Source organism: Leptospira meyeri, assembly GCF_004368965.1.
Taxonomy (GTDB): domain Bacteria; phylum Spirochaetota; class Leptospiria; order Leptospirales; family Leptospiraceae; genus Leptospira_A; species Leptospira_A meyeri.
In genome coordinates this window covers 1-57392 of the sequence record NZ_SORO01000003.1, presented here as the reverse complement: position 1 = coordinate 57392, position 57392 = coordinate 1, and the positions used below count along the sequence as shown (strand labels likewise).

Annotated in this window: 57 protein-coding genes (1 of these 57 running past the window's edge); 21 read left to right on the top strand and 36 right to left on the bottom strand. The window is 37.1% G+C overall.

Annotated elements, in window-relative coordinates; all coding sequences use genetic code 11:
* Positions 1 to 910, top strand: the 3' portion of a protein-coding gene (locus CLV96_RS16335) for a hypothetical protein (protein WP_004784556.1). The gene continues 608 nt to the left of window position 1, outside the view; only the last 910 of its 1518 coding nucleotides appear in the window; the start codon falls outside the window, past its left edge; it ends in the stop codon at positions 908 to 910.
* Between the two features lie 282 nt (positions 911 to 1192).
* A complete protein-coding gene (thiC, locus tag CLV96_RS16330; RefSeq protein ID WP_004785437.1) occupies positions 1193 to 2704 on the top strand; it encodes a phosphomethylpyrimidine synthase ThiC in 1512 nt (503 codons plus the stop codon).
* Positions 2705 to 2949: 245 nt separating this feature from the next.
* On the opposite strand, the gene CLV96_RS16325 is transcribed toward thiC, so the two are convergent.
* The 4 genes from CLV96_RS16325 to CLV96_RS16310 all read right to left on the bottom strand — a co-directional run bounded on the left by CLV96_RS16325 (position 2950) and on the right by CLV96_RS16310 (position 7498).
* Positions 2950 to 4080 (bottom strand): acyl-CoA dehydrogenase family protein, encoded by a 1131-nt coding sequence (locus CLV96_RS16325; protein ID WP_004787102.1) that lies wholly within the window; start codon positions 4078 to 4080, stop codon positions 2950 to 2952.
* A gap of 51 nt (positions 4081 to 4131) precedes the next feature.
* The gene (locus tag CLV96_RS16320) at positions 4132 to 6285 is read right to left on the bottom strand and encodes a cAMP/cGMP-dependent 3',5'-cyclic-AMP/GMP phosphodiesterase (RefSeq protein ID WP_004787527.1); all 2154 of its coding nucleotides are present in this window, start codon (positions 6283 to 6285) and stop codon (positions 4132 to 4134) included.
* Between the two features lie 18 nt (positions 6286 to 6303).
* Positions 6304 to 6615 carry a thioredoxin gene (gene trxA / locus CLV96_RS16315; protein WP_004786415.1) on the bottom strand — a complete coding sequence of 104 codons (312 nt, stop codon included), beginning with the start codon at positions 6613 to 6615 and terminating at the stop codon, positions 6304 to 6306.
* Positions 6616 to 6688: 73 nt separating this feature from the next.
* On the bottom strand, positions 6689 to 7498 hold the full coding sequence (locus CLV96_RS16310) for a hypothetical protein (RefSeq protein ID WP_004784823.1): 810 nt from the start codon (positions 7496 to 7498) through the stop codon (positions 6689 to 6691).
* A gap of 86 nt (positions 7499 to 7584) precedes the next feature.
* On the opposite strand from CLV96_RS16310, the gene CLV96_RS16305 reads away from it, so the two are divergent.
* A complete protein-coding gene (locus tag CLV96_RS16305; RefSeq protein ID WP_004787634.1) occupies positions 7585 to 7797 on the top strand; it encodes a hypothetical protein in 213 nt (70 codons plus the stop codon).
* Between the two features lie 66 nt (positions 7798 to 7863).
* Here CLV96_RS16305 and CLV96_RS16300 read toward each other — a convergent pair whose 3' ends face one another.
* From CLV96_RS16300 to CLV96_RS16290, 3 genes are all read right to left on the bottom strand, one after another.
* On the bottom strand, positions 7864 to 8718 hold the full coding sequence (locus CLV96_RS16300; protein WP_004786580.1) for a hypothetical protein: 855 nt from the start codon (positions 8716 to 8718) through the stop codon (positions 7864 to 7866).
* A 65-nt stretch (positions 8719 to 8783) separates the two neighbouring features.
* A complete protein-coding gene (gene panD / locus CLV96_RS16295) occupies positions 8784 to 9140 on the bottom strand; it encodes an aspartate 1-decarboxylase (protein WP_004785828.1) in 357 nt (118 codons plus the stop codon).
* Entirely contained in the window at positions 9137 to 9670 is a 534-nt protein-coding gene (locus CLV96_RS16290; RefSeq protein WP_004787699.1) for a type II toxin-antitoxin system antitoxin SocA domain-containing protein, read from the bottom strand. The genes panD and CLV96_RS16290 overlap by 4 nt, the downstream gene beginning before the upstream one ends.
* Here CLV96_RS16290 and lipB point away from each other — a divergent pair.
* The 4 genes from lipB to murJ are packed head-to-tail and all read left to right on the top strand — an operon-like array spanning position 9653 to position 13857.
* Complete coding sequence (gene lipB / locus CLV96_RS16285) at positions 9653 to 10312, top strand: lipoyl(octanoyl) transferase LipB (RefSeq protein WP_004786762.1); 660 nt, start codon at positions 9653 to 9655, stop codon at positions 10310 to 10312. The two genes, CLV96_RS16290 and lipB, sit on opposite strands and share 18 nt — an antisense overlap.
* Before the next feature lie 60 nt (positions 10313 to 10372).
* Positions 10373 to 11353, top strand: a complete 981-nt coding sequence (locus CLV96_RS16280) for an LIC_12071 family protein (RefSeq protein WP_004786375.1) — start codon at positions 10373 to 10375, stop codon at positions 11351 to 11353.
* Between the two features lie 3 nt (positions 11354 to 11356).
* On the top strand, positions 11357 to 12220 hold the full coding sequence (locus tag CLV96_RS16275) for an STAS domain-containing protein (protein WP_004785292.1): 864 nt from the start codon (positions 11357 to 11359) through the stop codon (positions 12218 to 12220).
* Between the two features lie 11 nt (positions 12221 to 12231).
* The gene (gene murJ, locus CLV96_RS16270) at positions 12232 to 13857 is read left to right on the top strand and encodes a murein biosynthesis integral membrane protein MurJ (RefSeq protein ID WP_004786213.1); all 1626 of its coding nucleotides are present in this window, start codon (positions 12232 to 12234) and stop codon (positions 13855 to 13857) included.
* A gap of 163 nt (positions 13858 to 14020) precedes the next feature.
* Here murJ and ileS read toward each other — a convergent pair whose 3' ends face one another.
* From ileS to CLV96_RS16255, 3 genes are read right to left on the bottom strand one after another with little or no spacing between them, the layout of a single operon-like run.
* Positions 14021 to 16762: an isoleucine--tRNA ligase gene (gene ileS, locus CLV96_RS16265; RefSeq protein WP_004786231.1), complete on the bottom strand. Its 2742-nt coding sequence runs from the start codon at positions 16760 to 16762 to the stop codon at positions 14021 to 14023.
* A 58-nt stretch (positions 16763 to 16820) separates the two neighbouring features.
* Positions 16821 to 17450 carry a leucine-rich repeat domain-containing protein gene (locus CLV96_RS16260; RefSeq protein ID WP_035982794.1) on the bottom strand — a complete coding sequence of 210 codons (630 nt, stop codon included), beginning with the start codon at positions 17448 to 17450 and terminating at the stop codon, positions 16821 to 16823.
* 13 nt (positions 17451 to 17463) lie between these two features.
* Positions 17464 to 19635, bottom strand: coding sequence for a hypothetical protein (locus tag CLV96_RS16255; protein ID WP_040917304.1), 2172 nt, complete (start codon positions 19633 to 19635; stop codon positions 17464 to 17466).
* A 259-nt stretch (positions 19636 to 19894) separates the two neighbouring features.
* Between CLV96_RS16255 and CLV96_RS16250 the strand changes: the two genes are divergently transcribed.
* Positions 19895 to 21424 (top strand): methyl-accepting chemotaxis protein, encoded by a 1530-nt coding sequence (locus tag CLV96_RS16250; RefSeq protein ID WP_004786090.1) that lies wholly within the window; start codon positions 19895 to 19897, stop codon positions 21422 to 21424.
* Between the two features lie 64 nt (positions 21425 to 21488).
* Complete coding sequence (locus CLV96_RS16245; protein WP_004786653.1) at positions 21489 to 21974, top strand: hypothetical protein; 486 nt, start codon at positions 21489 to 21491, stop codon at positions 21972 to 21974.
* 6 nt (positions 21975 to 21980) lie between these two features.
* On the opposite strand, the gene speD is transcribed toward CLV96_RS16245, so the two are convergent.
* A complete protein-coding gene (speD, locus tag CLV96_RS16240; RefSeq protein ID WP_004784503.1) occupies positions 21981 to 22742 on the bottom strand; it encodes an adenosylmethionine decarboxylase in 762 nt (253 codons plus the stop codon).
* Positions 22743 to 22823: 81 nt separating this feature from the next.
* On the opposite strand from speD, the gene CLV96_RS16235 reads away from it, so the two are divergent.
* Entirely contained in the window at positions 22824 to 24455 is a 1632-nt protein-coding gene (locus CLV96_RS16235) for an alpha-glucosidase (protein WP_208325423.1), read from the top strand.
* Here the strand turns inward: CLV96_RS16235 and CLV96_RS16230 are convergent.
* The 4 genes from CLV96_RS16230 to CLV96_RS16215 all read right to left on the bottom strand — a co-directional run bounded on the left by CLV96_RS16230 (position 24444) and on the right by CLV96_RS16215 (position 27560).
* Complete coding sequence (locus CLV96_RS16230) at positions 24444 to 24737, bottom strand: STAS domain-containing protein (RefSeq protein WP_004785403.1); 294 nt, start codon at positions 24735 to 24737, stop codon at positions 24444 to 24446. The two genes, CLV96_RS16235 and CLV96_RS16230, sit on opposite strands and share 12 nt — an antisense overlap.
* Positions 24738 to 24856: 119 nt before the next feature.
* Positions 24857 to 25615 (bottom strand): polyprenol monophosphomannose synthase, encoded by a 759-nt coding sequence (locus tag CLV96_RS16225; protein WP_004784533.1) that lies wholly within the window; start codon positions 25613 to 25615, stop codon positions 24857 to 24859.
* Positions 25616 to 25641: 26 nt separating this feature from the next.
* On the bottom strand, positions 25642 to 25956 hold the full coding sequence (locus tag CLV96_RS16220) for a hypothetical protein (RefSeq protein WP_004786628.1): 315 nt from the start codon (positions 25954 to 25956) through the stop codon (positions 25642 to 25644).
* Entirely contained in the window at positions 25953 to 27560 is a 1608-nt protein-coding gene (locus CLV96_RS16215) for an ArnT family glycosyltransferase (protein WP_004784085.1), read from the bottom strand. The genes CLV96_RS16220 and CLV96_RS16215 overlap by 4 nt, the downstream gene beginning before the upstream one ends.
* 1425 nt (positions 27561 to 28985) lie before the next feature.
* On the opposite strand from CLV96_RS16215, the gene CLV96_RS16210 reads away from it, so the two are divergent.
* Genes CLV96_RS16210 through CLV96_RS16200 form a run of 3 tightly spaced genes read left to right on the top strand, consistent with a single transcriptional unit; the run spans position 28986 to position 32651 of the window.
* Complete coding sequence (locus CLV96_RS16210) at positions 28986 to 30647, top strand: sulfatase-like hydrolase/transferase (RefSeq protein ID WP_243836521.1); 1662 nt, start codon at positions 28986 to 28988, stop codon at positions 30645 to 30647.
* Entirely contained in the window at positions 30635 to 31618 is a 984-nt protein-coding gene (locus tag CLV96_RS16205; RefSeq protein WP_004784715.1) for a formylglycine-generating enzyme family protein, read from the top strand. Before CLV96_RS16210 ends, CLV96_RS16205 begins: the two co-directional genes overlap by 13 nt.
* Positions 31599 to 32651 (top strand): MBL fold metallo-hydrolase, encoded by a 1053-nt coding sequence (locus tag CLV96_RS16200; protein ID WP_040917302.1) that lies wholly within the window; start codon positions 31599 to 31601, stop codon positions 32649 to 32651. The genes CLV96_RS16205 and CLV96_RS16200 overlap by 20 nt, the downstream gene beginning before the upstream one ends.
* Before the next feature lie 41 nt (positions 32652 to 32692).
* Here the strand turns inward: CLV96_RS16200 and CLV96_RS16195 are convergent, their stop codons facing one another.
* Positions 32693 to 33802: a hypothetical protein gene (locus tag CLV96_RS16195; RefSeq protein ID WP_004786839.1), complete on the bottom strand. Its 1110-nt coding sequence runs from the start codon at positions 33800 to 33802 to the stop codon at positions 32693 to 32695.
* A gap of 349 nt (positions 33803 to 34151) precedes the next feature.
* On the opposite strand from CLV96_RS16195, the gene CLV96_RS16190 reads away from it, so the two are divergent.
* Positions 34152 to 35894, top strand: coding sequence for an alkyl sulfatase dimerization domain-containing protein (locus CLV96_RS16190; RefSeq protein ID WP_004787325.1), 1743 nt, complete (start codon positions 34152 to 34154; stop codon positions 35892 to 35894).
* Here CLV96_RS16190 and CLV96_RS16185 read toward each other — a convergent pair.
* The 3 genes from CLV96_RS16185 to CLV96_RS16175 form a co-directional block, all read right to left on the bottom strand.
* A complete protein-coding gene (locus tag CLV96_RS16185) occupies positions 35881 to 37401 on the bottom strand; it encodes an SDR family oxidoreductase (RefSeq protein WP_004786273.1) in 1521 nt (506 codons plus the stop codon). The genes CLV96_RS16190 and CLV96_RS16185 overlap by 14 nt on opposite strands.
* 70 nt (positions 37402 to 37471) lie before the next feature.
* Positions 37472 to 38596: a methyl-accepting chemotaxis protein gene (locus CLV96_RS16180; RefSeq protein WP_004786309.1), complete on the bottom strand. Its 1125-nt coding sequence runs from the start codon at positions 38594 to 38596 to the stop codon at positions 37472 to 37474.
* 58 nt (positions 38597 to 38654) lie between these two features.
* Positions 38655 to 40457 (bottom strand): ABC transporter ATP-binding protein, encoded by a 1803-nt coding sequence (locus CLV96_RS16175; protein WP_004786155.1) that lies wholly within the window; start codon positions 40455 to 40457, stop codon positions 38655 to 38657.
* A gap of 117 nt (positions 40458 to 40574) precedes the next feature.
* Here CLV96_RS16175 and CLV96_RS16170 point away from each other — a divergent pair, with 117 nt between their 5' ends.
* Positions 40575 to 41306 (top strand): pseudouridine synthase, encoded by a 732-nt coding sequence (locus CLV96_RS16170; RefSeq protein ID WP_035982799.1) that lies wholly within the window; start codon positions 40575 to 40577, stop codon positions 41304 to 41306.
* On the opposite strand, the gene CLV96_RS16165 is transcribed toward CLV96_RS16170, so the two are convergent.
* Positions 41296 to 42126, bottom strand: a complete 831-nt coding sequence (locus CLV96_RS16165; protein WP_004784229.1) for a thioesterase family protein — start codon at positions 42124 to 42126, stop codon at positions 41296 to 41298. The genes CLV96_RS16170 and CLV96_RS16165 overlap by 11 nt on opposite strands.
* A gap of 79 nt (positions 42127 to 42205) precedes the next feature.
* Positions 42206 to 42640 carry an LIC_13387 family protein gene (locus CLV96_RS16160; RefSeq protein WP_004786546.1) on the bottom strand — a complete coding sequence of 145 codons (435 nt, stop codon included), beginning with the start codon at positions 42638 to 42640 and terminating at the stop codon, positions 42206 to 42208.
* Positions 42641 to 42732: 92 nt separating this feature from the next.
* Between CLV96_RS16160 and CLV96_RS16155 the strand changes: the two genes are divergently transcribed.
* Complete coding sequence (locus tag CLV96_RS16155) at positions 42733 to 43557, top strand: helix-turn-helix domain-containing protein (protein WP_004787609.1); 825 nt, start codon at positions 42733 to 42735, stop codon at positions 43555 to 43557.
* On the opposite strand, the gene CLV96_RS16150 is transcribed toward CLV96_RS16155, so the two are convergent.
* Both CLV96_RS16150 and CLV96_RS16145 read right to left on the bottom strand, forming a co-directional pair.
* Complete coding sequence (locus CLV96_RS16150) at positions 43537 to 44076, bottom strand: MepB family protein (RefSeq protein WP_004785454.1); 540 nt, start codon at positions 44074 to 44076, stop codon at positions 43537 to 43539. The two genes, CLV96_RS16155 and CLV96_RS16150, sit on opposite strands and share 21 nt — an antisense overlap.
* Positions 44077 to 44403, bottom strand: a complete 327-nt coding sequence (locus tag CLV96_RS16145; protein ID WP_004786624.1) for a DMT family transporter — start codon at positions 44401 to 44403, stop codon at positions 44077 to 44079.
* A 221-nt stretch (positions 44404 to 44624) separates the two neighbouring features.
* Between CLV96_RS16145 and CLV96_RS16140 the strand changes: the two genes are divergently transcribed.
* Genes CLV96_RS16140 through CLV96_RS16130 form a run of 3 tightly spaced genes read left to right on the top strand, consistent with a single transcriptional unit; the run spans position 44625 to position 45967 of the window.
* Positions 44625 to 45005 (top strand): ArsR/SmtB family transcription factor, encoded by a 381-nt coding sequence (locus CLV96_RS16140; RefSeq protein ID WP_004786153.1) that lies wholly within the window; start codon positions 44625 to 44627, stop codon positions 45003 to 45005.
* A complete protein-coding gene (locus CLV96_RS16135; protein WP_004785042.1) occupies positions 44968 to 45447 on the top strand; it encodes an SRPBCC family protein in 480 nt (159 codons plus the stop codon). Before CLV96_RS16140 ends, CLV96_RS16135 begins: the two co-directional genes overlap by 38 nt.
* 49 nt (positions 45448 to 45496) lie before the next feature.
* Positions 45497 to 45967, top strand: coding sequence for an SRPBCC family protein (locus CLV96_RS16130; protein WP_004786712.1), 471 nt, complete (start codon positions 45497 to 45499; stop codon positions 45965 to 45967).
* 66 nt (positions 45968 to 46033) lie between these two features.
* On the opposite strand, the gene CLV96_RS16125 is transcribed toward CLV96_RS16130, so the two are convergent.
* A complete protein-coding gene (locus CLV96_RS16125) occupies positions 46034 to 46429 on the bottom strand; it encodes a DoxX family membrane protein (protein WP_004786055.1) in 396 nt (131 codons plus the stop codon).
* Positions 46430 to 46537: 108 nt separating this feature from the next.
* On the opposite strand from CLV96_RS16125, the gene CLV96_RS16120 reads away from it, so the two are divergent.
* Together CLV96_RS16120 and CLV96_RS16115 are read left to right on the top strand one after the other, a co-directional pair.
* Entirely contained in the window at positions 46538 to 46975 is a 438-nt protein-coding gene (locus CLV96_RS16120; protein ID WP_004785155.1) for a MarR family winged helix-turn-helix transcriptional regulator, read from the top strand.
* A 128-nt stretch (positions 46976 to 47103) separates the two neighbouring features.
* On the top strand, positions 47104 to 47721 hold the full coding sequence (locus CLV96_RS16115; RefSeq protein ID WP_004787531.1) for a glutathione S-transferase family protein: 618 nt from the start codon (positions 47104 to 47106) through the stop codon (positions 47719 to 47721).
* On the opposite strand, the gene CLV96_RS16110 is transcribed toward CLV96_RS16115, so the two are convergent.
* The 12 genes from CLV96_RS16110 to CLV96_RS19845 form a co-directional block, all read right to left on the bottom strand.
* Complete coding sequence (locus CLV96_RS16110) at positions 47722 to 48375, bottom strand: SOS response-associated peptidase family protein (RefSeq protein ID WP_004786691.1); 654 nt, start codon at positions 48373 to 48375, stop codon at positions 47722 to 47724.
* Positions 48376 to 48686: 311 nt separating this feature from the next.
* Complete coding sequence (locus CLV96_RS16105; protein ID WP_004784425.1) at positions 48687 to 49250, bottom strand: DUF4256 domain-containing protein; 564 nt, start codon at positions 49248 to 49250, stop codon at positions 48687 to 48689.
* A gap of 725 nt (positions 49251 to 49975) precedes the next feature.
* On the bottom strand, positions 49976 to 50461 hold the full coding sequence (locus CLV96_RS16100; protein ID WP_134152047.1) for an SH3 domain-containing protein: 486 nt from the start codon (positions 50459 to 50461) through the stop codon (positions 49976 to 49978).
* Between the two features lie 190 nt (positions 50462 to 50651).
* A complete protein-coding gene (locus CLV96_RS16095) occupies positions 50652 to 51110 on the bottom strand; it encodes a PIN domain-containing protein (protein ID WP_004786339.1) in 459 nt (152 codons plus the stop codon).
* Entirely contained in the window at positions 51103 to 51333 is a 231-nt protein-coding gene (locus CLV96_RS16090) for a UPF0175 family protein (RefSeq protein WP_243836520.1), read from the bottom strand. Before CLV96_RS16090 ends, CLV96_RS16095 begins: the two co-directional genes overlap by 8 nt.
* 312 nt (positions 51334 to 51645) lie before the next feature.
* The gene (locus tag CLV96_RS16085) at positions 51646 to 52050 is read right to left on the bottom strand and encodes a helix-turn-helix domain-containing protein (protein WP_004787073.1); all 405 of its coding nucleotides are present in this window, start codon (positions 52048 to 52050) and stop codon (positions 51646 to 51648) included.
* On the bottom strand, positions 52051 to 52350 hold the full coding sequence (locus CLV96_RS16080) for a type II toxin-antitoxin system HigB family toxin (RefSeq protein ID WP_040917031.1): 300 nt from the start codon (positions 52348 to 52350) through the stop codon (positions 52051 to 52053).
* Positions 52351 to 52615: 265 nt separating this feature from the next.
* The gene (locus CLV96_RS16075; RefSeq protein WP_004784342.1) at positions 52616 to 52969 is read right to left on the bottom strand and encodes a type II toxin-antitoxin system HicB family antitoxin; all 354 of its coding nucleotides are present in this window, start codon (positions 52967 to 52969) and stop codon (positions 52616 to 52618) included.
* Complete coding sequence (locus CLV96_RS16070) at positions 52966 to 53226, bottom strand: type II toxin-antitoxin system HicA family toxin (RefSeq protein WP_040917029.1); 261 nt, start codon at positions 53224 to 53226, stop codon at positions 52966 to 52968. Before CLV96_RS16070 ends, CLV96_RS16075 begins: the two co-directional genes overlap by 4 nt.
* Before the next feature lie 473 nt (positions 53227 to 53699).
* Complete coding sequence (locus CLV96_RS16065) at positions 53700 to 54191, bottom strand: DUF7738 domain-containing protein (RefSeq protein ID WP_004785318.1); 492 nt, start codon at positions 54189 to 54191, stop codon at positions 53700 to 53702.
* Positions 54192 to 54634: 443 nt separating this feature from the next.
* The gene (locus tag CLV96_RS16060; protein ID WP_243836519.1) at positions 54635 to 55813 is read right to left on the bottom strand and encodes an integrase core domain-containing protein; all 1179 of its coding nucleotides are present in this window, start codon (positions 55811 to 55813) and stop codon (positions 54635 to 54637) included.
* A gap of 330 nt (positions 55814 to 56143) precedes the next feature.
* Positions 56144 to 57163, bottom strand: a complete 1020-nt coding sequence (locus CLV96_RS19845) for an AbiTii domain-containing protein (protein WP_004787658.1) — start codon at positions 57161 to 57163, stop codon at positions 56144 to 56146.
* Positions 57164 to 57392 lie beyond the last annotated feature (229 nt).

The following is a 57392-nucleotide window of genomic DNA, read 5'->3' as shown; positions in this document are numbered from 1 at the left end:
CAAAGAAGAGTTGATTGATTATTTGGAACAAGGGTTTCTTAATTCTGAAATTTATTTTTTCCTACCTTTTGTTGGTTGGATTTATTTTGATACAACTGACCCAATTCAAAAGGAAGGTGAATATTCCCCTTTTTTTGAACAAAAGATCGTTCCTAAACTTTTAGAACTAGAACCAAGTTTAAAAGAACCTTATGATTTAATGAAAACCAAACTTTCTGAAACTAAGTTTGATGAACTTCGAAATAAAACTTATTTACCTCAAATTGAATTTGCCGAAACCGTAGGATCGATTCTTTTTAACGAGTTTACTCCGATTTTGGAGTTTGTTAAAATCTATCATTTGCTTTGTTTGAAAGCAGAGAAAATCGCAGAGGAAAAAGCCGAAAGGGAAGCCAAACAACATTTTGATATTTTATATACGATGATGAAAATGGGAGATAATTTTATCAGTCGCTTCTTGCTGATTGGTCAAACTTTGTATTCCGGTAGAGACCGTGTCATAGAGGCATTGAAAAGTGCTGATGATGTGATGCATTATGAATATTATTTTAATTCAACATTCTATTGGGTTTTTCTTTCGAAAGATATCGGGTCTGCTATTATTGTTTTAGATAAGATCATCGATCAATACTATGAAGGAGATCATACTCTTTATATATTTGAACTATTAATGGAAAAATATCCAGATGTCAAAAAGAGTTTTTTAACCAATCGAAAGTTTAAAACGTTATATAAAGCTGCAAAAAATAAAGTATACTGGAAACAGGTTTCACTGATCCATCGGTTGATACGCTTTTTTATTGGGGAAGAATTCCCGGCCGAATGGGAAAAGAACATTCTATCTAAAATCAAATACAGTCAGATGAAAGCAAAGTATCTTCCTCGGACCAATAAAACGAAAGCCAATTGAATTCTACTAAATTTAAAATATTGGCTTGCCAAAATAAACTTTCTCTTTCATTTAAGATATAACCGTTAGGGGTGCTATTTCCTTCGCTTTGAAAAGATTAGAGCAGGGGGTTGGCTGAGAAATACCCTTTTAAACCTGATCCTGGTAATGCTTGCGAAGGGAAACGAGAAAAAGCTAAAATCTATGTTAGGTGTCAATCCCTTCAGTTTTTAGATTTGAGACATCCTTTTCCTTTTTGTTAGTTCGTTCCATTGGGTCGGTTCCGGCTAAGGAAAACTCATCATGGAAACAAACTCCACACATCCCATCAGCATTCCAGAAACGACCATTACCCTTTCTAACAATACAAAGTTTCAAGCTTACCGAACGGAAGGTATGTTTTGTATCCATGAAAACGAGTACGATTATAAAAAAGGCATTCCGAAATTAAGAAAGGATTGGATCAAAACCAGAGAATCGAGAGGCGATCAGAATTTTTCCCAACTCTATTATGCCAAAAGAGATATCATCACAGAAGAAATGATGTATGTAGCAAAAAGGGAGGGAATGAGTCCTGAATTTGTTTTGAATGAGGTGAAAATTGGTCGAGCGATTATCCCATCAAACAAACGTCATACGGAACTTGCGCCGATGATCATTGGTAAAAAGTTCCTTGTGAAAATTAACGCCAATATTGGGAATTCGGCTATCTTATCATCTATCGAAGATGAAGTGGAAAAACTCAGGTGGTCCTTACATTGGGGAGCAGACACGGTGATGGATTTGTCTACCGGAAAAAATATCCATGAAACCAGAGAATGGATCATCCGAAACTCTCCCGTTCCGATTGGAACCGTTCCTCTCTACCAAACTTTGGAAAAGGTAAAAGGAAAAGTAGAGGATTTAAACATCAATGTATTTTTAGAAACTTTAGAAGAACAAGCCGAACAAGGTGTTGATTATTTTACCATCCATGCTGGTGTCCTTCGTGATTATATCCACTTAACAGACAAACGAATCACAGGGATTGTGTCTCGGGGTGGTTCCATCCTTGCAAAGTGGTGTAACCACCATAAAAAAGAAAACTTTCTCTATGAACATTTTGATGCAATCTCAAAGGTTATGCAAAAATACGGAGTTTCCTATTCTTTGGGAGATGGACTCAGGCCCGGTTGTATCAATGATGCCAATGATGAAGCTCAGTTTGCGGAACTAAAGACCTTGGGGGAACTGACAAAACGTGCATGGGCCGATGATGTCCAGGTAATGGTAGAAGGCCCGGGCCACGTTCCCATGCATCTCATCCAGGAAAATGTTCGTCTCCAAGAAGAGATTTGTATGGAAGCACCTTTTTATACACTCGGGCCTCTTGTCACAGACATTGCTCCTGGATATGATCATATCACCTCTGCCATTGGAGCTGCGATGATCGCTTGGTACGGGACAGCTATGCTCTGTTATGTGACGCCAAAAGAACATTTAGGACTTCCGAACAAACAAGATGTAAAGGATGGGGTGATCGCTTATAAAATTGCAGCACATGCTGCCGATCTTGCCAAAGGCCATCCTGGTGCCAAAGAAAGGGATGATTTACTGAGTAAGGCTCGTTTTGAATTTCGATGGGAAGATCAATTTGCACTTTCCCTTGATCCAGAACTCGCACGTTCCTATCATGATGAATCCCTTCCACAAGATGGAATGAAAAAAGCCCATTTTTGTTCGATGTGTGGACCTCATTTTTGCTCCATGCGTCTCACAACGGATTTACGAAAGGAAACACAAGAAGTAGGTGCGGTAGACGGCTCTGAAGTTTAGTTAGAATCGTTCATATTCATAGGTTATATCATTTTTGTGATTTGCACAATGAGTATTTCGATTCGTAAATAAGATACGGTTCTTGACTGGTTTTGGTTTCAGGTTTCAATAAAGACAAAGACTGATCTCGTTGTGAATCCAAAGGGTCGATCGTAAACGAAAAAACCCGGCCAAATGTGCCGGGTTTTTCATAAGAGTTTTTGAATCTAAGTTTTGAAAATGGAAACTCATGGGTCTGCTTGAAACTAAAGTCCCAAACTGCGTCCAATGATTTCTTTCATAATCTCAGTCGTTCCTGCATAGATGGTTTGGATCCTTGCATCGAGGTAAGCTCTTGCAATTGGGTATTCCATCATATAACCGTATCCACCAAAGAATTGTAAACATTCATCAGTATGGCGTTTTTGCATCTCTGTTGTGTACCATTTACACATAGACGCTTCGGCAGTTGTATTTTCGCCTTTCATATGTTCCATGACCACTTTGTCGCAGAACACTTGTGCCATTTCTAGTTCCGTTGCCATTTCCGCCATTTTGAATTTTGTATTTTGGAAAGAGCCGATTTTTTGTCCGAAGGCTTTTCTTTCCTTGATGTATTGTAGGGTTAAGGATTGGACAAGCCTTGTTGCTTCGACTGCAGCCACAGAAAGAACCAATCGTTCTTGTGCTAGTTTTTGCATTAGGTAACGAAAACCTTGTCCTTGTTTACCGATGAGGTTTGTTTTCGGAACAATCACATCATTGAAGTACAGTTCAGAAGTGTCTTGGGCTTTGAGTCCGATTTTATCTAAGTTACGTCCTCTTTCAAAACCTTTCATTCCTTCTTCAATCATCACAAGGGAAATGGTTCCGTTGTCGTGTTTGACGGCAGTGATGATGAGGTCAGCGAGTTGTCCATTGGAGATAAATGTCTTTTGTCCATTCACAACAAAGTGATCACCTTTGTCGATGGCACTGGTTCGTAAGGATTTAAGATCAGACCCGGCTCCAGGTTCTGTCATTGCAACAGCAAGGATGGATTCACCGGAAGCACATTTAGGCAGCCAACGTTTCTTTTGTTCATCACTGGCATACGTTGAGATATAAGGGGCAATCACGTCATTATGGAGGGAGATAAAAAATCCGCTATTTCCTACGCGAGAAGATTCTTCGATGATAATGATGTTATAAAGAAAGTCGGCACCAGAGCCACCGTATTCTGTGGGGACATCGGGACAAAGTAGGCCGTTTTCGCCTGCCTTTCTCCAGACTTCTTTGGGTACGATATGATTTTTTTCCCATTCTTCGTGGTGTGGTTTTACTTCTGTTTCAAAAAATTTCCGAGCCATCTCGCGGAATTGATGGTGTTCTTCAGTAAAGGGGAGGATACGCTCCATATGATTTGTGACTCCTTGATATGGAAATGTTACAAAAATGGCGAATTGAGGTCAATTATAAACAGTGTTCAGCTTCATGTAGACACCCGGATTTTTCTTAATGTACTGGATGGCATCTTCTTCTGAAAGGACATAGAGTTCCGTTCCCGGCCAGGCCACAAAGCTGAAATTGGAAGGAAGGTTTTTGGTGAGGGAGTAGATTTCCCCAACAAAGTCTCCCGCACCCAGTTCCCGAATGGTTTTGTGGTTTTGCATGACCACAACCGTTCCCGATCTTACGATAAAGGCATTGTGAAAGGTTTGGCCTTCTTCGATGAGGGCTGCTTCTTTTTTTACTGTTTCCAGTTTGAGAATGAGTTCGAGTTGGGTGACTTGGTAGCTTGTGAGCCCACGGAAGGTTTGAGATTCTGTGAGGGTTTTCCAAGTATTGGTTTCACGGATGCTATTCAATTTGGTGAGGTTTTCGTGGAGTTTGGATCCACGAATGAACTGGAAAAATCTGGTTTTTTCAATTGTGAGGGCGAGGACATCGGTTTCCGCATATACATCGGCTTGGCGAGCCGTATCCAAAATTAGGGAAGCTTCCCCAAAGTATTCATAGGTTCCATATCGTTTAACAGCCGTTGGATCACCTGATAGTCCTTCAAAACGGACATTCCCTGAAGCAATGATAAAGAACCGGTCTCCATGGGTTCCTTTTTTAATGATTTGTTCCCCACGTCGAAATTTTTCTTCTTTTACAATTTGTAAAAATTCTTTGGCCTTCTCGATTGGGAATCCCGAAAAAATATCTATTTGTGAAAGTATTTCTAAAAGTTGAAAAGCCTCTTGGTGTTTTGGGGGAGTGATTTCCGGATATAAAGTATTTTCAATTCCAAACTTAGCAAGTGTTAAGTTGGTTCCTTCAGGCATATCTTTGGCTGCAATATGATAGACTGTAATTCGTTTTTGCACTTCTTCCGGAAGGGAAGCAAGGTAACTAATCTTGGTATGAAGGGGAGGAACACCGGCTTCGTGATAAATGATTTTACGATCCCAAGGGAAGTCTTTTAGAAATTGGTATCTCGTTTCAGGAAATACCCCTTTTTTGTACATTTCTTCCAATGCCTCCGGATCATTTAAATGATCAGAAGTATAATAAAAAGACTGGTCTTGGAAAAAGAATTCGAATCCCACAGAAGGAATGGAATGGAGTGCGTAATGAAAATAAAATTCACCACCGTTGATGATGGTCGGCCTTCCAATGACAACGGGAATAAAATCAAATAGGTCTGTGATTTCTCTTCGCGGAATCTTTGTTAGACTGCAATATTTTTTGAGAAAGGATTCCATCACTGTGGCAGTTGCATAAATCGTAATTTTAGATTCTTCTAAAATCTTTTGGAATGTTCCTGCATCATGGTCGGCATGGCAGTGGGTGAGGATGATGGAGTTGATAAACTTAGGATTGACATTGGATTCCCGTAACCACTCGGTGGAATTGACAGGTGGGTCCACCATAATCCCTTGGCCATTCAGCCAAATGATAAATCCAGAAGTATTGTCTGTGGGATCAAAACCGTGCGAGGGACCTAGGCAAGTGATTCCTATGAGAGGTGGTTGGAAAGGTTCTTCTAACCTTTTTCCGATATCATACTTCACATGAAAGTCAACTTCACCTGGAGTTTTGATATGTTTTTCTCCATCAACAATTAGAAATTCATTGGAGGGAAGTTGTTCAATTGTGATTTTCCCAAACTTGGCTTTATGATTTTCATCAAAGAGAACAAACTCAACCACTTCCTCCATAGTTTTGTAACTACGGAAATGTGCCATCTCGGCTTTGATGTCAGGGAAACCAAAACTCATCGTTCCATCAATAAACTCAGAAGCTAGGTTGAGTTCCTGTGGTCCCATAAGGGATTCCCCGAGAACAATGGTTAGCTGTTCTTTTTGTTCGGGAGAACATACGATAAAGGTTTTTTTTCCGCCGCGAAAGAAGAAGTTAAAGTAAATGGGGAATTCTAACTCCGCTATGGAGATCCCTTTTTCGACATGAAAGAACTTATTGGGAAGGACAAACACCAACGGGGTTTTCTTTTCGAGCCCCATGGTGTCTTTAATTGTTTCCGGAGGGGATCCAATTTGGATGTACCCTTCGGATGTATCGACTAAATATCCCCCTCTAGGGAGAGCGGTAAAACCATTCGGTTCAGAACTGACCATTAGGGGATAATTTATTTCCTACTTGTGATTTTCTATAAATTTTTTAATTTGTGGTTTTGGTAAAGCACCAATTGCTTTATCTACTAAAACTCCGTCTTTATAGAGAAGAAGGGTAGGGATGGACTGGATTCCCAATTCCTGAGCCGTCTTCTGATTGAAATCAACATTTAACTTAGTAATTTTGATATCAGCCATTTCTTGTGATAATTCATCAAGAACAGGAGCCACCATGCGACAAGGTCCACACCATTCCGCCCAACAATCCACGAGTACAACGCCCTTAGCAGTCTCTGCTTTGAAATTGGCGTCTGTGACTTCCGTTAGTGCCATATTTCGAAATCTCCTTTTGAAAAGTATTGCCCTTTCTATAAACTAGACTGGGGATTCTGGGGAAAAACGTCGATTATTGTTTCTTTTTTTTCTTTTTATCGTCCGATTCGAGATCGGTAATCTTTTGTTGGAAGGACTCAATGAGTGTTTTTGTTTTTTCCAAATCCTCATTTTCGCCAGTAATTTGGAAAATTTTGCGGTTCATCTCTAACATTTCTACAGAATGTTTCAAATCTGTGGAATCTTGTGTAGACATTTCAAATTTTGTCCTATAATCCTGGGCTGCTTGGTTAGCAAGTTCAATGACAAGATTGAAGTGTTCTTTGCGGATGTAGTAATACGGATTTTCTAAATCTTGTTCCCTTTCATAGGCAATGAAGTCAAAAAGATTCTTTGTACAAGCAGCCACTCGAAAGTTGATGTCTGGCCAAGACCATTTCCATTTGGAATTGGTTCCAAATGCTGTGATCGTCTTTTTCATGGCTTGGAGAAGGCCTTTGATTAGGTTGAGTCTTTGTGTGGGAGTAAACCTTTCAATCTTTGCCAATTGTTCTTTGTTTTCGGAAAGGGAACCGTCCACGTTATTTCCCACAGTTTTTTCGATATAGGAAATACAGTTATAAATTTCCTTTCTAGCTGTTTCTAAATAGTTGTTATTATTGATTTCTAAGATGGCAGTGGAAAGTTCATTAATCACAATACAGGTGTTAATTGTTTTGATGGAGTTAATCGCTAAAGAAAGATTAAAATAAGGTTCCATGTCCTTACTTTTTTTGGCTTGGACTTTGTATATATTCGCCTCTTTTTTCAGCTCTTCTAGGTAGTTTTTGAAATCTACCAGTTTGTCGTTGAAATCAGCCTTTTTTTCCTTTGTGATCGCCATGGTCTGGTATCATTTTCGGCAGATCCGAGTGGATTTGTCCATAAAAAACGTCGACCCGGCGGGTATCCTAACGAAACTGGAGCAGAATGGAAAATTCTCCAAGGAAACAAAGGGATCTACTCGATCTCCTCGACACCTATAAATACATGAACCAGGCAATTTTCTGGGATTTTTTGGATTTGGACGGTCGTTGGGATTTTGCGAATGGTTGGTTGCATTTGAACCATCCGGAAGACGAGTGGAGGGTAAGGGCTTCGGAACAATTTCCCCCCATCCGCCCGGAAGGCACTGACCACTAAAAATCCAAATGGATTTCTAAAGGCCAGTTGTCGGAATCCAAGACCAAACCTGGTCTTGGAAAAAACTTAATAAGTAATCTTTAAGTCAGAGATATCAATGAACTTTCTAAAAAGAAGGCTGTTGGTTGGTTTTTTTGTATCAAAAACCAAAACTGCTACTTTGTTGAAAGAAAGGAAGTTCGGACGGTATTGTGTGTAGTGGTGGCTTGTGATCGTCGTACGATACTTGTTATTGTAGATTGTATATGTATGTTTGGGAAGAGTTTCATGCACTTGGCGTTTTTTCTCATCCTCTGTTTGTGCCACATAATTATACACTACTTGTTTGTCTTTGGAAGGACCTGTTTCTCCAAAGAGAGTGAATGGAAGTGCTTTTGCGTTGTTTTTGCATAGGTAATCCACGACTTCTGTAAACGTTGGCTCTGGCATTTCTGCTTCAAATCCTGCGTAATGGCGTTTTTCTACTTCTGCTTTTTTCTTTGCGTATGTTTCTTCACCCCAAATTTCTTTGGCAGTCACTGGCGTAGGCATTACATTGGAAAAGTATAAAGTTCTTTCATCCTTTTCTGGATCTGCTTTTCTCCAAGCTGGGTAGGGGATGAGTTTTCTTTCATCTGGATTGGAACGGTCTCCTTCAAATCCAGCAAGAACATAGATCGCATATTCTTGGTTATCTGGAACTCTAGATTCTAATTCCACTTGGACATCTAAAAATTCGCCTTTTCCTGTATCAGCATGTCGCCTAACAAAGTTTACACCTTTAAGGCGAATCCTTGTATCATACATAGAGAGAGGATACAAGTCACGGTTGTCTTTGGAAGAGGCAACGGCGTTTTGTGTCCCTTGGGTATTCCCCGATTCTTGGGCAAAGAGAGCACAAGTGAGCAGGGTGAATGAAATGGCAAATATTGTTTTGTTCATGTTCCGACTACCAATTTGGTTTATACAGATAGTATCGAAGAAAAGCCTTGGAAAAATTAGGGAAATTAGGCTTTTTTCGGGCGATTGTTCTCATCCACGAAGACCACTTTTGGTTTGTAATCTGCTGGAAGGTCTTTTTCATCCACCTGACCATAGGTGATGATGATGACTTTGTCCCCTTTCATTCCAAGCCTTGCCGCTGCCCCATTCAAACAAATGGTTCCAGAACCCCGTTCTCCTACAATCAGGTAGGTTTCGAACCGTGCTCCGTTATTGACGTTCACTACGCTTACTTGTTCATAGGGCTTCATTCCGGCCAAATCCATAAGGTCTTGGTCTACGGTGAGGCTACCTTCGTAGTGGAGTTCCGCCTCAGTGACGACGGCTCTATGGACTTTGCCTTTGCAAACAGTGATGATCATTCTGACCTCTCAAATAAAACTCTAAACATTTTGCCTGATAGATTCAAAAGGCTTTTTTGTACAAGAACATGGATTTTCGTATTGATCCTTTCCACAGAAAAGGGAATGGCATCGAAAAGCGGTGTGACTACATAGTTTTCATATAAATTGGGATAATGGCGGTTTTCATCCACCACTCGGCCACGGAAGGCTTCTACCACTTTCATCATCACTCGTTTGTCTTCCCGAGAAAGGACGAGGCCTTCCATTGGTTTTAAGAACCGCAAGGTGAACCCTTGGATTCCATTTCCTTCAATTTTGGGAATGGCATCGATATGGCCTTTTTCTTTCAAAAATAAAAGTGCTTCGTTCAGTTTGACGGGGTAAGGGGAGTCTTCTAAGTGGATATAGTCTCCTCTTGTGATCATCTCCGCATGTTTTTGGAAATGAACACCATCCGAATAGTAGAGCAATTTCGCCAAATCCAGGCGGGCTCTCCCATTGGGTGATTTTTCGAGGATCCAAAGGATCGCATGACAAAGTTTCTCCATCGAAAAGGACTTCCTTCCTACCTATTTCCTTCGATTGTTTCGTACACAAGATACGTGAAATTCCAGGAAAATTCCAGGAAAAATCGAAGGGAATCCATGCTCTTTTTAGAACACAGACCATGTTTGACAGGGGGCATAGGTGCGAAAGCGGAAAATCTTTTAGTTTCGCCCGCTATCCTTTCCTCCCTTGGGGTGGAGCTTGTCACTTTGTCTCGAGGAGGGGATTTTACCGCCCATGAACCGGGACAAATTGTTGGATACCTTCATATTGATTTGAAAAAACGAAATATAAGTTTGGGTGAATTTTTACGGATCTTAAACCAAAGTTTGGTGGCTTCGATTCAGAAAACCTGGGATCTGTCTGTGGAAGAAAACCCCAAATCACCAGGCCTTTATACAATAGAAGAACCCAAACGAAAATTGGTTTCGGAAGGGATCTATGCTAAGTCCTATTTCACAAGCTTCGGGTTCGCATTGAATGGTTTGAACAATCTTTCTACCTTTTCTCTCATCAATCCTTGTGGAGCAAAGTCAGAGGACATGACCTCCCTTCTCCGGTTGGGAAAAGATAAGGATTTCCCGAAGAAAAGAAAGGAGTTTGTCCTAAATTTTACGCAAACATTCATAGACCAACTCCCTTAAATTCCTTTGTATTTTCCTCTGTAAATCTTGAGATTTGGCCGAAAGGTATAAAGGGGATCTATGAAATATTCACGTTTTTTTCTGTCCTTTATTCTTTTCTTTTTCCTCTGTGAAACCTTGGCACTCAGTGCAGTGGTTTGGACTTTTTATGAATCTTTGCAAAATGCTCTCACCCAAGAACAGTTTGTTTCTGATCATAGAGCTCGCGACTTAACCTTGGCACTTGCAAAAAGTTCAGAACAAAGACTGCAGAACGAAGGTTATGTGGAACTTGAAAAAATGTTTCACCGTTATGTGGAACAATCCAAAAATGATCCGGAAGAGTTTCGAATTCAAAAGATTAGTTTGTATTCTAGTGATGCCACTCTTCTTGTCTCCACTGATACCATTTACACCCCTGAGGAATTAAAAAAAAGAAAACCGGATGAGGATCTACTCCATTCCACCTTTTTCAAAAAAGGAATTCGGATGAAAAAATGGGAATGGTCAGAACCAGAAAACGGAGAGAATCCCGTTTTAAATTCCAAACGAGATCCGAAAGTTCGGTCTGGATTTGAATGGGTTCTTTCTTATTTGCCACTTGCCAAATCCAATACAGTAAGACTTACTTCTCCTCTGTACAAACCTGGAACACTCGATGTAACGGGCCTTGTGATTTTAGTGTATGAAAGAGGGAACTTAGGTTTACTCTTCGAAAACCAATGGAAACTAGTGGAATGGATGGTTTTTAATTATGTTGTATTTGCTTTCGTTGTCAGTTTGGCTTTAACAGGTGCTTTTGTGGTCTATACAATGTTAGTTGCAAGAGATTCTTTTGTAACCCCAAAAGAATCTTCGAACCTTCCTTTATTTGAGAAAAAAACAGTCGAAAGAAAAGTATCGGAAATGGAACCGGTTGTGGATTTAACAGAGAACTCAGGTCAGGTGACTGCTGCTACCGAAGAGAGTGGTGTTGAAATTTTGTCCGAAGGACCTCTTGTTTCTAATGTTTCTCCAGATTCCCGCCAAACACCGATTCGCGATGCGATCTTTTTAGGATAGATTATGGAACCAAAAGACAAAGTATTTTCCATTCAGTTGAAAGGTGGTTTGGATGGAACCAGTGCCGAAGATTTTTATCGTTATTTCGAATCGCAACTGAATAAGGGGTATCGAAAGTTTTTATTTCAATTTGGTGCATTGGATTTTATCACATCCAATGGAATCAGTGTATTGGTTAAAATTCATAAACAAACCAGAAAACTGGGCGCAGTGTATTCTATTTACGGAGTGAAACAAGAAGTTGAAGATGTACTTGGCCTTGTGGGACTTTTTGATAAATTGCCGATCTTTCGTGACCATACCCAAGCGGAGTCTTTTTTGTTACGGGCCGAACTCAGACGTTCAGAACCTACTGAAACAAAATCTTCCGATTCGGAAACAAAGATTAGTCCCATATCTTTAAATGAAGAAAATAAAATTCGATTTTATTTTACCGGAAAATCCAAGGGCAGTGATCCTTCCACTGGTCCAAAAGAACCGATTTCTCAGTTGGAATCCATTCCAGAAGTGGAAGAAAATCAGAATATTTCACAAAAAAGTTCTTCTCCTATGGAATCGTTATTAGAAGAGAAACTCAATAGCCTTCGGTTGGAAATTAAAGACACTCTCAATCACGAGTTAGAAAGACGATTTGCTGTTTATAAAACAAATCCCGAAATCCAAGAAAAACCAATCACAATCCCAAGTTACATCCAATCGAAAACAAAACAATTGGAAGCAGTGGAACGTATCATCCAATGCGAAGTTTGTGGGACAAGATTACGAATCCAAAAATTTGGAAAACATGAATGTCCCGGATGTTCCACTCAGTTCCAAATGAGTCCAAGTGGTTCCATCCGTTTTCTTGAAAAATTGAATCCCATCTAAAACCTGGTCTTATGACAAAACAAGCCAAGGGAAATGAGTCAAGTACCCGACGGTCACTTGCTCTTTCTTTTTACACTTTTTTATCCCGAATATTGGGTCTTGTCCGTGACCATTTTATGGCTGTTAGTTTTGGAACAGGTATGGTTGCCTCAGCCTTTAGCGTGGCTTACCGTCTTCCCAATATGTTTCGGAACTTACTTGCGGAAGGAACACTTAGCCAATCCTTTATGCCGATATTTTCTGAATATGAAAAGATAGGAGTTTTAGAAGCTCGTGTGATGGCAGGAACTGTTCTTAGTTTCCTTTTCCTTTGTTTGTCTTTATTTGTAGCTATGTTTTGGTTTTTTGCTGCTGGTTTTTTGCCGGCACTTGTGGGTGGGTCTCCTGAATATGGAGCACTAGTCGTTGAACTTTCGTTAGTTTTGTTTTTTCTCATTATGACTGCCAGTTTATCTTCGATTTTTATGTCGATTTCCAACTCTCATCATAATTATTTTGTACCTTCTCTCTCTCCCATCATTCTTAACTTTAGTTATTTGGTTGTTTTTGTTTTTATATTTCCTTTTTATCATGAGATTCGGGAAAAAGTATTTGTTCTTGCTTATGGAATTGTAACGGGAGGGGTTTTACAGCTTCTAGTCCAAGCTTGGTATGTTTACAAAAATGGATATGGCCCCATCTTTCGTTTGAATTTGAAACATCCAGCCATTCGTAAAATCTTTAAACTCATGTTACCGGCTGCCCTTGGAGGAAGTTTTTATCAAATCGGGCTTCTTGTAGATATTTTTTTAGCTAACTACATTCAGAACCAAAACCCAGGTCTTGGAGCAGTGGTGAGTTTGGATTATTCTCAAAGACTAGTACAACTTCCTACAGGAATCATTGGAGTGGCACTTGCGACTACCATTTTGCCTTCCCTATTGAAAGACCTTCGCGAAGGAAGAGAAGATAATGTTCCAAAAGAAATTTCCGATGTATTGGCATTCGCATTTTTTTTAACACTACCAGCAAGCGTTGGTTTGGCGGTTCTTGGGGAAACGGTTTTGGATTCGATATATTTCGGAGGGCGTTGGGACCACTTGGCTACGATCACTGCTTTTTATCCACTAGTCTTTTATTCTTTTGCGATTCCGTTTTATAGCATCAATAAAGTTTTGGTTTCTTCCTATTATGCTTTTTCTGACACAAAAACTCCCTTAAGAATCCAATTGGTATCTTTTTTCTTAAGTGTCCTCGTAAGTATTGGGCTTATGTTCTTTTTGAAACATTCTGCCATTGCTTTGGCCTCAGCTCTCAGTGCTTCTGTGACCTCTTCGTTATTATTGTATTATCTGAAATCCCATCAGGTAAAAATTCCTTTCCTTACTGTTTGGTTTCGCATTTTGAAAATGATGCCGGCCCTCTTTGGACTTTTCCTTTGGTTGGTTTTTTCTGAATGGGCAGTAAAACCCATCTTAGTTACCTATCTTTCCGATGGCTTAGGACTCGGTTTTGCAAATGTGAGTCGGATTTGTCTTGTGGTTTCCATTCTCCCTGCAGTGATCATCTATTTTGTTATGGCAGGAATTACTAAATTGCCGGAAGCAGATATTATATTGGGAAGGTTTTTTAGGAAGATTCGAAAAAAATCCACTTAAAGATTTTATCACCAAACTTTAGATTGTTGAAGCGATTTCTTTTGCATAGAGTACAAATCGTATAAGATAAAAAAAACGATGGCTGTTTGATTTTTTAAAAAACACCCATCGTTTTTTTTGTCTAGAGTTTGTTCTTTGCAGTTATTTTGACTGCAGTTTACTTTTAGAGTTTTGAAACCACATCTTCACAACGTTTACAAAGTTTTCCTTCTGTTTCGGAAACATGTCGCCAACATCTTGGACACTCATGATGGTGTGGTTTAAGGATTTGAATCGAAGCATTTTCTCCTTTCCATTCCGAGAACACTTCACCAATTTCCTTTTTATCGAAGGAAACTTCCGATACCACAAAGAATAGGCTTAGGTCGTCTTTGGAAAACTTTGTGTCTTTCAGGGTATCTCCAGAGATCAAAACTTCCGCCTCCAGTGACTTCCCGAGTTTTCCTAATTTCCTTGCTTCTTCTAATGCTTTTTGAACCACCTCTTTGGTTTCAAAGACTGGTATAAATTGGGATTCTAAGTCGGAATCAATCCAAGAAGATAAGTCTGAAAAATCAGAATAAAAAACAGAATCTTTTAACCCAAATTCTGTCCAAACTTCTTCTGTAGTGAAAGAAAGGATGGGGGCAAGAATTTTGGTTAAAGTTTCTAAAATAACGGCCAAAACATATTCAGATGACTTTCTTGTTTTTGAATTTTTACCATCACAGTACATTCTGTCCCGAATGATTTCAAAGTATTCTTGGGATAAATCTACCGTACAGAAAACTAAAACCCGATGATACACCAGGTGGAATTGGTAGTTCTCATACAATTTTTTGACATCTTCATTTAGTTTGGCCAATTTATGTAGGTAGAATTTATCAATTGATTCTATATCTTCTTTTTTTAGTTTCCAGCCAAGAACTTCTGCTTTAGTATTTCCTAATAGATAACGGAAGGTATTTCGGATTTTACGATAAGCTTCTGCTACCGTTTTGATGGAATCCTTTCCAATTTTGACATCGTCACGGAAATCTTGGGTAGAAACCCAAAGCCTAAGGATATCGGCTCCGTATTGGTTGATGATATCAGTTGTTGGATTGATCACGTTTCCGAGGGATTTGGACATGGCGTGGCCTTTTTCATCTAACACATATCCATGAGTGAGAACAGATTTGTAAGGAGGTCTTTTTCTGATCGCCATTGAAGGCCAAAGAGAAGATTGGAACCATCCTCTATGTTGGTCGGAACCTTCCAAATACAAATCAGCTGGTTCATGGTCAAGAGAATCACCAAACACAGCAAAGCTGGAAACTCCAGAATCAAACCAAACATCCAAAATGTCTTTGTCTTGTTTTAAATCATCTGATCCGCATTTCGTACAATTGGTTCCTTCTGGCAAAAGGTCTTTTGCATCTCTTTCATACCAAACTTCGATCCCTTCTTTTTTAACAATTTGGATAAAGTGTTTTATTGTTTTGTCGTCTAGGTGAGTGAATCCACAAGATTTACATGTAAAGGAAGGAATCGGGACTCCCCAGTTCCTTTGTCTCGACAAACACCAGTCAGGTCTAGATTCCACCATAGAACGGATACGAGTGATCCCCCAATCAGGAATCCATTGTACTTTGTCGATGGCCTTTAGGGACTCTTCTCTGAGACCTGCATGGTCGATGGAAAAAAACCATTGTGGAGTTGCACGAAAGATCAGCGGTTTTTTACTCCTCCAACTATGGGGATAGGAGTGAGTGAATTCTGAATAATGGACGAGTGCATTTTTTTCCTTTAGCAGTTCTACAATTTTTGGGTTGGCATCCCAAATTTTAATTCCTTTCATCATTTCGAATTCGTCCGTATAACGACCGTAATCATCGACTGGAGAAAGAGGAGGAAGACCTGCCGCCGTTCCCACACGATAGTCATCGGTTCCATGGCCTGGAGCGGTATGGACACAACCCGTTCCCGCATCCAAGGTGACATGATTTCCAAAGAGAGGAATAGATTCACGTTCGATAAACGGGTGTAAGAAGGTCATTTGTTTTAGGTCGGCACTGGACAAAGACTTGATCTTTGTGAGGGTGATTCCTGTTTTTTGTTCAACTGATTCTTTTAATCCATCGGCTAAGATCAATCTTCCGTGGGTATCGGATTGGAACAGAGAGTAGTCCAATTCTTCATTAAAACAAATTGCAAGGTTTGCGGGAAGTGTCCAAGGAGTAGTGGTCCAGATCAGGCAATAAGTATCGTTTTCGCCTTTTACTGCAAACTTTACATAGATAGAAGGGGATACATGATTTTGGTATTCGATCTCTGCTTCTGCGTGAGCTGTTGCCAAATCAATACACCAATACACAGGTTTTTTCCCTTTGTAGATATATCCTTTTTCAAATAAGGATCCAAATACTTCTACGATCCTTGCTTCAAATTCTGGAGCCATCGTTAGGTATTTGTTTCCTTCTTCCCAGAAACATAAAAAACGACTTAGGTCTTCGCCTTGTTTTCCAACAAATTCGGCTGCATACTCACGGCATTTTTTTCTAAGTTCACTAGGACTTGTGTTCCTTGCTTCTTTCCCAAGATTTTTTAACACCTGTACTTCGATGGGAAGACCGTGACAGTCCCAACCGGGAATCATATCGGTTTGAAAACCAGAAAGAGTTTTGGATTTAACAATGATATCTTTTAGAATTTTATTGAGAGAGTGGCCTACATGGAAATTTCCATTGGCATAAGGAGGTCCATCGTGTAAAACAAAGGAAGGTTTGGATTTACGAATTTCCTTCATCTTTTGGAAGACTTTTTTCTCCTTCCAAATTTTAATTTGACCTGGTTCACGATTTGCCAGGTCGGCTTTCATGGGAAAGTTGGTCTGTGGTAGGAGAACCGTTTTAGAATAGGGATTTTCCGTTTCTGGTTTGGCCATAGTAAGACCAATGTTTGTGGTCTAGGCCAAAGAGAAAACGGAAAAAATATCTGTAACTCTAGAGTTTGACTCTGACCTTAGGGAGTTCGTCCCGAAGCCTAACCACATCCGATTTTTCCAGAAGGGTTTTTTGTAAAACAAGTTGTTTGAGATGGTTTAACTTTGCCAGGTTTTTGGGGAGAGTTTTGTATTCTCGCATAAGGCTTAGATCAAGGATTTCCAAATGGGGGAGTGAAGCGATCACTTCTACATCAGCTTCTGTTAGTTGTACTTTGGTTTCATCCAGTGCCAGAGTTTTCAAATTTTGCAAACGGCCTATGACCAGCGGAATCTCTCGCAGTTCCGTTCTTCCGAGAAGGAGAACTTCGAGGTTTTCCAAATTCCCGATTTCTTCTGGTAAAGTTTGTAGGGGGTTTCCAAAAAGATTCAGGATCTTTAATTGTTTGAGGTTCCCAATTTCTTTTGGAAGTTCTTTTAGTGAATCGTATTGGAGAGTGAGTTCTTCTACCTTTGTCAAATTTCCAATCGATGTTGGTAAAACTCCAAATTCTTTGTTGGAAAGATTGAGGACACGGTCTTCTTTATGTTCTAAAATCCATTCTTCCGCATTTACTACTTTTTTATTACATTGTAAAACTAGAGAGGTGAGAAAAAGGAGCATTAGTGTTTTGTAAATAAAAGACTTCATAAAACCAGATTTGTCATTTCAGATATTTATTATAGCCAAATTCTAATTCTCGAATGATAAACTGAATGTAATCCATTTGGTCACGGTCTGATTTGTAGATACTTGCTTCTTTTCGATAGTATTCTGCGAGTTGGGTTCGAAATAAAATGGTGCGAAAGTCTGCTTTTGAAAGAATAAGTTCCTTAGGTCTATTTTTTAATTGAATGGCTTCGGGGATTTTCATCACCACTGAAATTTGTAAAATTGCATGTTCAATCTCTGCAACAATTTTGTTGGTATCTTTTTTTTGATCTACTGCTGGAAGTTGAGTTTTGATATCTTCCACGCAGTCTTCAATATGATTTCGTAAGCGTTTGAAATCATAAACTTTTTCAGCAATGCTATTGAACTTTTTAGGATAAATAAAACCTTCTGCTACTTTTGCGATCCCGAGTGATCGATTCTCTTTAGGAGAAGTGGTTGTTTGTTTTTCAGGCACTTGTTTTCTTTTTGTATCGTTTCTATAGAGGTAACCTAACGAAAGTCCTACAAGGAAACTAATGATAAAGCCACTCACAATGTATTCCAAAGAACCAAGGAACAAGGAAACTACAGTTGTTAAAGATGCTAATGCTAAAAAACTAAAAACTCCGATGGGCACATGAATTTTTTCTTGGAGAGCGGAAAAAGAGATCCGAGGTTCATTGGAAGTAATTTGGTTTTTATCCCGCTCTTCCTCGAATTCTTTTTCTGGAATTTCTTCTTTATCGATATTTTCATCGGATCGATTCTTTAAGATCACACGGATTTGGTCGAGTATCGGAAGTTCATTTCTATAATTCGAATCAGTTTTTGCCAATGTTAAGGTATTTGCTTCTACTTTAGAAAGTTTTTTTTGATCTAAGGCAAAGAGAATGTGGAAACTATCTTCTTTCATCACCAGACAACCATAGGTTTCAGAAAGGGATGAAACTATTTTAGATATGGCACTTGCGATTTCCTTTTCTGTTTTTAGGTCTAAGGATTTTATTTCTGCATTCAAATCTATTTTGGTAAGGGTGAGAGTATTTGCTGTGTTGTCTTCGATTTTGGTTCCCAAAAATTTGATGAGAGTTGTAACTGCTTCTTCGGCATCTTCTTTTTTTTGTTCTCGTAATCGTTTCGAAAGTTTATCTAAAATGATAAGGCTTTCTCTGATCGAAGAACTGACCCGTTTCCCTTCCTCCGTTGTGATTTTATCAAAAGGAAATTCTTCGATTAAAGCAGTCATTTGTGGGATAAGGTGACTTCCAACTTTGAGTAGTTCTTCTGTTTTGTTTGGAATTATAGTCTCAAGTTGGGTAAGCTTTTCTAAAAAACCAATATATTTATTTTCGTTAGCAATTCGTTTGAGATAGGGAAAGGAAAAATTTTTGAGTCCATCAAGTTGGACAACTAGATGGCGGGCATATTCTGGGTCATGTAATCCATTTGGTAAAATGAGATGATAACCTGGAATGATCTCCACAAGTTTGGCAGTTTCTTTTCCTCTTGTGATTACATCCTGGATAAAATCTTTCATGGGAATGTATCCAAAAGATTCCATAGTTTTCCGGATCATCAATTCGAGCTCTGTTTCGTAGCTGAGTTTGATTGGAAAAAAATAAGTATTTCCTTTTTGGTCCGTTCGAACTAAACTAGCCCCCGGATCTTCTTCTTCTAAAACAAATTCTCTATTTGCTCTATTTTTGAAAAGTAGATCGATTAGATCGATGCTATATTTAAAACAAGCACGACGAAAAGGAACAATATCCGTCTTCTCTCTGTTTTGTGGTGCTATCATGCTGATGCGCATCGCAAGTTTTTGATCAACCTGCAAAAAAAAGGGATAAAAATAAACTACTGGTTCTTTGTTGTGTTCCGTAAGACCAGCCAGTTCCTTAAATGCTTCGGTAATGGCTGACTGTGATCTATGTACTTCGGTGAGTTGTACTTGTTTGGAGAGCAATTCAGGAATGGAATCAACGGTCAAAAGAAGGGAGGGGGTGATTTCTGCGCTACCATGCATCTCGAGTCTTCTATGGCGCACTCGAAGTTCTTCCAATATGGCCTGAGAAGTCATCGAGTAACTGGCGATATTCTTAGGCAATTGGATGAAAAAGGAAGGATCTGTTGTGTCTCCTGTCAGTGGAGTTTCAGCATCTGAGGGATTTGAGAATGGTTCCAAAATATACCTTCCTTCTGCAAGTATCAAAATCTATTTTCGACAAAGCAAGAGAGAATTAGGGATTTCTTGGTTCCCATTTTGCAGAAGGTTCCAGAGGAGTTGAAGTAAATTCCCTATTTGTGTTTGTACGTAAAAACTTTATGGGATTTTTTTAATCAATAGAATATCTAAAATATTAAATTATCGAATTTTATGATCAGATAATTTATTGATTAGACTTCTTTCACTTTTTTTCGTCTATTAACATATGGATATTAGATTGGCAGCGGTTCTATCAGAACGCCAAAAAAAAGTAGATACATTTTTTCTTTGGGCCATTTTGGCCCACACTCCTCTTGTTTTTTTGCTCTCTTTAGGTTATGGTGCCACTACCGTTGTGACTCTTTCGGCAGTGGTAATTTCATTTGTCTCTTTTCTTTTTTATAAGATTGCTCGCGGTACTTTTTTCCTCCGGGCCTGGAACGGTGCGACGCTTATGATGTTTAGTGCATTGATGATTCAGGCTCAGTTTGGTCGAATCGAGATGCACTTTCATGTATTTAGTGCTCTTGCCATTTTGTTTGTTTACGAAGATTGGAGGGTATTGCTTGTTGCTGCTCTTACGATCGCCGTACACCACTTAGTTGGAAATTATGTCCAGGAATTTGGAACGGTTATATTTGGTACAAAGGTAATTGTTTATAGTTATGGAACAGGACTTGAGATCGTTCTGACCCATGCTCTTTTTGTTGTGTTTGAAACAGGCATACTAATTTACTTTTCCATTCGTTCCGTTCTAGAATTAAAAAAACAAATCGAAGCTCAGACCAATTTGGAAACAGTGATTGCCGGGGTTACGGCGGCTCTGGATGAAGTTTCTTCTGGGACAAAAACATTTATAGAAAATTCCAATTTACTCGCTAAAAAGGTAGAGGAATTTCAAACTTCGTTTCAAACCCAATCCTCATCGATTGAAGCAATTTCTGCTGCCACAGAAGAAACAGCTGCATCGAGCCAATTGATTTTAGAAGGATCCAACCGCCAAATCGGTGAAGTGAAAACTGTAGAAGAGTTGAATCGAAATTTATTTAGTTTGAGTGAAGGATTTGTTACCTCGCTCGAAGTGATGCGTTCCAAAATCCAAGAGTCAGCGGACAGTGTGAAAAAAACTGAAACCGAATTTACTGGTCTTTACCAATCAATGGAAGTTGCTGTGGACGATTCCGAAAAAATGGAAGAGATTTTGGAATTAATTTCAGATATAGCTGAAAAAGTCAACTTACTATCGTTAAATGCATCGATTGAAGCTGCTCGTGCGGGTGATGCAGGTCGAGGATTTGCTGTAGTTGCTTCTGAAATTTCTAAACTTGCAGATTCAACGGCAGAAGCTACTAAAAACATTTCATCTATCTCAGGAAAAATCAAGTCAGCCATTCAAGTGAGTTTCAAACAATCCAATCAAATCAATCAAACCGTCCAAAGTTTTGTGAAGTCCATCTTATCTTCAGAAGAAGGGATGCGAGAACTTACAGTAAAAATTACCGGAACTCTTTCTGCTTTTGAAAAACAAGAACAAGCTTTACTTACTTTGGATCAGATTGCGCAAGAAATGCAAGTTTCGAGTAAAGAACAATCGACAAGTATGGATGAAATTTCGAATTCCATCCTTGACTTAAATGTAAAAACACAAACCAATTTAGGAACTTGTGGAAATATGATTGGTCTCATTGATAAAGGAAATGTGATTTTCAATGGTTTAAAGGATTCAGTAGAAACCTTGGCGGCCATTATCGAAGATGAAAAATCCTAATCCAGTTCTCTTAAGATTCCTAGTTTTTGGTTTTGCGATCTTATTACTATTGGGAATGAGTTATTTGATCACAACTCTAGGTGGAAAATTTCGATTTGTAGATTGTCCTTTCTGCACAGAAAAATTTTCTAAAGAACCGAATGATACTTGGGTTTGGATTTATCCAGGCCTTGTGGGCTGTGGGAAAAAATGTCCTTTAGCTCTTGAAGCCCTTCGTAGTTTTAAAGAGAGATTTCCTGAAATCCCCTCATCCTTTTATTTTTTAGTAACCGATCCAAATGAGTCGGAAGAGGCCATTCACTCTTATTTAGCATATTACCAAAAAAGTTTAGAGATCCAAGCACTAAGGCCAGAAACAGATGACGAGATAGGATTTTATCGAAAGTTAGGTGCTTATATGCCGGTTCACCCTTCTTTAAAAAAAAGAGACGAACACGGAACTCAATTTTTTTTAGTTCCACCCAACCGCAAAATTATGTTTTTAATTCCGAAATTGGGTGAGAAGGAATGGATAGATATCAGGAAAGAGATAGAATCAAATTCCAGGTAACAAACGTTAATGGATCATGTGGTAAACTTCTTTCATTTCTTCTCTGAGAAGTTTCATTTTGTTTGGAACATCTGGATGGGAAATATCTGCCGGATTGAGTAAATAGTTCTCGGGTCCAAGTTCTCGAATCATCATTTTTGTTTGCCAAGTATTATCTTGTGGCATATTGATATCGGAAAGGAAAGTATAGTTTCTTTTGATTTCTGGTTTCACAAAATCCAAAATCGAATTGAAATGGTGGTCGTTATAAATTTTTCTTCCGTCCGCTAAACGAGTGTATCCGCGAACAACATAATCAATATAAACCACATCGCATTCAAAGGCCTCAAATAAAAAATTAATGGAGTCGAGTGGAATGATCTCACCACAAGTAGAAATATCAATGTCTACTCGGAAGGAACAAATTCCGTCAGGATCTGCGGCATCGGGATAGGTATGTACAGTGATATGTGATTTGTCTAAGTGCATACTGACCTGTGCCGTTGGGATGGGATTGCCGCCACCTTTGACATCACTCATCAGAACCATAGCAGAAGCACCTACAGGATCGTAGTCTTGTGCAGAGACAGAGAGGATATTGGCATCAATTCGTTTGACAATCTCTTTTGAGATTTCTGTAATTTTGCTAGCATTGTATTTGTCGTGGATATAACTTACGTATCTACCTTTTTGTTCGTCATCCAAAGTGATGCAAAAATCGTAGAGGTTAAAACTCAAAACTTTTGTCAGATTGTTGAAACCGGAAAGTTTGATTTTTTCTTTATCCATTGCTACCTGCTTGTATAAAGAACAGAAATTCGGTATTTAGGTAAGAGGCAACTGAAATAACGAGAAAGTTTTAGAAAAGTCATGGAAAACAAAATGGAATGGTGGAAACAAACTTCAATTTATCAAATTTACCCTTGGTCCTTTCAGGATTCCAATGGAGATGGAATCGGCGATTTACAAGGGATTCTTGGGCGTTTGGACCAAATTCGTGACTTGGGTGTCGAAACCATTTGGTTCTCGCCTTTTTACAGAAGCCCAGGCGAAGATTTTGGATATGATATTTCCGACTATACCGCCATTGACCCTCGATTTGGGACGATGGAGGACTGCGACAAACTCATTAAAGAAATCCACAAACGGAAGATGCGAGTTGTTTTGGATATGGTGATGAACCATACTTCTGACAAACACCCTTGGTTTTTAGAATCCAAATCTTCTAAAGAGAACCCGAAAAGGGATTTTTATATTTGGAAGAAGGGGAGCCAAAAGAAGCCGAACAATTGGATTTCAATGGTAGGGACATCTGGTTGGAACTACGACAAAACCACGGACGAATACTATTATAGTAATTTTTTATCCTTTCAGCCAGATCTTAATTACAGAAACCCCAAAGTAAAAAAAACCATGTTTGGAGTTTTGGATTTTTGGTTAGAGAAAGGTGTGGATGGATTTCGACTGGATATCTTTAACTCCATTTATAAAGATGAAAGTTTTAAGGACAATCCATTCAGCTTTCGGTATTTCCCCACACCAGATAACCATGATGAGGCGTTTTTTCAGAAAAAAACTTATAATCTCAATCTACCAGAATCTTTTCAATTTGCAAAGGAAGTTCGAAAACATATTTCCAAGTACAAACAAAAACCATTTCTTATTGGAGAAGTGAGTGGGTCGGATAAAGTTTTAAAATCCTTTTTAGGGGAAAAAGCTGATGGCCTCAATTTGGTATTTCAATTTGAACTAATTCACTTTGATTATCATGCAAAGTTTTTTAAAGATCTTTTAGAAAAAAACGAAAAAGAATTTCAGGCACCGCTAACTCCTACTTATGTTTTGGGTAACCATGACCAAAGGCGTTTTATCGATCGGTTAGGTGGTGATATCAGAAAGGCAAAGGTTCTTTCTGCCTTCCAGTTTTTGGCTAGGGGAATTCCTGTTGTATATTATGGAGATGAAATTGGTAGGAAAGAAGGCCGGATTTCCAGTTTCCTCGGAAAAGATCCTATTGCCAAAATGAATCGTTTTGTTCCTTTATTTTTATCCAATCTTCTCGGGATTTATATCAATAGAGACAATTGCCGTTTGCCTATGTTATGGGATACGGATGAAAATGCAGGGTTTTCAAAAGGAAAACCTTGGTTACCTGTTGGTAAATTCAAACCTTCGGATACAGTCAGTGGACAAAGGAAAGATAAAAATTCTCTTTGGAGTCATTATCAGTCTCTCTTCCATTTAAGAAAAGGATCTGCAGTTTTAAAAGAGGGAAGTCTGAAAACTAAGTCTACTGGTCAGGACGAGTGGCTGTGTTTTGAAAGGATTCTCGGAGACAAAGTAATTACTGTATATTTGAATTTTGGAGAGAAAGATGGAAAAGAAACATTTTTAAAAGGATCTAAGGTATTGTATCAGTTTGGAGGTGCAATGATTTTAGGGGATGTATTACAGTTGCCGGCTCATTCTGGTCTTGTTTTAGAATCCAAATCAAAGAAGTAAATGAGCATTGAGATTTAGAATTCTTAAAATCTTTTGAATCTGTGGGTTGACATTGATGAGTAATAGTCTTACACCTTTTTTTCCATAGATCATCTTTTTGTATAAAAGGAGTCCTAATACGGATGAGGAAACCTCCTCTACATTGGAGAAATCTAAGTAGAGAGAGGTAACCCCTTTTTCAAAGATATTTGTCATATCTTCTTCTAAACTTGCTGCCGAGTAAACGTCCAGTCGATTAGACTCAATTCGATAACAACCTTCCTCTAGCGTTTTTGTCACCATGTTTTCCCTCACAAAACAATGGACGGTAAAAGCAAAAAATACCTTAGGGTTTGGAAAAGAAAAACGATTCGAAATATTTTTTATATCTCTATTTTTTTCAAAATCTCCCTAAAGTTTGGTTATGGATGGATATGTGAATTTCTTCTTTTGGAACGGAACTGAAAAGAGTGCGAGGACCTCCACTGATTCCATTTAATCGAAATTAGGTCCCAGATGAAATAAAAGATTACTCCGGAATCAAGTTTTGATTGTCCCCAAGTACGAAGACCAAAAGTATACCCAACCTCTGCGATTTTTTCCGTACGAACTGAACCCAAAATTTCAAATAAAATTTTATAACCTCTTGGATGAAGTTTTTCTTTGGTCTCTAAATAAATGGACTTTCGAATACCAAAGAATCCACTCATGGGATCCGAAATTGGAACAGGAAACAACCATTCCGAGATTTTAGTTGCAAATTGGCTTGCTAACTTTCTAAGAATGGGAAAATTTCCATATCCACCATCGGCACTTCGACGTGTCGCAACAACAATATCGTTTTCATTTAATAACCGGATCACATCTGGAATTTTGGTGTAGTCGTGTTGAAAGTCAGCATCCACAACCACTAAATTATCACCTTCGGCTTTTTCATATCCGTAAGTGACAGCAGAGCTCAATCCTCTTTCTGTCGTTCGGACAAAAGGTTTGATTCGTTTGTCGTATTCCGCAAGGACTTTGGCGACTTCAAAAGTTCCATCCGGGGAGTTATCATCCACGATGACAATTTCAAAGTCTAAAGATTCTTTTTCTAAAATTTTAGAAATGGTTTCTGCGCAGTTTTTGATATTACCGGCTTCGTTATAAGTTGGGAGTATAATGCTTGTTTTATTTTGCATGACTGGTCATTTAACTTCTTTTGTTTTTAAAAAAGCCCCTTTGTTTGATTTTTGATACATAACTCACCACTTTCACAAGAGGCTGCAATTGCTTTGGAACACTCACCAAACAATTGGAATTGTTTGGTGCAAAGAATTTCGCAGGCAAATTGGTACATCTTTGGATCTTGTAATTGTCTTTGGTCGTCCTTTAAACAATGACTTGCCTTTTCACATAGAACTTTGCATTCCGATGATTGTTCTAGTTTTGCCTTTTGTCCAAATTTCGGAGCATTGTCTTTGGAGAAGTCCCAAAGAGTAACGATTGCTAAAAGCAAAAGAAGGAATCCGTATTTTTTCATAGATTTTCCTCCTTTTTCCAAACACTCACTTCCGATTGGAAAGAGCGTTTGTCCATTTTTAATAAGGCTTTTATTGTTTGATTTGAATCTATGTTCAAATGTTGTTTCCATTGAAACCAAGAAGAATCCTTTTTCCATTCTTCTCCAAAACTTGTTTCTTGAAATGCCACCATGACGGTGCTTGCGGAACAGGTTTCGCGATATGTGAGAGGTAATGCGAAGTTTACTTTTGAACTTTTTAGTTTGTTTTGTACATCCATAGCAGTCCAAGGATTTTCTGCGATGACACAGATTTCTTTTCCTTCTAAACCAATGAGTTGTTTTGTGATATCAGGATCAGCCATTGGCCGGATAAGAAAAAACATTGTGATTGGAACAAGAAGGAGTTGAGGTATTAAGATTCCATAAAAACGAAACTTTTCATTTTGAAATGCGTAGATGGCACTAATAGAAACGATAATTCCTGAAAGTGACACTAAAAATAATAGAGGAAGTCTTAGGATGATCGCAATCGCAACAAACAGAAAGTAAATAAAAGGTATTGAGAATTGATTTAGTTTCGAAAGAATTAAAGTATTCCAGTTTGTTTTTTTGATAGCTGGTAGTAAAAATAGTAAAGTAACAAATGGAGTTACGTAATAAGGATCTTTGCGATTGGGTAATAAATGAAAAATTGTAACAAGTAACAAAAATACAACTACTACCATGGACCAAACTTGGTTTTTTTGATTTGTTGATTTTTTAATGGTCAACCAAGTGATATGCAAAAGTGGAATGGTAAAAGGAATTGTGTAGAGAAGCCAACCTCCCCATATTCTAAGCCCGGATTGGTTGGCTGCATAAAATTTTCCCATGTTCTCTGTAATAAAAAAGAAACGTAACAATTCTTTTCCCGAGGTTGTAAATAAATACAAATAAGAAATCCAAAGCAAGGGAATGATGAAGGAAAGTGAAAACAAAATAATCGTTTGTTTTTCTTCTTGTAGCGGCTTGAAAAAAATATGAAATTGACCCTTCCTGATTCGAATCATTTTTACATACAGATAACTAAGTAAAAATAAAACAATATAGATATGAAGGATAGGCCCTTTGAGTAGATATCCAAAACCAATCAAAAAACTTCCTAAAACTAGATAAACTTGATTCTTTGTTTTTTTTGTTTGATAAAACAGAAATATATAGAGGAGGGTGAAAAACACCATCGCACCTTCCATCATCAATATTCCAAAGAATTTTAGTGAAAGAAAAGAAAATGCAAAGGCCAACGTTGCAAGTTTTGTTTCTTTTGGCGATTTGCTAAAGGATAGATACAACTTATAAAACAGACCTAGAGTTCCAAGTCCTAAGACAAAAGAAACAAATCGTTCTGCAAAATAGCCGATTCCAAAGATTTTATCAAAGAACATCCCCATCCAGAAAAGAAGTGGTGGTTTGTAAGGGTTTGGAAGCCCAGATAAAACAGGTAAGGTATAACTTCCCGCTTCCAAACTTTCTCGAATGGAGCGAATGTGCATAATTTCGTCACCCTGTGGGAAGGCGGCATCGGGAATACCGAGGGTTGTGGCGAAAATTACAGAAAGAATCAAAAGTAGAATAAAAAACATTTCGCCCCTTTTCTCCATAAACGAAGATACTGACTGGTCAGTCAATGTATTTTAATTTTAAATAACGAATGATTTTTTTTAAAAAACTAGGTTTTTATTGGGTTTAGACTTGTTTTCCGTATTGGGAATGATTCTCAAATGTTTTTAAAAGAAGCAAGTTCTAGGTAGGGTGTAAATTTGGATTGGGTGTTCGTTTATGAACAGTATTTACTTATGGGTTGTATTTTTAGAAAACTACTCAGGCTTGATGTTTTTACTTTGACATCTTGTATATGCCACGTTGGAGTTTTGAAGTGATAAGGTTGTTTTTCGTTGTCTTGATTCTGACTTCTGTTAATTGTGAGTCCAGTCGAGATAAATGTTATGAAGATTTGATCCCGATTATAAATCATTTTGTGAAAGCATCGTCATTGGTTATGGATCAGCAGAAAATAATCTAGAAAGGGAAAAAATTCAAAATCTTTCTCTTGTCACTTGTTTACTTGGAAGTTTTCAGAACAAAAAATGTAAAAAAGAAAGAAATTGGGATATTGTAGATATATTCTAAATTTTCGGAAATGGACACTGTGTATTTCACAGGACTTAGGATATAAAATATTCTATTTGGTTTTCCAATAGACAAATTCGTAAAAAGGAATATAAGTAACTTTCTAAAATACCTTTTAATCTCTTTTATACTTTTGACAGAAAATGGTTATTTTTCGATGACTACCTATGCGGATTGTAATCGGCTTAATAGGGAAAGGCAATTAAGTTTAGGTTTGACTATGATTGGCAATTCGGATAAAGCAGAAGGCTTTTTGAATGGTTATTTATTATGTGATCAAAATCGCTCTGAATTTTGTGAATAATCATTGATCTAATGATTATTCACAATGGATATATAAATATAGTAGTCTTTTTGAACGTTCACATAGCTCGCATTAGGTGTCTATTTTTCATCTTTCTATTTCTCAATTCTCGGCAATCATCCAAAAAAACTAATCGGAGGGGTCTAATTCATTCATATTTCTACTTTTAAATCCTTCTTTTCTGAACAATTGCCCGCGAGCGGGATACGGCGGGCTTGGTCTGCCAAAGGCAGACGGGAGCGAATGCGCACCCCGGAGTAGCCCAGTCCCGAATATCAAAAAAAGGATAATCGCCAAGCGGAAGTTATGCTTTGATTAAGTGTTCTGTTCGGGACTCGCCCAAATCATTGATGCCTGAATGGTTTATCTGTAATGTTCAGATTTGTAACTTTCCTGGATTATTATACATTCAAATATCCACAAAGTGATGCGTTGTTTAATTCATTGTTCGAATTTTCATTGGACTGGATGGATTTGAGAATTTTTGACTTATGAAAAAACCTGGCTCCCACTTAACTCTTGGCTTGTTGGTTCGAGATGGATTAGTTTCATTCAGAGGACATTTGTTTTTTTGATGAAACTTTTTAAAATTCTAATTTCTAGCTTTTTTGTTCTTTTTATCATTCTTGGTATACTTTATTATAATCGTTTGCTTTTACTTCGTTATTCACTTGGTTGGATCACAGACATTCGCCATCCTAGAGAGCCGAACCATCCAGTGCCATGGCTTGCGGGGCCAGAGATTCCTAACGGAACACTAAAAAGGCGCCCACCAAATGTCATCGTGATTATGGCAGATGATTTAGGTTTTAATGATGTCACTACGTATGGTGGTGGTTATGCGGATCTTGGTGTACCTACACCTAATATTGATTCCATTGCGAAAGACGGAGTAAGATTTGATTCTGGGTATTCAGGCAGTGCAGTTTGTACGGTTTCTCGTGCTGCTCTTATGACAGGTAGGTATCCCTCTCGTTTTGGAGTCGAATTTACACCGACACCAGGTGCTCTAGCAAGAGTGGGCGCTGATTTGTATGCGGATCCAAATCGTTTGTATCCTGTTGTGATTGATAAAGAAAAGGCTGAAAAGTCCAAAAGTTTTAATGAGTTAGGGATGCCTGGTTCGGAAATTACCATTGCCGAAGTTTTGAAAGAACGAGGTTACCATTCTGTTCATATTGGGAAATGGCATTTGGGAAGTACAGAAGAGATGCGACCCAACAAACAGGGATTTGATGAATCACTATTTATGGAGAGTGGTTTGTATCTTCCTGTTGATGATCCCAATGTTTACAATGCGAAACAAGACTTTGATCCTATTGATCGGTTTTTATGGCCTAATATGCGGTTTGGTGTGAGTTATAATGGTGGTAAGTGGTTTGAACCCAGTCGGTATTTGACCGATTATTTTACGGATGAAGCCGTTAAGGTAATCAAAACAAACAAACATAGGCCTTTCTTTTTATTTTTAGCGCACTGGGCCGTGCACACTCCCTTACAAGCAAGTAAAGAAGATTATGATGCTCTTTCGCATATCAAAGATCATCGGAAACGAGTGTATTTGAGTATGATTCGTTCCCTTGACCGCAGTGTTGGAAAAATATTGGCTTCCCTAAAGGAAGAAGGTTTGGATGAAAACACGATTGTGATTTTTACAAGTGATAATGGAGCTCCTAATTATATTGGACTCCCTGATGTGAATTCGCCGTATCGTGGTTGGAAACTGACTCTCTTTCAAGGTGGGATTCGTGTTCCTTATGTGGCGAAGTGGCCAGGCCATATCAAACCCGGAACAAAATACCAAAATGCAATTACAAATATTGATATTTTGCCTACTGTCGCAAATGCAGCTGGCATTAAACTACCGTTAGATAGAGAGATTGATGGTGTGAATCTTCTACCTTATTTAAAAGGCCAGGCAATCCAAAAACCAAGACCACTTTTTTGGAGTGATGGTTACTACCAAACGGTTCAAGCAGATGGCTGGAAATTGATTCGGACAGAACGTCCGAAAAAGAAATGGTTATTTCATTTGGATGCAGATCCTTTGGAAAAGAAAAATGTTGTTTCTCTATTTCCTGATCAGTTGGTGAAGTTAGAAGGTTTATTAGATCATTATAACAAACAAATGCCGAAACCACTTTGGCCATCGTTCATTGAATTTCCTGTTTCGATTGATAAAACTTTGGATCAAAAACAGGAAGTCGATGATGAATATACCTATTGGGTGAATTGATTTTATCACCTAACATGAAATTGTCGATATCAATTTTATTTTGTTTACTTTGGCAGTGTTCACTCATTCAAAATCATTTTGGAACCAAGAGTTTTTGTCATTATACGAAATCAAATGAGAATCCTAGTCTCTCTGGAATGGTCCTTGTTCCTTCTGGAAACTTTGAAAAAGGATCCAATGTTTATCCTGAAGAGTCACCAATTTATAACACCACAGTATCGGAATTTTGGATGGATGAAACAGAAGTTACCAATGATGAGTTTGCAAAATTTGTTTGGGAGACAGGTTATCAAACAGAAGCTGAGACTAATTTGAAACCAAACTCGGAAGAGGTGAACCTTGAACATTATCAACCAGGTGCTGTTGTCTTTCAGAAACCTTCAAACCAAGGTAAAATCAATTCTCATTTAGAATGGTGGAGTTATGTTCCTGGAACCAATTGGCGTCATCCCGATGGACCATATTCTTCCATCGAAGGAAAAGGATCCTATCCAGTCGTTGCAGTGAGTTATCAGGATGCAAATTCATACGCAAAATGGAAAGGGCGCACATTACCAACAGAGGTGGAATGGGAATGGGCAGCCGCAAATGGAAGTAGGGAAGAAGCCAATACATGGCAGGGTGAATTTCCTTTCTTAGATGAAGGGAAAGATGGGTTTACGGGGATTGCACCTGTTGGTTGTTTTGCGAAAAATAAATTTGGTCTCTATGATATGATCGGAAATGTTTGGGAATACACTGCCGATCCATGGCCAGTGGATCAAACTTTAGACAAATCAAAATACCATATCATCAAAGGTGGTTCTTATCTTTGTTCGCCAAACTATTGCAAACGATATAGGGCTCAAGCAAAACAACCACAAGAGGACAGGTTGGCGAGTAACCATATAGGCTTTCGAACAATCATTCGCACTCATTTCAATGCATTCAAAAAAAACGAAAGGAAAAATTATGAAGTTAAACCAAACTAAAGCACTCTATTGCAAGATTCTATTCTTGTCTCTATGTTCACTCACACTTTCTTGTTCTTGGGATCGTTTTGTCCTCAGTCGTGTCAACGAAAGTACAGCGGTAAAGGCCAAAGTAGCAAAAGAACTTTTTGACAAGGATAAAATTACCATTGTCCTTACAGGTACGGGTTCTCCGCTTCCTTCGGAAAGCATTCAAAATTCTACAGCCATCTTTGTGAATGGTCAGTTTTTGTTATTTGATGCGGGAGATGGTGTTGCCATGGCGATGGAAAAGTTAAACCTACCTGTATCTGAAATCAGTGCTGTTTTTATTACGCATTTCCATTCGGATCATTTTGCTGACTTAGGAGAAGTGATTGATCGCAGTTGGTTACTGGGAAGGCAAAAACCACTGACAGTGCATGGGCCCAAAGGAATTACGGATCTTGTAAATGGATTTTTAAAGAGTTATCAATCGGAATACTATTACCGCACAAAACATCACGGAGAGGCGGTTATGCCATCGCAGTGGAAAGGTGCCAAAACAAATGAGTTTGCTCCTAAATCAGATGGATCTTCTAAAATCGTTTATGAAAAAGATGGAGTTGTGGTTCATGCTTTTTTTGTAAACCATGTGCCAGTGGAACCTGCTGTTGGTTACAAGATTGAGTATAAGGGTAAGTCAATTGTGATTTCTGGTGATACGGCAGACTCGGAATTTTTAAAGAAACAATCCTTTGGTGTGGATTATTTGATTTCGGAAGTGATGAACAAATCAATGATTGCAAAAGTTGAAAAAGCTTATGAATCGATAGATCATGATCGATTTAGAAAAATTATGAAAGATATTCAGTTGTATCATATTGATGCTACAGAGCTCGGAAATTTGGCGGAAGAAGCAAAAGTAAAAACTTTGGTATTAACTCATATGATTCCCTTTGTAAAAGGATATATCCAAACCAAAGCAATTTATAAAGATCCAATAAAGAAAGTGTATCATGGAGATTTGATCATTGCGCACGATGGCAAAAGAATTGAAATTCCTTTACCATGATCGATATAAGCTTGTAACTTCCTGGGTGATTGGTTCTTATATTAAAACAAATAAGTAAATGTAGGGCCAATTTCCCAACCACGTAAACTAAGTGGATTGATTTCTGCTTCCGCATAGACCCCACCAGCTGTAATTCCAAAATACTTACTTAAAAATACAGTGACAGATCCTCTTACTTCCCATGCTGCCAGAATTGGATTTCGTCTCACATCAGATCTTAGAAATAAAAACTTATAAGGATTGTACTGTAGCCTTAAACCAACATTTCCAAATTCCTTTTCTATTGAATTGTATAGGGGGAGTGCATATGCACTTCCGAGTCCTTTGTAGGCCCATGCATTGCCGATGGCTTCTGGGTCGGATGGTAAAAGCAAATTGTCTGATCTTTGTGTTATTCCTACTGTAGAAAATACATTTGCATAAAACCTTGCATCACGGTATTGGAAGTAGGGTTCAATTTCCCAGTTTTTGAAATAATTAAATTTAAAACCAAGTGAATAAATATTTATTTTCATACTGTCATTCACTTGGATTTTTGGGAAGGCAACATAATGATTTGATACATTCGTTGTTTCTAATACATTGTTCCACTCATAATTTCCAGTTCTTAAAAACTGCCGAACGGAAAATACTGCGGAAACTAAATCAGAAATTTTTTGTGTATAATCAACTCGAATATTTCTGACCACATGTTCTGAAGCCGAATCAAAGGATTGTATGGGAACTAATCCTTGATTCGCTGGGGACATTTTTAAGTCAATCGATGTATATCCATAAGCAAACAACCATTTGTCGTTAGTCAAAGTAAAAACTGTCCCTTGGTTGGTTCCAGATCCTTCGGAAGGAAAATTGGTCGTACCTGCATTGGTGAGTCCTGTTTTTTTCCCAATTCCCGGATTGGTAAGAAGTCCTGTATTTGGATCTCGGTGAGCGAAGGGAATATTGGGATTGGTTTGGATTTCTGCCTTTCCAGCACCTGCATAGAAGAGAAGTCGCCATCTTTCTTTGTCTAGAGTTTCCTCCGTTTGTTTGGGATTTTGAGTTTCTGTTGTTGTTTGGGGGGAAATCGGTACCTCTTTTGTCGTAGATTGAGCCAAAAGCGGTGATATTGCGAGTAAGGAAAGGAATAAGCTCCATCGAACTAGTTTCATAGGGTCTCTCATCAGTGTTTTGGACACTGTTCGCTAAAGACCACATTTGGGTAGATTGAAATCTGCTATTACAGAAGTATTTCCAATATATTGTATTTAATGCTTAGTTCCTAGATAGGAATTTATCATTTTTTATTCTCATTATCTACATTAGAATCAATTCACCTAATTTTAGTTAGTTTTTGTGGTTGGTTGAATGAATCATGTGAACGATTGCATTTCTAACGTAGTGACAGACGATTGATTATACAATTCGCACAATGTAGTAGGTTTAATTGGAAAGGTTACATACTTTCGCAAACAAAACTATCTGTATTCCTAACCGCCAATTGGTTTGATAAGAAATCGTATGAAAAATAAATACCTATTCCTCTGTTTTTTTTTAATCCCACTGGTCTATTGTAACACTACAAAACAGAAATCCACAGCAAATGATTCTGAACCTGTCCATTTGGAAGAATTTAATGCCGAGTTTGAAAAAAAAATTTATGAAGTGGCTCCCGGAGTTTATTCCGCCGTTGGTTATGGGATTGCTAACTCCATCTTACTTGTAGGGAAAGATGGCCTCATCATCATTGATACGTTAGACGAATTAAAGGCGTCCAAACAAGTTTTAGAAGATTTTAGAAAAATTTCTGCTTTGCCAATCAAAGCAATCATTTACACTCATAGTCACCCTGATCATATTTTTGGTTCTGCTTCGTTTGTTACCGACGGATCACCGGAAGTATATGCACACGAGAGTTTACTTCCTTCGGTTCAGAAATTAGCAAGTGAAACCACTCCCATCATTGGAACGAGAAGTGCTCGTATGTTCGGAAACTATTTAGAAAAAAGTGATTTGGTCAATGTAGGGATTGGGCCGTACCAAGGTTATAATGCTGATACAAAATTAGATTTTGTCCCTCCAACAAAAACCTTTCGAGACAGCCTTGATATTGAAGTTTCTGGAATACGACTGAGACTCATCCATGCTCCCGGTGAAACAGACGATCAAATTTATATATATCATCCAGAAAAAAATATCTTATTTGTCGGTGATAATATTTATAAAGCATTTCCCAATTTATATACAATTCGTGGGACTTGGTTTCGGAGTTTAAAACATTGGTACGAGTCGTTGGATATCATCCGAAATTTAAAACCGGAACATCTAGTCCCGAGTCATGGAAAACCGATCTCTGGAAAATCAAATATTTATGATATAGTGACTGATTATCGAGATGCCGTACAATTTGTACACGATCAGTCTCTACGAGGAATCAATGCCGGATACCATCCTGACGATTTGGTGCAATTGATCCAACTTCCAGAACATCTAAAAAAATCTCCTTATCTTAAAGAAATTTATGGAAAATTGTCTTGGTCAGTACGTTCGGCATTTACTGGAAATTTAGGTTGGTTTAGCGGAGATTCCGCAGAATTACAACCCTTGGATCGAAAGGTTTATGCTGATTTGATTGTAGATTTGGCTGGTGGAAGTGAGAACTTACTAAACTATACAAAAAGTAAACTTCAAAGGGAAGAATACCAAACAGTATTAACACTTTCTGGTTACCTTCTTCGGAATGATCCAAAATTAACGGGTGTCATTCCTTTGCGGATAGAAGCTTTAGAAAAATTAGGTGCGTCTGAATCAAATGCCAATGCAAAACATTATTATCTAACGGAAGCTTTAGAATTACGAAATCAGTTTGTTGCCAAAATGAAAGTAAGGCCGAGTCCGGCCTTATTAAGACGTTATCCTATAAAAGTGATTTTAAGTAGTTTTGTTACGAATTTGGATCCAAAATTAAGTGTAAGTACAGACGAAAAAGTCGGATTTGTTTTTCTTGATACGAAAGAATCATACACCATCCACGTAAGAAAAGGAGTAGCAGAAGTGATTCCTGGTTTACTCGCAGATGCGAATTCGATTGTAGAACTAAATTCACAAGATTGGAAAGAAATGTTGACTCGGTTGAAGTCACCAGCAACCACACTTCTTAAGTTTCGATTTAAAAAAGGGAACCTGTTATCTTTTACTCAGTTTCTAAAGAAGTTTTCACCGAAGGAACAAATCCTGACGTTACAGATTCCTACCAATCAATAGGGAAGTAATCTTTTAGAAATTTTCCAATCCAGTGTTTCCCTGTATTGACACCGTCAAACAGGGGATCAATGACTCTCGCAGCACCATCCACTATATCCAGTGGAGGTTGGAAATCATGAAGGTCTTGTTTTCTTTTCGCAAGTTCAACGGGATCTTCATCTGTGACCCATCCTGTGTCCACTGCATTCATAAAGATTCCATCTTTTGCAAAATCTTCTGCTGAGGTATGAGTCATCATATTCAGAGCCGCTTTGGCCATATTGGTATGAGGGTGGCGGTCTTCTTTTTTAAACCTATGGAATTTTCCTTCCATTGCAGACACATTGATGATATGTTTTTTCCCCGTATTGTCTTTACGCATGATCCCAACTAGTCGATTACAAAGTACAAATGGTGCCACTGCATTGACTAACTGAACTTCTAACATTTCAGATGTATTGATTTCTCCAAGTCTTAGTCGCCAACTATTTGTTTTGCGAAGGTCAACTTGTTGCAAATCAGCATCCAATTCCCCTTCTGGGAATACTGCTTCTAGTTCATGGGAATTATCATGTGAATAGGGAATTTGGGATAAGGCTGCAGAAGAACGAATTCCAACACCTGGTGTTTTGTGATTCCAACTCACAGCGAGTGCTGTGGCAGTGTCTTTCATTTCTGAATCAGACCTGTAAGAATCTAGTTCTTGTTTACAATGTTGATAGAAACTAAGTAATTTTTGTGCATCCATTGGCAGTTCAGAAAGACTCAGTTTTTCTGTATCAAGAAGATGGCTATAAAAACCCGGTGGTCGTCTTACCGTTTGTGCTGCATTGTTGATGAGGATATCTAAACGCTCTAAATGGTTTTCTAAAAATTTACAAAAAATTTCTACACTCGGTGTGTGTCGTAAGTCAAGTCCAAAAATCTGTAAACGATCCTTCCACAAATGAAAATCAGTCTCTTTGGAAAAGCGAATTGCGGAATCATTTGGAAACCTTGTCGTAGCAATGACACGTGCACCAGAGCGTAACAAAAGTAATGTGGCTTGATATCCAATTTTTAAACGAGATCCCGTAATGACTGCTACTGTTCCACTAAGGTCTGCTGTTTGAAACCTCTTGGAGTAATTGAGTTCTGCACAGTTCGGACACATTGAGTCATAAAAAAAATGTAATTTTGTAAATGGAGTTTTACAAATGTAACACGGTTTAGGATTTGATAATTCATCTGCTTTATCCCAAGACCATCCAGCTGAGTTTGAAATTTGTAAGGGAGCTTTGAAAACAGCAGTTTCTCTTGCTCGCCTGATTCCTGTTAGAGCTGTTTTTTGTTTTTCTTGGATTTTTAGAGTTTGTTTTTTTTCTACTCGAACAGTGCGGTTTCTTTTGCGCACTTCATTACGATCGGGACGGGAAATTTTCCCGCAAAGGATCATGAGCTCCAATCGTTTTTCTTCGGAGATGGTTACAAGTTCCTTTGGGGAATCCAAAAGGGTTTTTAAATCCTGTAACAAGGAATCAATGTCCATACTACCAGAGTTTTTATTCGTGATTGCGAATCAAGTATCTAATCGTCCGCCTAGGATGGACAGGGTATGCTTACTTCTTAAGGATAGAAAGTAAATTGAATTCTACGAGAATGCTCCAAGGTCGTTTGCTTTGTCCAATTCTGACAGGCTTTAAAATTCTTGCTATATTTGATCTGTCGATATAGGTAAAACTTTCACCTCTCTGGACTGCTCGTTTGGCATCTTCGCTAAGTGATTTTGCAGTAGTCCCTAAAAAATCAATCTCTGGATGAGAGGCATAGTTTCCATTATAAGTGATGAGAGATGTCGTACCAAACCCAAAAAGTTTTTTTGGTGATAGTTCCGATTGTAATTGTTCTAGTGAAAAGTCTGCGCCAAGGATCCCTGCGAATTTGGAATTTAAGTAAAGATTGGTCATTAGGCTAGTCATCTTCACCGTTTTGCCTTCGATTGGATAATCATAAGGTTCCATCATAACATCTTCACCTAAATCTCGAGGAAGGGTATACCACTCGTTTTCCCCTGGCGTATCATAACCTTGTAATGGTTCAATTGAAATCCGGCCAGTATGTCTATGGCAATAGGGAACAAATCTTCCTTGAGAATCGTGACCTTCTTTACCAGAATATTCTGAATCCATAAGATCAATTACATTTGGTTCACAACAGATCGCATAAGCCAGTTGTTGTTCATTTTGAATTAAGTATTCTTGTAGAATGAGTAGTAGATGTTCTCGTTTCATTCCAATATTCGCGTGGACTAAACTTTGTATTAAAAATTTCAAACCGTAAAGTGAAGTGGCCATAATATAAAATTTCGATTCAAGTTCTTTTGCTATGTTGTTTGTCCAAAGTTCAGCATATTCAACAATGGATTGTTTTTCCATCTCAATGACATCTGAATTAGCAGATTGGTTTTCAATATTAATGCGAGATAGAATATCTGAAATTTTTTTAGTGGCTTCGGATGTTTGGAATGACAGTTTTGTCACTTCGTTAGCTACAATTTCAAAACCACGTCCGTGTTCTCCTGCTCGTGCGGCTTCGATCGATGCATTTAGTGCCAGTAAGTTTGTCTGTTTTGCAACCTGTTGGATCGATGCCGCAACAGAACCGATTTCTTTAGATCTTTCTCCGAATGAATCGATCAGGTCTTTTAGTTTTCGCATCCCCAAATTTGAATAACTTTCTTCCATATTTAGTCCTTACTATATCGAATCACTTCCAATTTGAGTATCGGATACTGTGAATCCGCTATTGATATCCAGCTTGTTGTAATCGAAATAGTTTTTCGTATTTCCCTTTATTATTCAAAAGTTCTTCATGACTTCCCCATTCTGTTTTTTTACCATTTTCTAAAACTAAGATCTGATCAGCCATACGCACGGTGGAAAAACGATGTGAAATTAGTATGACTGTTTTTCCTTGAGTGTGTTCTCGAAAATGTTCAAAAACTTTCATTTCAGCTTCTGCATCAATGGCAGAGGTCGGTTCATCTAAAATTAAGATGTCTGCACTTGAACGCATAAAAGCTCGGGAAAGAGCCACTTTTTGCCATTGTCCTCCTGATAATTCACGTCCATCTTTAAACCATTTCCCAAGTCTAGTTTCATATCCTTGTTCTAAGTTCGTAACAAATTCATGGGCCATTCCCAATTTTGCAGCTGGGATCCATTCAGCTTCTGACTGATTTTTTTGCACATCACCCATTCCAATGTTTTCACCGACTTTAAATTGATACTGAACAAAATTTTGAAAAATGACTCCAAATCTTTTTCGTAAGGCTTCTTCATCCCAATCTTCCAAATTGATTCCGTCTAAGTAAATATTTCCTGCTGTGGGTGAATATAAACGAGTTAGAAGTTTGATCAGTGTTGTTTTGCCAGATCCGTTTTCCCCAACGATGGCAAGTTTTTCTTCTGGTTTTAATTCAAAACTAACATTGGATAATGAAGGTTGTTTGGAACCCGGGTATTGAAATGAAACAGAATCAAAAATAATTCCAAGTTTTAGATGATTTCCTTTGTGGTTCCCGTATTGTTTTAAAATTGGTAGATCTAAAAATTCCAATAGGTTTTCGATATACAAATGATCTTCATATATTCCTCCAAATGCAGAGAGTGCATTGGAAAAAGTATTTTGTCCTTGTCTGAAGATGACTAGATACATTGTCATCTCACCTAAGGAAATTTTGCGTAATAAAGCCAAACTTACAATCCAGACATAAGAACCGTAAAATGCAAACTGGCTTAGTAATCCAAGTAGGAAACTAAAAATACCTTTGTAGATTGTTAATTTTTTGTCCTCCGAATAGATTCGTTGAAAGTTGTTTTTGTATCGATTTAAGAATTCTTTTCCTAAGTTAAAAAGTAAAATTTCTTTGGCATTGTCTTCTCTTGCCATGAGTGTTTCTAGGTAAATTTGTTCTCTAGTTTCTTTCGCCTTCCATCGAAATAGACGAAAACTATGATTTGAAAATTTTGTTTCCGCAATAAAAGAAGGAATTGCTGCAATAACTAAGATGAAAGATGCGAGTGGAGAAAGTTTTATAAGTAGACCAAAAAAACTAATAATAGTAACAGATGATTGTGCAATAGTAAAAAATCTTGTTACCATTGAAAGAGGTTTTGAAGATGCTTCTGTCCTTGCTTGTGTCATTTTATCATAAGTTTCTGAATCTTCGAAATGGGTTAGCTCCAAATGAATTGCTTTGGAGAGAATTCGTTCGTTGACTTCTTGGCCTAATCGAATTCGGAGTAAGGTATAAGAGATGTTATATACTTTTTGTGATCCAAAAAATAAAACTGTTAATATTGCTTCTAAATAAACCAACTGAACCGCATCTGATTGTAATAAATTTATCCAATGATTTGTTGCTGTTTGCGATAGTAAGATGGAATCAATGATTAGTTTGCCAATCCATACAAGTAATGAAGGGAATAATCCGTTTACTATGGTAAGAATGGAAATGAGAACGGTTAAAACGGGAGAACTTTTGTAGGCCAAATCAAAAGCAGTGCGAGAAGTTTTCAGAATCCTTAAAAAGGTATCAAACATACTAGTTAGATTGTTTTTCTTATTTGTTTTCGATACCTTTTTTTGTTTCGATCGGTACTTTACTTTGAGAATTACTGATTGCAATATCTCTTTAGGATTTAGAAGTTGAAACAGAATATGGCAAATGAGCGGTTGGATAAAGTGCTTGGGAATTTCGGACTCGGTTCTCGTTCAGATGTCAAAAAGGAAATCCATCAGGGCCTAGTAAAAGTGAATGGGATCGTAACAAAGGATCCTGGTTTTAAAGTATCTCTTGCAGATGAAGTCATTTATTATGAAGAAACATTAATTCGTAAAGAGTTCTACTACTTCATGATGAACAAAGCCCCCGACTGTATTACGGCAACTGAAGATCCAAGGGAAAAAACAGTGATGGATTATCTATCGGAAAGGCATCAAAAGATGAATCTTTTTCCTGTGGGACGTTTGGATAAGGAAACGGAAGGTTTATTATTGTTCACTACCGATGGAACTTTGGCACATTATTATACTTCACCTAAACATTTTGTTGAAAAAGAATATTATGCAGAAATTTCGGATCCTGTCACAAAAGAGGACATCTTCTCCTTTGAGAAAGGAATTATTTTAGATGATGGTTACAAAACGTTACCGGCAAGACTAGCCATTCCCGATCTAAACAAACCAAACGTTGTCACTGTCTGGCTAAAAGAAGGAAAATATAGACAAATTCGAAGAATGTTTCAAAGTTTAGGTAAAGAAGTTGTTTATCTCAAACGAATGAAAATGGGAAATTTGGAGTTGGATCCTTCCCTTGCATTGGGTTGTTATAGGGAACTATCGTTGGCTGAAGAAACCTTACTCAAAGCAAAAACACCGATCATTCAATAAATCGTTCTATTTTATCAAAAAAGGCTGCGGGTGCTCTCCTGGGTCTTGAACTTGAAAGTGAGACAAACAGTTGTTCGTCTTTCATGCTTACCAGTAAATTGCCTTGAAGATCTACAATATCTTGTCTAAAATAAAAACGAATTTTCTCAAAACTTTCAATCCAACTTAAGATTCTTACATGGGAGCCAGGTTCCGGTTGTCTATGGATGATAATTTCTCCACCCATAAAAAAAGTAGTGGAGTCTGTTTCTTTAATTAAATTTAAATCGACGATTTCCTTAAAAAAAAGAAAGCGACCTTCCTCAAAAATTTTCCAAATGGAATCGGAAGGTAAATTCCAGAAACAATTCATGTCACTGAAAGGGATATAATAATCATGTTCTACACTATTTTGTGAAATCGGTTTAGGATGAATGGTAAATTCATAAGAGGGAACATTAATTTTTGGAATATCACAAATTTGGATGTTTTTTCCATTCTGAACTAATCGAGAAGTTGTTTCTAATTCGCAGGCTTTTTTTCCATCCGGTCCCAAAACGGATTGTTTCCAAAAGAGAGTTCCGTCGTCCAATTTGTAAACTTGAGATTCTACTGCCATCTCTGAATTTACAAATTGTTGGTTTAGGAAACGAACATAAGTGGAACCTGGAACATAACTGATATTCTCATTTAACAATAGTTCTACAGAATAACCATATTCTTTTAAAACTTCGCACCTGGCATCATAACCAAATTTTTCATAAGTCCTACTTGTGACATGGCGGTTCCAGTCCAAATCAAAGTGGCGAGTAGATAAAGTTTTACGAAAAATTTGACTCATTCCACCTTTCTTTTGATTTTAAAAGAATGGTAAAGAAAAATTCATAAACCTATCTAACTTCTCAAAGTAACTCGATTTGTTAAACAATCTTGGATCGAAACCGAACCAAATACCATTCTACGGTCAACAAAACTGAGCAAACCAAACAAGTGAAGGCCGGGACGGGAAAGATATATCGAAAACTTAAAACAGAAATACTTGTGGTCCAAAAGATTACAAATAAAAGAAGTTTTGATCGACTCTGAAGCGGCTCATCAGTTAAACAAATTGTTAAAAGACCAATGACAAGCAGGATCGATACATCCAAAGAAAGACTCATACCTTGATAAAATTCGTCGACTGTATGGTCGGATAATCCACCAGGGAGTTCGACAAGTGTTGTTTCCATCGCATGCAAAGTTTGAATTGAGTTTTCAAGTTTTAATTCCTTTCGAGTAAGACTGCCAATTGTATGACCGATAAGAAAAAAGACCATTAATCCTATTGAGGTGAAAAGTCTCCATTTTGATTTCATTTTTTAAACTTCCTTTGATTCAAAATATTTGAATTATAGTTTTAGTTTACAATAGAAATGAGGGATGGTATTGTAAAAAAGGGAACTAACAGTTGAAAATATTGTCTCTTAAGATACGTCCAGAACTGGCTCAAATTATCGAAAGTATATGGTGGTTTGAGAGTAGAATGGGAATTCAAAGTTCGGACAGTTCAATCGTTGTACCACATAGTAGTGCAAAGTTAATCGTTCCAGTTTGCGGAAAACTGAAGACCGAAGAATTTGACGTAACGATAGAATATCCAATATCAAAAATTTTGGTTACTGGGATATGGGATCATCCGGTTTCAATTCGTTCATCAGATTTTCAAATCAATACACTTATCTTCCGATTAACCACGATCGGGGGTTATCAAATATTTCCTTTTCCCTTACACGAATCAACCAATAAGATTTTATATTTATCCGATATTTTTGGTAATTCAGCAAACAATTTAGAAGAAACAATTAGTAAAAGCGACGATCCAAATCTGATTTCAGAATGCATTCAAGAATTTTTAATTTGCTCTAAAAAAAATCTTAATAGAGAAAATCGAATCGTAAATTATGTAGTTGATCAAATACAAATACAAAAAGGACAGTATTTTATTAAGGATATTTTTGAAGATATCGGATATAGCAAACGTTACGTTGACAAATTATTTTTATCTTATATCGGTGTTTCTCCAAAGTTAATATCATCCATTGAAAGGTTTCAGTCCATCTACAAAACTTGGGCAAAAACGGATATTCTTCATTTTCAGAAACTAGGATTGTTGGATTTATACTATGATCAGGCTCATTTTATTAAGGAATTTAAAAAATATACAGGCCAGACTCCTAGTCAATTTAGTTCCAACGACAATCTTTTCGGTAAGTTATTTTATAAAAATCTCTAAATGACTTTTCAAAGCATCTAAATCTTTTTTATCTCCAGACCTATCAATAAAATATACCGATTGCCATTTTTGAGTAGAAATTCCTTGTTTGTTGTTTGGTTTATCCCAGCCTGGATAAACTCTGAATCCTCGTTTACCTTCAAATTTACCAAAAAGAATTCCTTTTTCATTTAATATCTCTTTGGTGAAAATAAAATATCCAATTCGATTTATATGTTGAGTTTCTATAATATATAAATCTATTTTATCTTTAAAGTAATAAGGTTCAATGGGACCTTTATGACTTCGTTTCCATAATGTTACAAATTGTCCTATTTTTTTTGGTGTGATTTTTGCTATTCGGAAAGTGATATTTTTACCTTTGCATTGAAAGTGACATGCATTGTATTCCGTACTTTCTTCTTCCAAGTAAACATTTGTAATGATTAATTTTAACTGATCAAATAGAACCTTTTGTACATTTTTTAAAAATGCAGGTAATGTTTTTTCGAACTGAGAGGTTGGTTTTGAGATTTGCATTTAGTGTGATACGAATTTGAGTCCTACTACAGAGATAACCAAAGTCAAAAGGAAAAAAATCCTCCAAAATTCGATTGGCTCTTTAAAAAATATAATTCCAATAAGAACTGTCCCAACAGCGCCAATTCCTGTCCATATCGCATAACTAGTGCCAATCGGTAGATCTTGAGTTACTTTGATGAGTAAACCCATGCTGATCAATAGAGAAATAAAAAAACCTAAATACCAATAATACATTTCGTTTCCTGAAGTTTCTTTTGCTTTCCCTAAACAAAAAGCAAATAAAACTTCAAAAAGGCCAGCTACTACAAGGAAAATCCAGTTCATACACACTTCCTAAAGTATATTTTTTCTTTACCTCTATCGTTGTAAACTCCATACGGTGGGAAAGAGAGACGGGTAACGTTTGTAGTTTGTTATCGGACAATTCCCTTTTAATGAAATATCCAAAATAAAGGTTTTTGCCTCTCTTTACCTCTCGTTTAAAAAATATTCAACCATATAGTATAATAATTGACAAAAAAAAGGAAAAGAGTTTATTCAACTAAATGGTTGAATTAAAAAAGAAAGAGCAGGTCTTGGATCGAGTTTTTGCTGCACTTGCTGATCATTCCAGAAGGCAGATGTTGGAACGGCTGCGTAAAGGACCCTTAAGCATTTCTGAGCTTGCAGAGCCATTTGCTATGTCATTTGCCGGGGTTGCTAAACATATCGAAGTGTTGGCTGAAGCGCAACTGATTCGAAAAGTTCGTGCTCCAGAAGATGGTCGTAGTTTTCGTTTGGAATTGCTAAATCAAACTATTTCAGAAGCAACTGATTGGATTACATATCACCAAGAATTTTGGATAAATAAATTGGCAAGACTTGAAGCATTTATTGAGGAGAAAGAAAATGAATCCCAAGGTATTAAAAGTAGAAAAAAGAATTAACGCTGAGCCATCAAAACTCTTTCGTGCATGGCTTAATGCAGAAGATTTTTCACGTTGGTTTTTATCAGGTGAGGGTATCGGTATCGAGTCCGCTACTTTGGATGCAAGGCCAGGTGGAAAATTTTTAATCAATATGTCTCTCAATGGGAAAATTCTCCCGCACGAAGGTGAATATATTAAAATAGAAGAACCCACTAAATTAGTTTTTACATGGCGTTCCCAAGCTACGGAAAACAAAGATACACTAGTAACAATTACATTTGAAGAAATAAAAGACGATTTTGGATTAAGTAGAAAGGACTCGCAACAAAAAACTAAAACATTGATAACACTGATCCAAGAAGAATTAACCACTGATATCCAAGTTAAGATGCATCATCATGGTTGGTCTTGCATTCTCGACGCTTTAGATACTTGGATGGGAAAAAATCTTTGGGAATAAAATAGGAATCAATGCGATTTTTGAATCATAGAATTAAAAGAGGGACTGTATGAATGGGATATATCACAAAATAGGCGTTAAATCTTCCGAAGAGGAAGTATTGACCGCTCTCACAACAAAAGTAGGTTTATCAAATTGGTGGACAAAGGAAGTCGATGGAAATTTTTCAACAGGGCAATCTTCCAGGGGGGAATCGATATTTTTTGGATTCGGACATGGAAACGCTATGGAAATGAAAGTTCAGGTAATTAATGCTAAACGAGTATTATGGGAATGTATTTCTGGTCCAGAGGATTGGATTGGTTCTCATATCGATTTTCAATGGAATATTGGACAAGCTCCAGATGGCGGAAACATGACAATTATCTATTTCCGTCATCAAGATTGGAAAAGAGAGTCAGAATTTACTGCTCATTGTAGTATGAAATGGGCAATATTTTTATTGAGTTTGAAAGATTCGATTGAACAAGGAGTAGGTAGGCCATCTCCTAATGATATAAAGATCGATGACTTGAATTAATAAAATCAGGGTTTCTTTCCAAGTTACCCTGATTTCAAAACTTGTTATTATAAGATTATTTTTTTGTTAAGGCGATTGATTGTAAAACAGCGTTAACCATTGTTTTCTTCTTTCCCAAGCCAAGAAACTGATGCTAGATAACAAAAACAATATCATAATGAAGGGAGCAGGACCGATAGTATATTGCAAAAAACCTAAATAGAATGTGATATTTACAGTGATTGGAGCTAAGATCATTAGTCCAGGAACTGTCGTTTTTTGGTAGATGACTAATAGTCCTCCGCAAATTTCTAAAAAGCCAACGAGTTGCCATAAATAGCCGGTGGAAATGATTGCGGCAATAAAATTTGCCGCTGCTGGTGACATCGGTGGTGTTGGCATAAAAGCGTAGAATTTACTAATCCCGAAGAGAATAAAAACTATTCCTAATAACATACGAAAAACCAAATCGATTTGTTTCATTTTAAGCTCCCAATTACTTGTCCAGACTATTAAAAAGGAGAAGGTCTTGGTTGTCAATGTTTAATTGTCTGGACAAGTAATTGGACATGTAGAATCCTAATCAATATTATGTTTTTACTTGATGATCAAATTGGATTTAATTTAAACCGTGTTGCCCTGCTTTTTAGAAGGGAATTGATTCGTTGTCTCAAAGATTTCCAATTATCCCCTGAGCAGTGGCAGGTATTGGCAATGCTTTGGCAAAAGGGTACTTTAAGTCAAAAACAGATCATTGAATTGACCTTACAAGATGCTCCTTCTGCCTCGAAGATGATTCGCCGTATGAAACTGGCAGGTCTGATCCAAATTGAGGTTTCTAAACTTGATAAAAGATCAACACTGATCAGCCTTTCTGCAAAAGGAAAATCATTGGAAAAAGTTTTACCAAAAAAAATATTATTACACTTTGATCCTATACTGAGTACAATGCCGGAGAAGAATAGAAAAACTTTTTTGATTTTATTGAAACAATTCCGAATGGTCTTTGGCGATGAAGTTAAGAGGTAAATTTATATTAAAGCTTAATGATCATTTTTTTTTGTTAAAGTCTGAATATTTCTAAATTTGGTTTTTACGATTCTAGCAATATAATTCAAAAAAATCATTGCCAACCCTTACGGGCAGTTGGTATTGAAATGGATATGATTGAATTATTCGAGTTTTCTCTGTCTGGAAATAGCTACAAGATAAGGCTAATGTTATCATTTTTGAATCTGAAATATGAAAGTCGAATGTTTAACCCAGCCGACAAAGAACATAAATCGGAGAATTTCCTGGAATTGAACCCTTTTGGACAAGTTCCGGTGCTAAAAGATGGAAATATGGTCATTCGAGATAGCCAAGCGATTTTGGTATATTTGGCTCGTGCTTACGGAGACGAACATTGGTTTCCCAACGATCCTGCGAAGTCAGCGGAAATAGTTTCTTGGCTTTCAACTGCTGCAAATGAAGTCTCACGTGGTCCTGGTGCTTTAAGAATACATTATTTGCTTGGACGCGAAATCAATTTAGGAGAAGCAAAACAGGTTACTGAAAATCTTCTCAATTTGTTAGAAAAAAGATTAATTTCGAAAAATTGGTTGGCAACTGAGAGCTTGAGTATTGCAGATATTGCTATTTATCCATATATCGCGTTGTGTCATCAAGGTAATGTAGATCTATTAGAATATAAAAATATAAGAAAATGGATGCATCGTATTGAATCTCTACCTAATTATCTCAGTATGCCAGGAATAGTTTTACAGGCTACATGATCAATTAAATAATGTTTGTTCATAGTCTAAATCCTCTGTGGTTATGTCATCCTCCTTGAACTGCGTAATTAAATTTTTTACCTCCAATTCAGAGTTTACTTTTGAGTTTAGCCATAACTTTTGATTTACTTTTCGGATTACGATTGGTTGTCTATGTTTATTATCCCCATAATTATGAATTTCCGCTGTTTTCGCATTTGCAGTTTGAGTAAGAATTGTGACCCAAGTCATACTTTCAGGTAGTGGTCCCCAGATTCCTCCAAAGTATGATTTTTTGTCTTTAAATTCTATTTTAAACTTATGTTTTTTTCCATTCATTTGCATTTGCCATTCAAAATAAGCTGTAACAGGAATTAAACATCGATTTGCTGAGAATTTCTTCCAGAAAGAAGAAGAGTATAGGTGTTCGGATTGTGTTGTTGTGATTAATCGATTTGCAAATGATTGTTTTGTTCCCCATTGGCCAGAGGAGAGTAAAACCTTATTTTCTATTTCTCTTAAATACCAAAAGACATCATTTGGCTTTATTGCAAGTCCAAGTTTACCATTTTGTTTTTGAGCTTGATCATAAGAGGTTTTAGGAGCCAAGAAATTTTCCCATTCCAACTGATAATCTTCTATTGGAATCAATTGATTGATAAACAAATTTGACATGACTTCTTATAAGCCACAACCGATTGCAAATGCAGATTGTGTTAGTGCGCAGGCTAATGTACATTGCCCATATAAAGCAGAACAGTATGATGCACTATGCTTATTAGAAACACAACTACTAAAGTAAGTGTTCTGAGCTAACGCACAAGCGACTTCTGCATTTTTTTGACTTTTAGTCTTCTTGTTATTGTCTGAATTTAATATTTCTAATTCTCCAAAACAATTCGAAAAAAGAAGGAGAGCTAAAAAAAAATTAATGCAATTTTGTATCATATAGTATTGATTCTTTTAAAAATTTATTCGTTTTGTTTTTAAACCCAGATAGAACCCCGAAATCCTCTGGCTGCATAGTAGGATTCAGCTCCATTGTGGTAGATAAATACTTGGCCATAACGAAAATCTGCAAAAAGAGCTCCACCTAGGTCTCTGATATTCGTTGGTGTAAAAATCCAGCTGGATGTTTTAGTGTCGAAGTTTTCCAAAGATTGCAGGTATCTGTATTGTTCTTCAGTAAGTAATTCTATCCCCATTGTACTAGCTAAATCGATAACACTATTCTTTGGTTTATTTTCTTTTCTAGAATCCAAAGCTTTCCTATCATAACAAAGACTTCTCCTGTCTTTGGGAGTTTCTTTCGAACAATCGCAGAAGAGATATCCGTTACTTTTCTGGTCATACTTGATAACATCAGGTTCACCTCCTGTCCTTTCCATTTCAAAAAGAGACCAGAGTTTTTGGGAGTTTTTTTCAATTTTTTTTTGTATTTCCGTCCACATCAAATTCTGATGACGACTCATATTTGTTTCGAATCGTTCTTTTAATATCTTGATAAGATCTTCTGCTTGTTTTGGGGATAACTTCTTTTTTATACTCATTTTCTATAATTTCCTTATCTTTGATAATGAATATTCGAATATTCATACTTTTACCGATCACTAATTATTGACCTTAATTTTCTTCTGCAATTAGCATTTGTAATTTTTGGTGTTGTTCTCCCATAATTTGCTACAAACAGGTCTGGTTATAACGAGCTTTGGGTGCTAAAATGTAAAGCTGAAAAATCAATTTATTACACAAAGGGAAGAAAGAAGCCTTTGAACTTTTCCGCTTTTGCTTAAATCAGCTTCGTATTGAGTCTTCTTTCCAATTGTAAATTTTGGTAAAAGTATCTTGTTATCAAAGAATAGATAGCTTGTTGCTTACGAGTGTAGAGAGATTCTTTTATTTATGTTGGCTAAAAATTTAAATTAATCATAAGGAACGATTTTTTGCCCCTTTTCTTCAAGTTTATTTATGATAAATCAAAGTGATGGAATAAGTCCCGAAGTGAAGCGGGAAGGCGCTGTTATGCGACGTTTCAACTTTTAGGACAAATTGCGTTATATCTTTTATTTTCTATAATACCAAATTTGCTAAAAAAGGTATTCTTCTTTAAATTATACTCTTTAATTTTTTTAAATATCAAACTTGGTTTATTATTAATTGAAATTAATTCGAATTCTATATCTGCTTCCACAAATAATTTTCCGAATTTGTTCATTGAATCTCGTTTACATTCTAATTTACATTTAGCATTATTTTCGGATTCATAGCAGATATTTTAGCAGTCTGTCATCGTAGAATCAGTGAATTTTACGCTACTAACTATTCTGTTTTCTTCCCATTTCCATGTTCCAATTTGTTGATTGAAACTATTTCCTAAGTCAAACGAAGATAAGATTACGAGTTGTTTTTTTAAGAATATAATTTCAAAATTATTGAAGGAAAGCTTTCTAACACTGTTAAAGTTGAAATCGCAAGAAACATCGAGAGACGTATCTATATTTAAATTTGATGAGAAAATCCAACCAAATGGGTATTCGATTTTGATCCAAATTCCATTCATCCCATTGTTTTTTTGTATTTTATTATCGAAATCTAATACCTCCAACTCAGAACCTTCATTTAACATTTCAATTGATTTTGCGCTGAAGCTCGGTTTTTCATATAATCTCGTCTTTTCATTTATTATGTTAAGGGAAATTGATTCTTGAGCTTTCAAGATTGAGGAACTTAATATTATAATTTGAATTAAAAATGTTTTCATTTGTTGAAATGTCGTATAACGAATTAGGCTTACCGACGTTTCGTTTAGCTGAGCCTCTGAAGGAGGCGTTAGCGTGGGTGCGCCTTCTTGCGTGGCGAGAAGCGTGACGGAGGACAATGTGTCGTAGACCGAGCAAGGCCGTAAGTGCCGCAGCGAAGCGTTTCCCCGCTGTTATACGAAGTTGCTGCTTTTAGTAGTTTGAGTTGTTTATTTTTCGAATTTCGGTTAGGACTGATTCGGAGATCCAGATTCCCTTTTTTTGAAGTTCATCAATTTGTTTCTCTAAATCTTTTATTATACCTAATTTTTTCGCTTTTGCTAAAATTCCTAGAGTTCCGGTTATTTTTAATCCAAGATTCTTTGCTATTTTTCTGGCCTTTAGGTCATCCAATATTACGAGAGAGTTTTTTGATTCTAGTGCCAAAGCAATGGTTGTTGCTTCTCCGCTATCTAAAATTTGTTCAAGAGACTTAACAGAAAATTCTTGGGTAGGATTTTTGATTTTTATAAAGTCAGGAATATTTTCACCAAATTCAGTCTTAACTGTATCAGTAATGATGACTGTATTATATAAGCTTTTTAAAATACCAAATTGTTGGATTTTTGAAAGAAGTATTAAGCAACTTGTGTTAGAGATAACGTCAGGCATTCTCTAAATCAGTTTTAAGATCATCGATAGAGTATCCAAATAGAATAGAAGACCCATAGTTTTTCATCACATCAATTAGAGAAGACTTTGATAGGTTAACGATATCAGCAGCTTGCCCAATGGATATTTTACCAGTCTCATATAATTTAACAGCCATAGCCATTTTGAAATCATATTCATTTAGGTCTATTTGGTCTGGGATTTGAAAACTTAGAGATTTCATGATCGGATACATCAAATTTTTTGTTCTAGAAAAGTAAAAATCAAACTATTTTCATATCATTTTGAATGAATTTTCTGAAAATATCGTTTTTTTTGTTCAAACTAATGTTTTACAGCAATTTCGTATAACGAACTAGACTTACCGAAGTTCCCTGACCCTGAGTCCCGAACGGGACGTTAGGGACTGGCCACGAAACTTGCGCAGGCAAGGGGAGTGCCAGAAGCCTATGTGTCGCAGTCCGAACGAGGCCGTGAGTGCCGAAGCGCAGCGTTTCCACGCTGTTATGCGAAGTTTTCGGGTTTAGAAAACTAATTACGCCACGGATGGCGTTCTTTTTCTTCCTGTCTTAGAAGTTTTGACTTTATATTCTTTTACAAGAATGTCTGTAGGGATTCCAAGATTTTGATTAATCTTTCTAATCATTTCTAAAGTAAGCTTTCTTTTCCGATTTAAGATTTCAGTGGCACGACTACGTCCACCTATGAGATTTCCTAAATCAACACTTTTCATGTTCATGTCATCCATAACAGATTTTAAAGCTTCGATTGGATCCGGATCATCAATCGGGTAGTGTTTAGTCTCGTAAGCATCAACTAATGTAATAAGAATATCTAATTTGTCGTATTCGGGTGTATTTTTCTTTGCATCCCAGAGTTTTTCAATCTCTGATAGAGCATCTAAGTGATCTTTTTGATTTTTAATAGGCTTAATGTTCATTTAAATCACCTCAGCATTGATTTTATCATATTGTTCGTGAGTTCCTATAAACCTTATAAATACAGTTTGTAGATTATAGTGAACCTTTATAATTAATCTGTATTTGTTTCCATGTATATTGAAAACGATTCTATTATCCTTAAGGAAACTAGCATTTCTGTATTTTTCTTTAACATCAGAAGGAGATTTCCAGAAAGCTTTCGAAGTCTCTTTAAACCAAACTTCGATCGGAATTTTAGAGTCCGAGTATTTGGGAATAGAGTAGAAATCTCTCAGTATTTTTCTAGAAATAACCCTCACAAATCAATAAGGACATGTTCCCGAATTGGTAACAACAACTTTTTTTTGCTATTTTAGCGAGCATGGACGCTCGCAATTTATTAAAATAGAAGCGCCCGAAAATTTTCGCATAACGAACTAGTGGAGACGACGTTGTCCGTAGCTGAGCCTCCGTAGGAGGCGTTAGCGTCGGCGCGTCTTCTTGCAGAGCGAGAAGCGTGACGGAGGACAATGTGTCGTAGACCGAGCAAGGCCGTAAGTGCCGCAGCGAAGCGTTTCCCCGTAGTTAGCTGAAGTGTGGCGTTCTAGTATCTATTTCTTTTTCCAAAGCGCGTTGAACTAATTGATTAAGCGAAATCCCTTCAATTAAAGATTTGCGATAAACACGTCTATGTAAATCGGTAGAAATTCTAACATTGAATGATCCTTTGAAAGATTTTTCAGGACTTTTTTTTGCTTTCTTGCATAATTCCAGGTAATCATCAACGGATTCGGTAAATGCTTTTTTGATTTCTTTAACAGACTGGCCTTCAAAAGAAATGAGATCTTCAATGCCTTCAATCTTCCCAAAAAAAATCTCATCATCCGAATCAAAATGTAGAGATCCTAGGAAACCTTTGTATTCGATAATGTCTTTCATTGGATATAACCTTCCGCGATTAATTCATCAAAAATTTGCGAAACCTGGTAAGCCTTAAGGATGTTTTGAGGATGCGGCTTGTGGAGTCTTATTATGTGCTTAGTTTTTGAATGAACCCATGCGACCCTAGACCCCGAAGACTTTCCAGAATTGTCTTCTAGATAATCTAATGCCCCTAGTAATTTTCTCAGCTCATCATAAGTAAAATCTTTTGGTTTAGCCTTAAACCTTGCAATTAGCTTATGAATTTTTGACACTTATGGAAATTATACAAATTTTGCATCACTTTGCAACTATTATTTAGTTGCAAAGATTTATTTTTTCAGAAGAAGTGATATGAAATCCTGAAATGAAGTATTAATTTGGGTTTTTTTCGATGCAGTTTCCCATTTTCGTTCTTCCTTTTTGGGAAAAGGGTCTTAATTCGTCACATTATCACATTGAATGATTGTCCAGTTTGCGGATCAGTGATGCTTTTTATTCTTACTAAATTCGTACAGGTTAATTTCCATTTCTTCTATCAAGTTGCCACATTTCAGCTAACGAACTAGACTAACCGACGTAGGCTGGCCGAACGGGACGTTAGGGACTGGCATGTAGCTTGCGAACGCAAGGCGAATGCCAGAAGGGGAATTTGGCGTAGCCCGAGCAAGGGCGAAGTCCCGAAGCGTAGAGGTAAGTCGCTGTTATGCGACGTCTAAATAGAATTCAAAACTTTTTCAAATTCAATTTATTTAGATAGAATATCTATCTGTTCTAGATTTCTATTTTCCCCTTTACAGATACCGTATAAACTTCGATTTCCTATTTTAAATCGACAAAACCAACCTTTATAAGTAGTTTCAATTTTTTGGTTTGGATCAGAACTATAAAAATTCATTTTTCCTTTATAAATTTCTTTAGGCTCATCATTTTTTAAAGCAGTTACATAGTAGACAGTAAGCTTGTTTAGATATTTTGAATTTTTAGTAAATTTTGCGACTATGCCTAGATTATCCCATATATATTTAATACTTTCTTCTGATTCGATTTTTCTGTCAAATTTACCAATTTTACTCTCTAGAATATCTAATTCAAGTTCTTCCGGTATATTCCATTCATTTATCATGATTTTATCTTCAGAGATGAGAATATGAATCTTCTCTGGATTTATAGGGAAAAGATTAAAATTAATAATTATAAAAAATAATAAAAAGGTGAATTTAAGTTTGTTTATGTTCATTTGTGAACCTGTTGTAATAATTGAAATTAAAGAGATTAAAATAAGAACTCTTAAATTATAGTGTATTCATTATTTTTAATTTTATTTTGCAGCTTGACACGTTGTAATAGCACTAGCTGATTGAGTGTCGCAATATCTAGAATCGTTTTGGTTAATAATTAAACAAAGTTGAAGAATATTATTAGCATTTTGGCAACGTTTTTGTTCTTTATCTCTATCTGTAGTACAATTTGTTAAAAATAATACTAAGTAGGGAATGGTTAAAAAATAACTCATTAATTGAATTTTGAATACTTTCAATTTAAAGATTCTCCTCGATATATTTATTAAATTCAAAACGAAATTTCCAATAAGTATTTTCTATAAAATTCTTATTTTTCTAGAAATTATTGTTAAATTTATTAGCAATTAATTTGGGTATGACTTCAATAGATAGGTAACGGTTATGCGGCACGAGAAGGGTAACGCTTCTTGGGAACCTTTCTTGGTTTATGATCTTTGTATGAATCCGGATCAGAATTAAGCAAGAAGAAATCATTGTCGATGATACCTAATTTGTTATTAGCAAACCAGATAGAATAATGATCACCCTCTCTTTTGATTCCGACATTGAACCCATTGAACGGATTACCGATCATGACAAGATGTCCTAGCCAGTTGATGTAACCTCTATCATTGACATGTCTTTGCTTGAATCCAAAAGGGTAAGTGAGTAAGAGATCGGCATTAGGATCAAATAGTCTTTCTGATTTCACATAGACTTGTTCCGGAGTTTTCATGTTAAGAGATTCATGTGGTCTTTCTCTGTTAAATTCAATTCTCCACTTATCGAAGAGTTTTTGGTGTAATGTAATGTTCCCAACGATCTCATGTTGTAGTTCACGAGCCATGTCTTTGTGCATTCTTTCATGAGCGCCATTTTGGTAGGGTTTTCCTGGTTCAATACGATCGAGTTTAATTCCAAGAGAGAGCCACCAAACAGATAGTTTTGTGAGACCGAGTAGAGATTGCATAGAAGCAAAGGGAGGTCCGTTGTCGGACCTTATGATCTCAGGAAGCCCGTAGATCTTAAATAACCTACTGAATTCGGCTTTAACAGACGGGATATCACCTTTGCTCAGAGTTTTGATGGAGAGAATGTATTTGGAATAATCGTCTCTGATAGTGAGAGGATTTACTTTCTCAGAATCAGCGGTATACCACCATCCTTTGAAGTCAACAGTCCAAATATGATTTGAGTGAGTAGACTTTTCTGGTTGCGAGATTCTTTCTCCGAAGTGTTTGACTCTCTTTCTTTTCTTAGGTAAGGTAAGTCCTGCTTTTTGAAAGATGCGACCAAGAGTTGATTTGTCAGGAGGTTTTACATCCGGAAACTTTCTTTTGTAAAGTTCGAGAATCTTCTTTGAACCCCAAAACTTCTTATTGTTCTTGAGCTTGATGAGCTCAAGAACGACATCCTCAGGAATCTTCTTAGGTGAGTTCTTAGGAGTTCTCTTCTTGTCTAGAAGCCCAGCCTTTCCCTCACTCAAAAACCTTTCTTTCCATTTGTATCCACACTTGGTAGATATTCCATACTCTGCACAGAGCTGAGTGAAATTGATTCCTTTCTCAAAGCTCGCCATGACGAATTCCAATCTTAAATCCACGACCTGATTCTCCTTCCAAGGCATCCCCATAGCCCTCCTAAAAAGGTGTTCTAGGGGATGAGAAACCAGAAAGTGTTACCTATGTCTTGCTACAAAAGTGTTACCCATGTCTTGAGGCATACAATTTTGAAATGTCGCATAACGAACTAGTGTAAACGACGTTCCCCGACCCTGAGTCCCGACGGGACGTTAGGGACTGGAACGACACTTGCGTAAGCAAGGGGAGTGCCAGAAGCCTATGTGTCGCAGACCGAGCGAGGGCTTGACCCGATGCGAAGCGTTAAGGCGCTGTTATGCGCTGGCGATTTATAGTGAAAGAATATCTCCGAGTAAGAGAAAAGTATGTATCACATATCTGTCTGCTTCTTGTCGTTTTATAGAAGAATGCGATCCTTTCTGTGATGCCTGAAAGACACTATCAATTCTTTCACCAATATGCGTTAGATCGCTTCCAATTAATTCTTGAAATCTCTCCGAGTCACTTTTTGTTTCGATATAATAAATTAACCTATTAATGAATTTGTCTTTTCCCATTTGGATTTTCTTTTCTTTTCCATCTGGTAAGGAAATTTTTCTATCTTCAGTTGAGGGCATTAACTTATCTGCAACAGATTGTAATAACCTTCTGCAACTATGAACTGCATTTGCCCAATCCTCAGGATTATCGGAGTCTAAATTACTATAGATAGCTGAAAATTTCGGTAATTCTTCAGGCAATATTTTTTCGATAATATCGATAAATCCGGAACTGTATCTGACAAAAATATTTTCATTAATCTTGGAAAATCTTAGTTCATTATATTTAGAAAGTGCGTATTGATATATAAAATTTCTTCGCTCTGATAATCGGCTCGAAGTTGTACTTATGTTCGATATTAAACGTGCTCGTTCATCTTTATTTCCCGTTGGTAGTAATACTCGTTGGGATGGATTTGCTGAAGACACAGATAGGTCTGGATCTCTCGCAGCGTCAATGCCCTGTTTATAAGCATCGAGCAAATTTTCTAGTTCTAATATACTATTTCTATAGGCTAGCGATTCTATTTCATTCGTGATACTTTTTTTCTGTTCGAAGACTCGATTCGATTTTAGCATTAATTGCCAAATCTCTCCGGAAATTCCGTTTGGGGTAGTTGGATATCCTGCTGCTTCATATGAAAATATTTTCTGAAAATCTATGTCATTCAACAACCTTGCGATTCGACTTGCTTTAAGTGCGATGTTAGTTAAAGGTATTCGAGATAATTCTATATCACCGAGTACTTCTTGTGATAAAGCTAAAGCTTCCTTTAAGTTTATATTTTCTTTAAATTCTGAACTTTCCATAAATAATTTCTAAATCGCTTGCGCATAACGAATTAGTCTTCCCGAAGTTGTCCGCCCCTGAGTCCCGGAGGGGACGTTAGGGACTGGCACGTAGCTTGCGTCTGCATGCGAGTGACAGGAGGACAATTTGCCGCAGGCCGAGTGAGGGCTTGTCCCGAAACGTAGCGGGAAGACGCTGTTATGCGACGTCATGTAGCTATTGATTAAGAGCTTGTTGAATAGCTTATTT

Excerpts from the sequence above, each read along its gene's own strand:
- CLV96_RS16115 (WP_004787531.1), top strand. The coding sequence starts at position 47,104 with ATGGATATGATTGAATTATTCGAGTTTTCTCTGTCTGGAAATAGCTAC.
- CLV96_RS16105 (WP_004784425.1), bottom strand. The coding sequence starts at position 49,250 with ATGAGTATAAAAAAGAAGTTATCCCCAAAACAAGCAGAAGATCTTATC.
- murJ (WP_004786213.1), top strand. The coding sequence starts at position 12,232 with ATGACAAAACAAGCCAAGGGAAATGAGTCAAGTACCCGACGGTCACTT.
- CLV96_RS16145 (WP_004786624.1), bottom strand. The coding sequence starts at position 44,403 with ATGAACTGGATTTTCCTTGTAGTAGCTGGCCTTTTTGAAGTTTTATTT.
- CLV96_RS16260 (WP_035982794.1), bottom strand. The coding sequence starts at position 17,450 with ATGAAGTCTTTTATTTACAAAACACTAATGCTCCTTTTTCTCACCTCT.
- CLV96_RS16095 (WP_004786339.1), bottom strand. The coding sequence starts at position 51,110 with ATGCCTGACGTTATCTCTAACACAAGTTGCTTAATACTTCTTTCAAAA.
- CLV96_RS16185 (WP_004786273.1), bottom strand. The coding sequence starts at position 37,401 with ATGGACATTGATTCCTTGTTACAGGATTTAAAAACCCTTTTGGATTCC.
- lipB (WP_004786762.1), top strand. The coding sequence starts at position 9,653 with ATGACAAAGTTTCTCCATCGAAAAGGACTTCCTTCCTACCTATTTCCT.
- ileS (WP_004786231.1), bottom strand. The coding sequence starts at position 16,762 with ATGGCCAAACCAGAAACGGAAAATCCCTATTCTAAAACGGTTCTCCTA.
- CLV96_RS16220 (WP_004786628.1), bottom strand. The coding sequence starts at position 25,956 with ATGAAAAAATACGGATTCCTTCTTTTGCTTTTAGCAATCGTTACTCTT.
- CLV96_RS16290 (WP_004787699.1), bottom strand. The coding sequence starts at position 9,670 with ATGGAGAAACTTTGTCATGCGATCCTTTGGATCCTCGAAAAATCACCC.
- speD (WP_004784503.1), bottom strand. The coding sequence starts at position 22,742 with ATGGATAAAGAAAAAATCAAACTTTCCGGTTTCAACAATCTGACAAAA.
- panD (WP_004785828.1), bottom strand. The coding sequence starts at position 9,140 with ATGATCATCACTGTTTGCAAAGGCAAAGTCCATAGAGCCGTCGTCACT.
- CLV96_RS16200 (WP_040917302.1), top strand. The coding sequence starts at position 31,599 with ATGAAGTTAAACCAAACTAAAGCACTCTATTGCAAGATTCTATTCTTG.
- CLV96_RS16085 (WP_004787073.1), bottom strand. The coding sequence starts at position 52,050 with ATGAACATTAAGCCTATTAAAAATCAAAAAGATCACTTAGATGCTCTA.
- CLV96_RS16280 (WP_004786375.1), top strand. The coding sequence starts at position 10,373 with ATGAAATATTCACGTTTTTTTCTGTCCTTTATTCTTTTCTTTTTCCTC.
- CLV96_RS16175 (WP_004786155.1), bottom strand. The coding sequence starts at position 40,457 with ATGTTTGATACCTTTTTAAGGATTCTGAAAACTTCTCGCACTGCTTTT.
- CLV96_RS16125 (WP_004786055.1), bottom strand. The coding sequence starts at position 46,429 with ATGAAACAAATCGATTTGGTTTTTCGTATGTTATTAGGAATAGTTTTT.
- CLV96_RS16160 (WP_004786546.1), bottom strand. The coding sequence starts at position 42,640 with ATGAAATCAAAATGGAGACTTTTCACCTCAATAGGATTAATGGTCTTT.
- CLV96_RS16065 (WP_004785318.1), bottom strand. The coding sequence starts at position 54,191 with ATGAACATAAACAAACTTAAATTCACCTTTTTATTATTTTTTATAATT.
- CLV96_RS16310 (WP_004784823.1), bottom strand. The coding sequence starts at position 7,498 with ATGGCGATCACAAAGGAAAAAAAGGCTGATTTCAACGACAAACTGGTA.
- CLV96_RS16230 (WP_004785403.1), bottom strand. The coding sequence starts at position 24,737 with ATGGTGACAAAAACGCTAGAGGAAGGTTGTTATCGAATTGAGTCTAAT.
- CLV96_RS16130 (WP_004786712.1), top strand. The coding sequence starts at position 45,497 with ATGAATGGGATATATCACAAAATAGGCGTTAAATCTTCCGAAGAGGAA.
- CLV96_RS16150 (WP_004785454.1), bottom strand. The coding sequence starts at position 44,076 with ATGCAAATCTCAAAACCAACCTCTCAGTTCGAAAAAACATTACCTGCA.
- CLV96_RS16135 (WP_004785042.1), top strand. The coding sequence starts at position 44,968 with ATGAATCCCAAGGTATTAAAAGTAGAAAAAAGAATTAACGCTGAGCCA.
- CLV96_RS16190 (WP_004787325.1), top strand. The coding sequence starts at position 34,152 with ATGAAAAATAAATACCTATTCCTCTGTTTTTTTTTAATCCCACTGGTC.
- CLV96_RS16325 (WP_004787102.1), bottom strand. The coding sequence starts at position 4,080 with ATGGAGCGTATCCTCCCCTTTACTGAAGAACACCATCAATTCCGCGAG.
- CLV96_RS16225 (WP_004784533.1), bottom strand. The coding sequence starts at position 25,615 with ATGCAAAATAAAACAAGCATTATACTCCCAACTTATAACGAAGCCGGT.
- CLV96_RS16170 (WP_035982799.1), top strand. The coding sequence starts at position 40,575 with ATGGCAAATGAGCGGTTGGATAAAGTGCTTGGGAATTTCGGACTCGGT.
- CLV96_RS16075 (WP_004784342.1), bottom strand. The coding sequence starts at position 52,969 with ATGAAAGACATTATCGAATACAAAGGTTTCCTAGGATCTCTACATTTT.
- CLV96_RS16120 (WP_004785155.1), top strand. The coding sequence starts at position 46,538 with ATGTTTTTACTTGATGATCAAATTGGATTTAATTTAAACCGTGTTGCC.
- CLV96_RS16090 (WP_243836520.1), bottom strand. The coding sequence starts at position 51,333 with ATGAAATCTCTAAGTTTTCAAATCCCAGACCAAATAGACCTAAATGAA.
- CLV96_RS16235 (WP_208325423.1), top strand. The coding sequence starts at position 22,824 with ATGGAAAACAAAATGGAATGGTGGAAACAAACTTCAATTTATCAAATT.
- CLV96_RS16180 (WP_004786309.1), bottom strand. The coding sequence starts at position 38,596 with ATGGAAGAAAGTTATTCAAATTTGGGGATGCGAAAACTAAAAGACCTG.
- CLV96_RS16275 (WP_004785292.1), top strand. The coding sequence starts at position 11,357 with ATGGAACCAAAAGACAAAGTATTTTCCATTCAGTTGAAAGGTGGTTTG.
- CLV96_RS16060 (WP_243836519.1), bottom strand. The coding sequence starts at position 55,813 with ATGGCGAGCTTTGAGAAAGGAATCAATTTCACTCAGCTCTGTGCAGAG.
- CLV96_RS19845 (WP_004787658.1), bottom strand. The coding sequence starts at position 57,163 with ATGGAAAGTTCAGAATTTAAAGAAAATATAAACTTAAAGGAAGCTTTA.
- CLV96_RS16215 (WP_004784085.1), bottom strand. The coding sequence starts at position 27,560 with ATGTTTTTTATTCTACTTTTGATTCTTTCTGTAATTTTCGCCACAACC.
- CLV96_RS16210 (WP_243836521.1), top strand. The coding sequence starts at position 28,986 with ATGAAACTTTTTAAAATTCTAATTTCTAGCTTTTTTGTTCTTTTTATC.
- CLV96_RS16140 (WP_004786153.1), top strand. The coding sequence starts at position 44,625 with ATGGTTGAATTAAAAAAGAAAGAGCAGGTCTTGGATCGAGTTTTTGCT.
- CLV96_RS16110 (WP_004786691.1), bottom strand. The coding sequence starts at position 48,375 with ATGTCAAATTTGTTTATCAATCAATTGATTCCAATAGAAGATTATCAG.
- trxA (WP_004786415.1), bottom strand. The coding sequence starts at position 6,615 with ATGGCACTAACGGAAGTCACAGACGCCAATTTCAAAGCAGAGACTGCT.
- CLV96_RS16300 (WP_004786580.1), bottom strand. The coding sequence starts at position 8,718 with ATGAACAAAACAATATTTGCCATTTCATTCACCCTGCTCACTTGTGCT.
- CLV96_RS16165 (WP_004784229.1), bottom strand. The coding sequence starts at position 42,126 with ATGAGTCAAATTTTTCGTAAAACTTTATCTACTCGCCACTTTGATTTG.
- CLV96_RS16305 (WP_004787634.1), top strand. The coding sequence starts at position 7,585 with ATGGAAAATTCTCCAAGGAAACAAAGGGATCTACTCGATCTCCTCGAC.
- thiC (WP_004785437.1), top strand. The coding sequence starts at position 1,193 with ATGGAAACAAACTCCACACATCCCATCAGCATTCCAGAAACGACCATT.
- CLV96_RS16320 (WP_004787527.1), bottom strand. The coding sequence starts at position 6,285 with ATGGTCAGTTCTGAACCGAATGGTTTTACCGCTCTCCCTAGAGGGGGA.
- CLV96_RS16195 (WP_004786839.1), bottom strand. The coding sequence starts at position 33,802 with ATGAAACTAGTTCGATGGAGCTTATTCCTTTCCTTACTCGCAATATCA.
- CLV96_RS16100 (WP_134152047.1), bottom strand. The coding sequence starts at position 50,461 with ATGAAAACATTTTTAATTCAAATTATAATATTAAGTTCCTCAATCTTG.